The sequence below is a fragment of the Spirosoma knui genome (assembly GCF_054780635.1).
Map to the genome: position 1 here is coordinate 1 of NZ_BAAGVY010000006.1, position 57,671 is coordinate 57,671.

Here is a 57,671-nt window from a genome sequence, read left to right on the forward strand (position 1 = left end):
CACTGGCATTGCTGCCCGTTCGACTTGCATGTATTAGGCCTGCCGCTAGCGTTCATCCTGAGCCAGGATCAAACTCTCCATCGTAAATATTAGTGTGATAAGATAAATCTCATCACGTTGTCATTAGCCTTTTGTACTAGCTTATTGATGTCAATATGTCAAAGAACTGGATCTCTTTCGAGATTGAGACCAACCGTTGTTGGTCTTATATGTTTGGGAGTGCAAAGGTACTCCGTTTTTCACTTCCTGTCAAGAAAAAGTTGAAGAAAATTTCAAACTTTATTTTATCAACTTTTTATATAACCCGTTGAAAATTAGCACTATGTCTTTCTTTTCGACGTCCCTTATCGTGTTTGGGAGTGCAAAGGTATGAGTCTATTTTAATGTATGCAAGTGTTGTCCGATTATTTTTCAAAATTTATTCTGCTTGCATAAATGGATACTTAAAATCTTGCGGAGCTACAAACGTTTCTTTAATCGTTCTTGCTGATACCCAACGTAATAGATTTAGCAAGGAACCTGCTTTATCATTTGTCCCAGATGCTCTGGCACCTCCAAACGGTTGTTGACCAACCACTGCTCCAGTAGGTTTATCATTGATATAAAAGTTGCCGGCTGCGTTTTCCAGTGCTTTGGCAACTTCGTTTATGACGTACCGATCTGCGGCAAATATGGATCCCGTGAGTGCGTAAGGCGACGTACTGTTCACAGTTTGAATGATACTGTCGAATTCATTTGGGTTGTACACGTATATAGACAAAACGGGTCCAAATATTTCTTCGCACATCGTGCGGTATGCTGGATCATTAACTTGAAGGATTGTTGGTTCAATGAAAAAGCCTTTTTTGCCATCGGAACCTCCTCCTGTTACTATTTTGACCTGGTCGCTTTGCTTTGCCTCATCTATGTAAGCCGTAATTTTTTTGAATGAGCGTTCGTCGATTACAGCGTTTACGAAGTTTGAGAAATCCTCAACACCTCCTATTTTGATCTGGGCTGCATACTCTTTCAACTTAACTTCAATAGCCTCCCAAAGCGAAGAAGGAATATAAGCCCTGGAGGCAGCTGAGCATTTTTGGCCTTGGTATTCGAAGGCACCCCGTATCAAAGCTGTTGCGACTTCATTCACATTCGCTGATTCGTGTACTAACACAAAGTCTTTTCCACCTGTTTCGCCGACGATACGTGGGTACGACTTGTATTTGCCTATGTTTACGCCAATCTCTTTCCAGATTGTTTGAAACACACCCGTGCTTCCTGTAAAATGAATACCCGCAAAATCTGGGTGGTTGAAAATTACCTTCCCAGCTTCTGGTCCGTCAACATATATTAGGTTGATCACTCCATCAGGTAGGCCTGCCTCCCGTAATACCTCCATTATTACGTTTGCTGACAGCACCTGCGTATAAGCTGGTTTCCAAACTACCGTATTTCCCATTAAGGCCGCTGATGTCGGAAGATTACCGGCAATTGCTGTGAAATTGAACGGCGTCAGAGCAAATACAAACCCTTCGAGCGGCCGATATTCCAAACGATTCCAAACGCCCGGGGATGAATTGGGTTGTTGCCGATAAATTTCAGTTGCGTACTGTACATTGAATCGTAAAAAATCAATTAGTTCGCAGGCTGAATCAATTTCGGCTTGATACGCATTTTTTGATTGGCCAAGCATTGTAGCTGCATTGATGCGGGCGCGGTAAGGTCCAGCTATCAGTTCGGCCGCTTTCAGGAATATGCCAGCTCTGTGCTCCCACGATAGAGCAGCCCATTGTTCTTTCGCAGCTAAGGCTGCTTCAATGGCTTGTTCTACATGCTGTGCATCACCTTCGCTAAAATAACCCAAGGTATGCTGATGGTCATGAGGTGGCGCTACTCTTAATTTACGATCAGTATAAACTTTCTGATCGCCTATGTACATGGGAATGTCGATCTCCTGTGATCTGAAATCGTTGATTGCTTGTTTAAGTGCTTCGCGTTCCTGTGAGCCAGGACGGTACTCTTTTACGGGTTCATTAACCGGAGTCGGTACGTTGAATATTCCAAAAGACATAATGAAGTGCTTAGTTTTTGCAAATTTACGGTTTGCTTTACTTATCCACTATTACACATAAGTTTTCCACATTTCGTTTCACTTATCTACGTTCATTGGACTGATTTAGCGTACTTTGTGATTTTACACTGACTATCTCTATGCGTTTTTATAGCACGAACAGTCCGCAGACAACGGTTACGATTGAGGAAGCTCTTTTTCACAGTATGCCAGCTGACAAAGGCTTATATATGCCCACACCTTTGCCCCAGTTAGGCGCTACGTTCTTTGAAGATATTGCAGGTCTTTCTTTAGCTGACATCGGTTTTGCTATTAGTCAGTCTCTATTCAAAGCAGAAATCAATAAGGCTGATTTAGAAGAGTTGACTCATCGTGCTCTGCCGTTTGATACGCCTGTAGTTGAATTGAAGCCTGGTGTAACCAACGTATTGGAGCTATTTCATGGGCCCTCCCTTGCCTTTAAAGACGTTGGGGCTCGATATATGGCGGCTTTAATGTCCTACTTTTCCAAACGTAACGATAAAGAGATCAACATTTTAGTAGCTACATCCGGCGATACGGGTGGAGCCGTTGCGATGGGTTTTCACAATGTTCCTGGCGTACGGGTAAGTATCTTATACCCTAGCGGACGGGTTAGTGATTTGCAGGAAAAGCAGCTCACCACGTTGGGTGGCAATATTCAGGCGTTTGAAGTAGATGGTTCTTTTGATGACTGTCAGGCTATTGTAAAACAGGCGTTTGTTGATAGCGAGCTGAACGAGAGCTTATCGTTGTCCTCCGCTAATTCAATCAACATCTTTCGGCTAATTCCTCAGGGTTTTTATTACGTGCGGGGTTACGGCCAAGTACGTCATCATGGAAAACCCGTAGTGTTCTGTACCCCAAGTGGAAACTTTGGCAACTTAAGCGCTGGGGTAATGGTGCAAAAAATGGGCTTACCTGTTGAGCATTTTATAGCTGCTACCAACTTGAATGATGTTGTACCAACATTTCTTAAGAGCGGACTTTATACACCGAAGGATTCAGTAGCAACGATTTCGAATGCGATGGATGTGGGTAGTCCCAGCAATTTTGTTCGCCTAGCTCATTTGTATGGGGATAGCTATGAAAAAATTGTTGATAACGTTTCGGGCTACTTTTTCGACGATGATCAAACTCGGGCTGGCATGAAGCAGCTGTTTGAGCAATATGGGTACGTAGCATGCCCTCACACCGCTATTGGACTTATGGGACTCCAGGCGTATCAACAGCAACGTACTCAATCTTTCACAGGAGTTGCTCTTGCTACTGCCCACCCGTCAAAGTTTAAGCCGCTGGTGGAAGAAGTACTTGGTCAACCGGTTGAAGTACCCGATCGACTCGCTATCCTTGCGGATCGTCCTAAACAGAGCATTCGCATTCCCGCTGAGTATTACGCATTCAAGGAATCGTTATTACAGACGGTTTTATAAGAACTACCTGATCAAAAAAAACGGCTAAGAATAGATGTTCTTAGCCGTTTTTGTTAGTTCACTGTATCTCCTCGCAGCGCCCTGAATCGTTTTCTGGCCTCCGCTCCGTATATGCTTCCGGGATACTGGGTAAGCACTTTCTGGTAGGACTCCATGGCAGCTGATTTGTCCTTCAACCGTTCTTCGAACACTTTGCCTTGTGTAAACAAAGCGTCATCACCCAGAATATCGGTGGGATAAGTCGCCACAATTTTCTTCAAGTCCTCAAGCGCTTCGGCATTTTTCCCCTGCTTTAGGTACGTATTCGCTCGTAACCAGAGAACCTCATCCGCCAAACTGTGCTCAGCATACTTTGTCCACATCTGGTTCAACTTATCCACAGCTTCGTCGGTTTTGTTTTGAAATAGCAATAAGTCGATAGCAGCGTATTCCCGCATGGCTGCTTCGGTACTATCCATGCCAGTGTTGTCGATGATCAGCAGACTTAGCTGTTCTGCATCATTCGCAATTTCACGCGACGTAGCCAGTTTCAGGACATCCAGTATATCCTTTGACACCGCAAAATCTCCTTTGTAGTAATGAAGCTTCGCATTTTTCAACTTTGCTTCATACCCCAACAATTCTTCTTTCTGCGACTTTTCGACCTGCGAATACAATAGGGTCGATTCCCACGGTTCGCCTTTTAGCAGGAAAATATCGCCTTTGTCCAGCTTGCACCGGTCGACAAAGTTTTTATCAGTCTTTCCTAAGTCAATTGCTAAATCCAAGACAGTAAGCGCGGTGTCTTTGCTATCTAAATAGTTGCCATACAGGTTAGCGGTACTACGTAGTGCTTCGAGCGTTTTGCTGTTCGTACCTATCTCCTGAAGCATGCGCTGATAATCGCCGATAAGCTTTCGGATTTCGAGTTTATCAACGGGGTACGTATTCTTCACTTGCTCCTCACGGGCATTTATAACCAGTCGACGCGCAAACGGATACAGTTGTCCCTGTGGATACGTGGTGGTTATATATTCAAACGATTCGGCTGCGGTTTTGTACTCTTTGTTATTCAGAGCCAACATGCCCAGATCGTATACACGTCCGCCATTTAGCTTTAGGCGTTTGTCAGTAGCCTTTTCCTGAAGCAGCGCCCGGCTGAATTTTTGCTTTTGGACGAAATACCAAATCAGCAGTTCATTATAGGCTAGTTCGTTTGGCTCCTGCTGTATTTTGCTGTAGAGCGCTTTCTCTACCAGCGGTTCGTCTTTTGTGTTGATGTATCCCTGCAAGGCGGCAAGTACAGCTTCTTTCTTGTCGCCTTGCTTACCAGTTAGTATAATTTCATCAATTGCTTTTTCGGTTTGTCCGGTCGACCGGTAGAGCGTCATTAAATCCTCACTGTAAGCCGCAGGATCCTTTCCGGCCTCTCGGGCCATTTCAAGTGCGCGGATGGCCCAGCGGGCTTCTCCGGCTTCGTTGAAGGCTGATGCGAGCTTCTCGAGCTTAGCGGTTGATGATTTACTGGATTGTAGAGCTGCCGTGTACTGCGCCTTCGATTGAATGGTGTCACCTTGCTGAGCGGCAAGCTGTCCAGTTAACAGTTCGTAGTATGGCCGATTGAGGTCATCGCTTCGCTGCTGCTTTTTCAAAAACTTAATTGCATCATCCGACTTGTTCACCCGCTGTAAGCTATACACATATTTTGACAGCCGGCCCCAGGTCACTTCGGACTTGAGCAACTTGCTGTACTCATTAGCGGCCTTCTCAAATTCGCCCGCCTTATAATACTCATCAGCTAACGTAGCTGCGCCGACTTGCCCTCTAACCTGGCTACCCATGGCTAAGCACAATACCAAGACAATACACTTTAGCCTTATTAACATTTTATATAAATCTATTTTTAAAGAAACGTTATTATAACCATTAGCTGTGTGGAAATGTGTATAAATAAGTTGTCCACGCTTACCTTCTTACTATGTGGATATTAATGCGGCTTTATCCACCTACCGCTTATCACTTATCCACTTGTAACATATTCACTTTAAAGTAAATAACATTTTATCCACAATTTGTGTGTTGATTTATTGTGGATTAGTGAATAAGTTTTATGCACGAATTGAGTTGGGGAAATTGTGTGGAGTTGACCGTTGACATGTTGACGTTTTTCCACAATAATGGACCTCGTAATGCTTATTGTGGATTACTCCTCTTTTGATCCACAAGTTCTAAACAAGATGTATACATGATGTCCACAGTCAAGTTTAAGTTATTCACATACTTATCTACATAAAAATTTAACTTTTTTAATTTTGAATAGACCTTTAGACGGCGAGTGCAAATAAACTTGGGTACCTATATGTTGTACAACTATTATGCCTTTCTAAAGAGATACGTAATACTAGAGTACTGGCCGCTTCGCCCAGCTTTCAGGTTTGACTGTACTCCGACTTGTACACTCTTTACATAATCTGTTTTGCCAGTTTGATATTGGGTACTTAGCATGGCTATATAGAATGCATCGAACAGCATTGGCTTTTTATCCACCAGCTTAAATCCATATTTGTTAAATAAAGGCTGAATCGTCGATGGTGTAAAATGATACAGATGCCGGGGCACATCATAAGCGGCCCAGTATTGTTGAAAGTGCATGGCATCATACGATGCAGAGTTCGGAACCGCGATCAATAACGTACCGTTTTTAGAGAGCAGCGAATGCAGCTTTACTATAGCTTTCTCGAGGTCCGCTATATGTTCCAGTACGTGCCACAACGAAATAATATCATAGCTCTGCGTATCGCCAATATCTTCCAAGCTAGCCTGAACTGGAATCTGAAGTTTATCGATTGCTTTCTCTCTGGCATCGGAGTCTGGTTCCATACCCATTATTTGCCAACCTCCATTCTTACAGGTTTCAAGAAAAGCACCCGTTCCGCAACCCACGTCCAGGATGCTTCCTTTTCCTTTGTTAAGCGTAGTGATGAGGTTGAGCTTTGAACATAATGTGTAATTACGGACAGTGCGATAGGCTGTACTAATTAGCCCGTTGCCTGAATCGTTGTGAGAAATGTATTGGTCGGATTCATAATACGTACCGATCGACGCAGAATCTGGTCTTGGGTTGGTTAACCGGAAGCTACATTGCTGGCACTCTTGTATCACGAAATCCTGCTGACTAACCAGATAATCTTTACAGATGAGAAAGTTTTTAAACTGTGTGCTGCTACAAACGGGGCATTGCGTTACGGTTTCCAAAGTAGTTGATTCGCTATAGTTACAGAAAAAGCCCTTAAATCGTACGACTTAAGGGCTGATTGAGATGAGGTAATTAACGGCCCATGTAGACCAATAATATAGAAACGTCTGAAGGACTAACTCCACTGATACGTGATGCCTGTCCAATGGTGGCTGGGCGAAGACGTTTTAGTTTTTCTTTTCCTTCGTACGATAGAGCTTTTAACCGGTCATAATCGAATCCGGGATTAATGGACAAGTTCTCCCACTTATCCAGCTTTTCAGCGTTGATCTTTTCACGGTTCAAATAATCCTCGTATTTAATTTCGATCACAGCTTGTTCTACTATCTCGTCTTCGGTCTCCCCTATTTCGGGAACCATCGAGAGCAGTTCTTTTACGTCGTCCTGTTCAATTTCAGGTCGTTTTAACAAGGTGTAAAGGCTGCTTTTTTCCCGTAGTTGAGCGCTGTTTTTAGTTGCTAACCAGGTATTAATTTCATCCGGCTTAAGCTTCGCCGACTTAATATTGTTCGTTAACTGAGCTAAGCCTTCACGCTTATTAACCATTGCCGTGTATCGCTCCTGCGAAGCAAGCCCTATGGCGTATCCCTTTTCAGTTAACCTTAAATCGGCGTTATCCTGACGTAACAATGTCCGATACTCGGCTCTTGATGTGAACATTCGATACGGCTCTTCTGTCCCTTTCGTGATCAGATCATCTATTAAAACGCCTATGTATCCTTCGGAACGTTTGACCGTAAATTCAGCTTCTTCCTGAACATTTCGGTGGGCGTTTATTCCAGCCATCAGGCCTTGACAGGCTGCCTCTTCATAGCCGGTTGTGCCATTTATTTGACCCGCGAAAAACAGATTCGACACCAATTGCGTCTCCAGCGTTGGCTTTAATTGAGTCGGTGGAAAGAAATCGTATTCCACAGCATATCCTGGACGGAACATCCTTACGTTTTCGAATCCTGGAATTTTACGTAGTGCATCGTACTGCACTGCCTCGGGTAAAGACGTTGAAAATCCATTTACATAGACTTCCACGGTATCCCAACCTTCAGGCTCTACGAAGATTTGATGGCGATCCTTGTCGGCAAATCGATTAATCTTATCTTCTATTGATGGACAATATCTGGGGCCAAGACCTTTGATTCGGCCGGTGAACATAGGCGATTTTTCAAACCCTGTCTTTAATTCATCGTGTACAGATTGATTTGTATACGTGATCCAGCAGCTCCGTTGTTTGGTAAGCGCGGGTGTATCGGTGTACGAGAATCTACCCGGTTTTTCGTCGCCAAGTTGTTCTTCCATCAGGTCGTAATTTAAGCTACGACCATCCACTCTTGGTGGCGTACCTGTTTTCATTCGGCCTGACTCAAAGCCCAAGCCAACGAGTTGTTCTGTCAGACCGGTTGCCGCCCGTTCCGCCGTTCGTCCTCCGCCAAATACTTTTTCGCCGATAAACATTCGTCCATTCAGGAACGTACCATTTGTTAATACAACGGCTTTGGCAAAGAATGTGATTCCGAGACTTGTTTTGACACCTTGTACTCGATTATCCTTCACGGCTACTTCAGTTACGCTGTCCTGCCAAAAGTCAATGTTGCGGTTTTCTTCCAGAGTTTTTCTCCATTCCCACGCAAACAAATTACGGTCGCTTTGACAACGTGGGCTCCACATGGCAGGACCTTTAGAGCGATTTAGCATACGAAATTGAATCATACTCTTATCGCTAATTATACCTGACATGCCGCCTAATGCATCTACCTCGCGTACGATCTGCCCTTTTGCAACGCCACCCATAGCCGGGTTGCAAGACATCTGAGCGATAGTCTGCATATTCATTGTGATTAGCAAAACCTTCGAACCCATGGTTGCAGCTGCACTTGCAGCTTCGCATCCTGCGTGTCCTGCGCCCACAACTATGACGTCATAATTTGAATGCATTCCTTTTCTGTTTTAGAAAAATGTTTCACGTGGAAACTTTTCACAAAGTTGACAAAACTTGTTGAAAAGATATAGTTGACAAAAGGCAAACAAAAAACCGCAGTCCTTTGTGCCAAGGACTGCGGTTAAATATGTGACAAACCCTATTTACCTAAACGTTGCAAATACTGATTCGCTTCCTTTTTGTAAAACAGGTTATAATTCGGACTAACTGATCTAAGCACTTCAACTTGTTTTACTTTGTTCGAAAAATTAGTCGAATCGAAAAAGGATGGTGAACTGCGCTTAGTTGATTTAGCCGCTTCTGCTTCCCGCTTTGGATCTTCCTCTTGCTGCTTTAAAGCTTTTTCAGATTCCAACAACCTTGTCAAGATTTCGTTTTGACGATTGATCGTATTTGGATTAACCCGCTTATTCACCAAGTCTGTTTCGGTTTCATCCATTTTTTCCATCAGTTCTTTAACTTGCTTTTCCTGCTGTTTGCCAGCTTCAGTCCCCTTTGCATTCTCCTCGAGCTTCTTAAGCATATTCCTGATCATAGCTTGCTCAGCAGCCATTTGAGAAAGTTCTTCAGATAATCCCCTCCCCGACTTACCGCCCTTCTGTAACTCTTTCATACGGGCATTAAGCTGCTTTTGCATTTCACCCATCCCCTCACCCAGCTTTTGGCCTTTCTTGCCTTGTTGACCTTTACCAGGCATAGCCATTGCATTCATCTGTTGCTGCATGTTCTTCAGTACGTCGCTTAGCATAAGCGCTAAGTTATTGATTGACGTCATCGCGAATTGTTGTTTAGAAGCAGCCATGCTAAGACGACGATCACGCAATTGCTGAACGCTTTCGTCCATGTAAAACTTCATATTTGTTAGCTCTCTGGTCACAAACGATTGAATCTGCACAACCCGGCTTGCTAACGCATTCAAACTATCTTCAATGATTTTCGCGTCATCCTGTAATTTAAGCTGCTCTTGAGAAAGCTTGGTAACACGAGGGTCTTGCAAGCTCATACCGCGGAAATCTTTCATGACCCGCTCCTGGCCGAACGATAACGTAATCAGATTCTCAAGAATGTTACGGAGGTCATCCATGTTCTCCTGCATTTCCTGCATCTCGGCAGATTGCATAGATTCTTTCATGGATTTGCTCATAGCCCGCATTGACTTGGCTGCCTTGCTCTGCGATGAAGCCGCTTTTTTACCCTGGTTCTGCTTCATCTGTTTCATAGCCTCCTCCATCTGCTTCTCAATTTCCTTCTGCTCTTCTTCAGAAGATTCCGGCTTGTTGAGGTCATCTTTTTCAGCTTCCTTTTCAATCTCTTTCAGCTGCTCCTCAGTACTCTTAAAATCCTCCTGAGACTTCTCCTGCTGCTTTTGTTGCTCGTTAGTTGTCTCGTTTTTCTTAGCGCTTTCTTCCGCTTGCTTATCTAGTTGTTCTGCCTGCTTCTCTAGGTTTTCAGCAACGTTATTAACCTTCTGCTCCAACTGCATCTGCTTGAATAACTTCAGCGCACGGTCCAAATCACGTTCCATATTACGTTCTTTGCGGCTCAGGCGATCAAGCATTTCAGAAGCTTTCTCATCCTGCTTACGCTCCAAAAGTTGCTTCAACTGTTCATATAATTGTTTGGACTCTGGGTCCAACAATTCGTTGAAAAGCTTTTGAAGTTGCTCCATCTTATCCTGAAGCGATTTGTTCTTCTCTGCAAAACGTTGCTGCGTATCGTTCGTTTTCTGGAATTGCTCCTGAAGCTTTTGAATCTCTTTCATCAGATCCTCTCGCTTCTGCAAAATATCCTGAAGCTGCTTCTTGTCTTGGAAGTCGGATGTCTTCTTCGTACGCATCCGGTCTTCCATAGTGTTCAACTCTTTCTTAATCGCCTGAGTTTTGTTTAGCGCGTTGTCTATTTGTTGCTCCGTTTTTTCGGCAGACTGATCGACCTGTTTCTGGATTTCGGCGTTCGTGGGAATTACAAAATTCAATTGATTCGACCGACTCGATTTAGGACCGTTTACCCCGTCGTTATCCCACACCTGTACAAAGTATTCCAGTCGATCTTCCTGGCCAAGCTTCAAACTGTCCAGGCTCCAGTTATAGACAAAGTTCTGTGAGGTAGTCGACCGGCTTACTGGAATATCTTTCGAGTACAACGGAGAGGATTTACCATTGCGAGTAATCTTAAAATTCAACCGAAGTTTTGAGAATCCGTAATCGTCTGATAGTAAGCCAGATAAGGCAATGTAATTATAAGTAACCGTATCTTGAATTCGATCCACTGAAATCTGTGGATAACGGTCTGGAATTACCTGTACATTATATTGAATCGATGAGGGAGCTGCAACCTGGCTATTCTTTAATGACACCGTATACGTAGCGTTTTGCATCAATCGACGGTTCACCGAGAACGTATTGGCATCGATCAGTTGCGCTAACAGAGGCTTCGGATCTGTATTGAACCGTAACTTTAGTGAATCGGTATGATCAGCCGCAAATTCCCAATGCACAACAGTACCCTGTGGAATCAGAAGGTTACCGACGTTAGAAAGCTGCTCCGTGGGTTTGTTCAGATAAGCCGGATAATCGAGTCGGACATTGAATGACAAGACAGCGGGACGATCCAGCAAAGACACTTTGTACTCGGGAGAATTATAACCCGCAGCTTCGAGGTGAAAATCCAGACTACGTTGAAGATTATCGAACGTATAATTGAATTGGTCACCCGATTGATCAAGCTTGAACCGCGTGCCATTAGCGACCACGTATACCGTTTGTGGCAACGCATTCCCAACAAGTTTCACGGACAAAGGGAAATCTTCATTACGGAACGCTTTCAACGATTTGTTCTGAACAACAAACTGAAAGGGGGCTTCCTCCACAAATTCCTGGTTATAGTTGACCAGTCGCGTCGACGAGCTTGTGAAAAATGCTGGATTGATAATCAGGATTGCCAGAATCAACGCTAACGGAGGAATCGCATATTTCAAAAACTGACGGTTCCGACTAATCTGGATAGCATTGGCGAACCGATTAATCAATAACTGCTCGGAGCGTTGATTTAAGCTGGCCTGGAGTAGATCGCTTTGGTCAGATGATATTCGTTGCAGCTGAAGAGTGTTCAACAGCTTATCCCCTACCTCCGGGAAGTACGTACCAATCTGCCGAGCTGCTTCATCATTGGACAAAGGTTTGTTAAGCCCGTACAAACTCATCAGCGGTTTGACGATGAATAAGTATAAGCCAGCCAAGGCTGTAAGTAAGAAGCCAAAAAACAAAGCAGCCCGGCCTACCGAGCTGAATCGCCCAATAAACTCCGCTGTATTGACAAACAAATAACCAGTTCCGAGGAGACCTACAAAGAAGAGAGTACCTTTTACGAGCTGATTCTGAAAATAACGTTTTTTATACTCTTCAATACGTTGAAGTAATACTGTGTATGCGTCCGACGGCTTCATAGAAATTCAGGTTGAGCGATTAAATCAATACCGACTGGAAATACTGAATAACGTGTTCTTTAAGGAAATTCTCCTGGCCTAGTAAATCGGCATGAGGAATCGGTTTTTGAATTGACCACTGTGGCCATCCCTCCTGATCGTATCCCTCAAAAGCGTAGTAACCAGATTGACTTAATACGCGGCAAACGGCAATGTGCATAAGATCCTGTTTCGCTTCTTTAGAGTAGCGTCTAGGACCTTTCCCCAATTCTTGTACACCAATAAGAAACAGGACAGCGTTGAGGTCGGCGGGTCGCTTACCGACCAACGCTTCAAGCTGGTCGAGCAGGTCTTCCCATAACTCATCTATAGGCTTTTCGTTCACGATGTTAGATCGATTATTCTCTAAATTACAACGTTTTCTCTTATTAAACGAACGCTACCCATGTTTCGGTTTATCCACGCCATTGTAAACGATTTTGTCGATCTTCTCTACCCTACTTTATGTCTTGGATGCCGTCAATCGCTTCGGTCAAACGAAAAAATCTTATGCACAACTTGTCGAATTAACCTTCCTGAAACAGGGCAGCATCGGGAGCCTTATGACCAAAATCTACTCAATAAGCTTGCCGGAAAAGTGCCGGTGCGTTTTATAGCTTCCTATCTTCATTTTTCGAAGGGAGGTGTAGTGCAAAAAATCGTTCATCAGGTTAAATACAGAGGCCAGAAGGAAGCCGTTAAAGAGATAGCTTCGTGGTACGGTCACCAGCTGAAAACAGAAAGCCAGCTTACTAAAGACATAGACGTAATAATTGGCGTACCGTTGCACAAAACCCGCTTACAGCAACGAGGCTATAACCAGGCCGATTGGATCGCTCAGGGGCTTTCTGAAGCGTTAGAAATTCCAATGCGTACAGACGTACTGCTACGTTTAAAATTCAACGCATCCCAAACCCGAAAGAATCGAATAGAACGCTGGGAAAACGTAAAAACTGTATTTGCTGTAGCCGATCAAAATGAAGTGAAAGGCAAGAACGTAGTGTTGGTCGACGATGTGCTCACAACCGGGGCGACCATTGAAGCTTGTGCGATTGAGCTACTAAGAGCCGGTTGCCGATCCGTAGGCGTATTGACGATTGCTGCCACAAAGCACTGACAACAAAAAAGCCACCCATTGCTGAGTGGCTTTTCAAACGTATTTCGGAAGCTCTATTACTTATTCCGGCCAACACCGATCATAGCGCAACGGAAACCGATCATAGCCGTAGCTGAATCCTGATCAAGGAATCGGCGTGTACCCGGCGATAACCAGTACGCTACGTCGTTCCAGGAACCGCCTTTGTAGACCCGAAGTCTGTCGTCAATTAACGACTGCCTGTTCTTCGTGTCATAGTTCTTGGCATCATCCAGATACCCGTTCCGGCGAATAGGGTTTAGGTCGTTTACATCTTGATAAGACAGTGGACGATATACGTCATACACCCATTCGTTTACGTTACCAGCCATATTATATAGACCAAAGTCGTTGGCGGGATATGCATAGATCTCTGCGGTAATAATGGCGCCATCATTCGAGCGGCCAGCGATACCGGCATAGTCACCACGACCGCGTTTGAAGTTCGCAAGCATTTGGCCTTGCTTACGGCCTTTCTTCGGGTTACGTACCGATGAGCCATCCCACGGATAAATCCGCTGGTTGATCTGGTTTTCATCCATGTACTGCGTACCGATAAGCGCTTTAGCCGCATATTCCCACTCGGCTTCGGTTGGAAGCCGGTAGTCTGGCAGAATCATACCGCTCTCAAGACTGGGCTTAGCCGGAGCCGTAGACGCTGTTGCCTCAGCTAAAGCAGGATCTTCAGCTTTCTTGGATTTCCGTTTCAGCGAAAAACCACCGCCTTTTTTCTTTTCACCGCCACCCTTGGCCAGTTCGTTGTTGACGGCATTTGACCGCCAAACGGCATAGTCACTCGCCTGTACCCACGATACGCCAACCACCGGATAATACCGGAAAGCAGGATAGCGAAGATATTGTGTTACGTACGAGTCGTTAAACGAAAGCGGATTTGCCCAAACAGTAGTATCTGGGAGAGCTGCCTTGACCACTTCTTCCGAGGAGTCGCGCGTAATGGCGCTTAAGTATTCGAGATAGTGAACATTGGCAATCTCCGTTTCATCCATGTAGAAAGACTGGATCGAAACGGTACGTTCGCGGTTATCACGCGTGTTCATTACGTCCTCTTCAAGAGCACCCATTGTAAACCGGCCCCCTTCAATGAAAACGAGGTTCGGTCCTGCCTTCTGGCCGGCAAACTTCTTGACCTGGAAACCGTCTTTCTGGTTATAAGCAATCCCCGTCGCCGTACTCTTCTTTCCTGGCTGCACGCTGGTCGGGTGCTTGGACTTACAGGATGCCAGGGCTGCCGTTGCCAGCAGCACATAAGCCGCTCGCTTGAGGTGATACTTGTGAATCATTGCTCTATTTTGTGTAAAACGTAAGTGCAAACTTAATATAATAGATTCAAGACATCAGCCGTAAGAGTTTTATGGAAAAAGAACGGGTATTCATTTCTCCGAAACCATTACGTTCCTCGTCTCTTAACTTGTCATCGCGCCAAGTATTTCATCCAGCTGTTCAACTGATTCTACGTTAGCATGGGTGAAAATAGGCCGACCTTTCGATTCCTTCAACGAGCACTTGGTTGGGTTTCGCTTGATATAGTCAATTACCTTGCCAAATTGGTCAGACTTGAAGAAGTCATCATTCCCGTTAGAAACGAAGTATCCTTTCAGGATATTATTCTTAAGCGTCAGTTTTTCAAGGTATAATCGTTCGGCTTTCCAACGAACGGTTACCATTTTGATCAGGTTTTCTACCTCTTCAGGCATAGGACCAAAGCGATCGAGCACCTCCTGACGAAACGCCTGAAGTTCTTCGTTGTTTTGAATACTGTCCAAGCGGGTATACAACGCTAATCGCTCCGAGATATTTGATACGTAACGCTCCGGGATGACAACCTGCAAATCGGTTTCAATAACTGTGTCAGGAAGGGCCACTTTTAAACTGCCGGGTGTGCTCTCAAACAAGTCTTTGAACTCAGTTTCGCGTAACTCCTGAACGGCTTCATCTAACACTTTATGGTACATTTCGAAGCCCAGATCATTTACAAAACCGCTTTGCTCTGCTCCCAGCAAGTTACCAGCTCCCCGAATATCGAGGTCACGCATTGCGATTTTAAAGCCTTCGCCTAAGTCAGAGAAGTCTTCCAGCGTTTGAAGCCGTTTCCGGGCATCAGCCGTTAAGACAGAGGGCGGGGGTGTTAGGAGGTAACAGAATGCTTTCCGATTCGATCTTCCGACGCGACCACGCATCTGGTGTAAATCTGACAAGCCGAAATAATGCGCATTGTTAATAATAATAGTGTTCGCATTTGGAATATCGAGTCCTGATTCGATGATGTTCGTTGAAACCAGTACGTCGTATTCCCCTTCAATAAACCGGGTCATAACGCGTTCGAGCTTGTCGCCTTCCATTTGCCCGTGTGCTACGCCAATACGTGCCTCAGGTACCAGGCGCATAATAAGGTTACCAATGGACTCAATGTCATTCACCCGGTTGTGGACAAAGAACACCTGCCCTCCACGCCGAATCTCGTAGCTTACTGCATCACGTACGGTTGCTTCGTTGAACGGATGTACCTCCGTTGTAACGGGCTGACGGTTGGGCGGAGGTGTAGCAATGACAGAGAGGTCACGAGCACCCATTAGTGAGAAATGCAGCGTCCGCGGAATTGGTGTGGCGGTGAGCGTCAATACGTCCACTTCAACGCGCATTTCTTTTAAGCGGTCCTTCGTCTTTACACCAAACTTCTGCTCTTCATCGATGATCAACAGACCCAAATCTTTGAATTTAATGTCTTTGTTGACAATCCGGTGCGTACCAATCAGAATACCAATTTCGCCGGAAGTGACACCCTTCAGAATCTCTTTTATCTGAGCTGTACTCCGAAACCGATTGATGTATTCAATCTTGACCGGAAAGTCTGCCATGCGGTCCATAAATGTCTTATAATGCTGCATGGCTAGAATGGTTGTCGGTACAAGTACAGCCACCTGCTTATTATCTGTCACTGCTTTAAACGCAGCCCGGATGGCAATCTCCGTCTTACCAAAGCCAACGTCGCCACAAACCAGCCGGTCCATGGGGTGTGGGCGTTCCATATCGTCTTTAACGTCGTTGGTGGCCTTAGCCTGATCTGGCGTGTCCTCGTATAAGAATGAAGATTCAAGTTCCGCCTGTAAGAAGCTATCGCGGCTGTAGGCATAGCCGGGTGCTGACCGGCGCTTTGCGTATAGCGCGATCAACTCACGGGCGATGTCTTTAACCTGCTTGCGGATTTTAGACTTCTTCTGCTCCCATTCCTGCGAGCCGAGCTTACTCATGGTCGGCGGACCGCCCTCCCTGCCGCTGTACTTCGCGATTTTATGCAGGCTGTGAATACTAACCAGCAGAATGTCATTATCGCGATAGATCAGGCGAATAGCTTCCTGTTCGTTACCAGCGTGATCAACCTTTTCCAAGCCGGCAAATCGTCCAATGCCGTGGTCGACGTGTGTTACGTAGTCGCCTGGCTGAAGCGTCTTGAGCTCACGTAGCGTAAGCGCTTTCGACTTCGAAAACTTGTCCTGAACCCGGTATTTATAATACCTGTCGAAAATTTGGTGATCGGTAAAGCAGGCAATTTTTAGGGCATCGTCGATGTAACCTTCCCGCAACCCGATGTTCATGGGCTGGAATTTCACAAATGGATCGAGCTCCTCGAAGATCGTGCGTAAGCGATCGAGCTGCTTGAAGGATTCAGCCGCGATAATGTTGGTATAACCCTTTGACTGGTTCTCAGCCAATGTATCGACTAAGCGCTTAAAATCTTTATTGAACGAAGGCTGAGGCTTAGAACTGTATTGTTGGCGGCCTTCCGTTTTGAAATAAAACTTACGGCCAAACTCTACCGTGCGAAAGCCTTTTAGCTCGTTCAGAAATGTCCGGCGTGTTTCAAAAAGTTCACCCGGGTCAGATACGACCTGAATACCTCCACTGCTTGCCAACACGGAAGTAAAACTCTGCTCGGCTTTCTCATAGCACTTTTCAATGATCTCTAGCGTAAACTCTACATCCTTAGCCCAGACGGTTGTATCGGCGGGTAGAAAGTCAAAAAAAGGCTCCCGAGTTTCTTCAATAAGCTTGGTTTGAATATTTGGGATAATATTAATGAAATCAACGGGATCGGTTGATAACTGCGATTCGGGATTGAATTTTCGAATGCTCTCCACTTCATCGCCAAACAGATCAATCCGATAAGGGAACTCGCTGGCAAACGAAAACACGTCAATAATCCCCCCACGTACCGAGAACTGACCAGCTTCGTAAACGAAATCCGTTTTTTCGAACTCGTAATTCTGAAGAAGTTCAGATACGAAATTTGTATCCACCTTCTCCCCTACCCGAATCGTCAGCGTGTTCTCCTGCAACGAGCGTTTGTTAATAACTTTCTCCGACAACGCTTCAGGATACGTTACCATCAGCAACCCACCTTTCGGGGCCGGATTGAGCTTATTCAGCACTTCAGCGCGCATCAATACGTTCGCATTTTCTACTTCTTCGTACTGATACGGCTTTTTGTACGACATCGGAAAAAGCAGCACTTCACGACCCAGCAAGTTCTGTAGGTCGTTGAAAAAATAAGCGGCTTCGTCACGATCGGTTAAAATGTACAGGTGATTGCCGCTAACTGACTTATAAATGGCCGATGCAAATACGGCGTCAAGGCTTCCGGCTAACCCCTTTATCTGAAGGCGCTGTGGTTCACCAGACGGTTTACGGCTAAACGGCTCGGCCAGCAGTTTTGTATAACTATCGTCGGCGTATAAGCCGAGCAATTCTTCCGGTTTCAAGCGATGTTCAGTTTGTAATGATCAAACACGAAAAGCCGCTGGAAGTACATTCCAACGGCATAATAAGTAACAGCAAGGCGAGGAAATTTGTTGCGCTACAGCTCAGACATCAGCGCATAATCGATATTTTCCTGATCGAGCAGCTTTTTGATGCGGGGACTGTCCTCAAAAACGATCACAATTTCTTTTTTATCGGCCAGATCATCTTCATCGTCAACCCACTTCCAGTCTTCAGCGGTAGCGTCCAGAATGTTCAGGACGCTACCCATCTTGGCCGGATCGCGCTCTTTGCTAATCAAGTTATTGGTGTTCGTGAAATAAATAACAATCTGTTCGTCTTCAAGCCATTGCAGGTCGTTCAAAGCATCATTCAGCGCATCCAGATTAAAGCCGAAGTCTGGAATTTCGAGCAGATCAGCGATTTCTTCGTAAAACTGTCGAAGGGTAAGGGTTTTCTTGCCGTCGATGTGAGCAATGAAGGAATCGGAGAAGTGTTTCTCTAACTCACTTTCTGACTGACTGATGAGTATGTTGGGTGTCATTTGATTTCTACGAATGAATTGTAATGGTCGCGGGTGTAATAAGCCCGGTTATCGGAACCCGTAATTAAGCGTTCGGCCCCTCGGTTTTGACCTCTGATTTTTGGGTTAACATCCCATTCCTGATACCGTATCCGCTGGCCAGAGGCATCAAGTTTGGGTAAGTGGTTTTCAAAGTTACCAAATGTTCGTCCGCCAACGTAACCATCAGGTGCCCGCCTGTTCTTCCGAATGTAATCAAGGACCTGCTTTACTTTAGCTGGTACGTTATCGACCGACGTATCATCTGCTTTATAAGTCGACCGTGTTGACGTCTGATCAACCTTGTTACGCTTATGTTTATGATGCTTACGTGACTGACGCTCGGACTGGTCCTGCTGATAAGTCGTTTGAGTTGATTGATCGTGTTGATCGGTGCGGCAGCTAACGCCAGATAGGAAATACAGCGATAACAGCGCGATCCGCCAGAAACAGCGAAAAAAATACATGGTAGGGCTTCGTTTGATAACAAGCCAAAATTGAACAAAAACTGCCCGCCTACAAAAAAGCCCTCGCTAATGGAGGGCTTCAATGCTATTAATTCAACGAAAAGAGCGGGATTCGAGCTGCAACCATGTTGTGGAACATCAGCTCGGTAATCATGGGCGTCATGTATTTAATGAGCGGAAATTCGGAGATAGATTCCATTACTTCCAGCTCTGAATCAGCCTTGAAAATACACCACAATTTCTGACGATCGATTGACAACGAATACGATAGCAGAGACCCTTTTTCCATTAATTCTTCCACCTTAAGCCGTTGAGCAGGGATGCGGTTCGCAAAACCTTCGTCCATTACGACCGGAAGATCAAATTCTACCATGTATTGGCTCATAAGCAGTATTGTTCAGCGTGAGCCGGTTGCAGTCCAGGTTATTTGCCCGCACTACGCTGCACCGGCTATTAGCAAGTTAACAATCTTTAGCTCATCTTCGTTGATGGTATGCTGAAAATTTGGGTACAGTTTAGTCGTTACATCCGCGCCCATACGTTGAAAAACAGCTTCCGTTTCCAGAACGCGTTCTTTGGGAACGTGCGAATCAACATCGCTGCAACCCAGGAATATGGGCGTTTTATCGAATGAGCCCTCATAGCGACGGGGCGTACCTTCAGGGCCTATGAGACCACCACTTAGCCCAAAGACACCGCCGTATTCCATGGCATTACGTGCAATAAACTCCAGCAGCAGGCAAGCGCCCTGCGAAAAACCCAACCAGTAAATTTGCGACGGCTTAACGTTGAAATCGGATTGTAATCGCGCCCGGAGCCCAACCAGCACCTGCAACGCAGAGGATAAATACGGTTCGTTTTCCTCCGTGGGTCGCAAAAACGAGTGCGGATACCACGTATTGTTCGTCGCTTGTGGAGCAACGAAGGCAAAATCATCAGAGTCAATGTACTCGGATAGCGATAAGATGTCCCGCGCCGAGCTACCACGACCGTGTACCATCACCATCACCTTATGGGCTTCTTCAAATGGTTTTCCGGCGGTGACTATATTGTTAGGGTTATGAATCATGAGCTGTACCAGTGATTAGTTATCGCTACGTATCCGGTAGCATTTAGGAGAAACGCTACCGGATACGTAATGCTTACCGAACAATAATTTCAGGTAGTTCTTTCTCTAACGTAGCACGACGAGACTCATACTGCGGTGGCAATTTCAAGCCGGTACCCAACTCGGCAACCGGTTCATCGACAGCAAAGCCCGGCGGGTTCGTAGCTACTTCAAACAGAATGCCGCCTGGCTCGCGAAAGTAGATGCTATGAAAGTAATTCCGGTCCTGCACGGGCGTAACATGATACCCAGCCTCAATCAGTTGATGCTGAATGAGGAGCTGAGTTTCGTCCGTATCCGTTGAGAAAGCTACGTGGTGAACAGACCCGGCTCCCTGCAGTGAACGTACATCGTTCGGCGAATGAAGCACGTCTACGTAATTGCCGGGGCCACCATTTCCAGCTTTAAACCGAAAACGGCCTTCCTCCTCCCCTACCAAGGTGTGCTGCATAAGTTCGGTCAGCAGCTTAACCGTTCGATCAGGATTCGATTCGTTTAACGTCACCGTGTGAAAACCACGTACCGCGTATTCTAACGGAATTTGACCATTACTCCAGCCAGCACGTTGATCTTCATCGTTGAAAACAAGCTCAATCCCCATACCATCGAAGTCTTCAAAACGAAGGTACGTTTCCGAAAACCGTTTGTATGGGCCTGCGTATGGAATGTTACGTGCGTGCAGCCGATCCATCCAGAAGCTCAGGGAAGCCGTTGGGACAGAAAAGGCTGTGTAGGTTAACTGACCTATCCCTTTCCGACCACGTGGAATGTCGCCATAGGGGAAGAACGTCAGGATCGATCCCGGAGAACCCGTCTCATCGCCGTAGTATAGATGATACACATCCGGCGCATCGAAATTGACGGTTTTCTTAACCAGTCGAAGTCCTAAAATGTCGGTGTAATAATCAATATTACGTTGGGTGTCGCCAGCGATTGTGGTGACGTGGTGCAGACCATTGATGAGCGTTTCCATAGGGTTGAAATTATGAACTGGTTGAAAATGTTTAGTTTCTTTTAATAATGTTATTACATTTAATGTATATACATCAAAACTATAAATATTGTTCCATAAAAAAAGTCCGAAGTATGAACTCCGGACTTTTGCACACAGTTATTGGCAAAAATTATTCTTTTAGGAAAGGATAATCAGCCTGCATATAAACATCTTTGTACGCTTCGTCGGCAGATGGATATGGCGACTCTTCAGCAAACTTAACCGATTCATCGACAATGCCCTTGATCTTTTGATCAATAGCCGTCAACTCCTCTTCCGTAGCGATTCCCTGCTCAAGGATCCGAGCTTTAACCAATTCGATAGGGTCACGCTGCTTATACTGCTCAACTTCGTCTTTACTACGGTACTTCTGCGGGTCCGACATCGAGTGGCCCCGGTAACGATACGTCCGGAATTCCAGATACGTTGGGCCTTCGCCAGCGCGGGCACGTTCGGCTGCGCGGCTTACGGCTTCGTGAACGGCTTCTACGTCCATGGCATCAACCGGCTCCGAAGGCATATCGTACGACTCACCGATGGTGTATAATTCTGTTACGTTCGACGTACGCGCCACCGACGTTCCCATAGCATATCCGTTGTTCTCGACTACGAAAATAACGGGCAGTTTCCAGAGCATGGCCATGTTGAACGCTTCGTGCAGCGCACCTTGCCGAACGGCTCCGTCGCCGAAGAAACAGATGCAGAGGTTACCGGTCTTGTTGTACTTTTCGGCAAAGGCAATACCGGCACCCATTGGAATCTGAGCACCAACGATACCGTGGCCACCCATAAAGTTGACCGACTTATCAAAGATGTGCATCGATCCGCCTTTACCTTTCGAAGAACCCGTTTGCTTTGCAAACAACTCAGCCATAACCGCTTTTGGGTCAGAGCCAAGGGCAAGTGGGATACCGTGGTCACGATAAGCGGTTATCCACTTATCATCCTTTGTTAAAGCCGAATAAGATCCAGACGAGCCAGCTTCCTGACCAATATACAGATGGCAAAAGCCCCGAATTTTTTGTTGCCCGTAAAGCTGCCCGGCTTTTTCTTCAAACTTCCGTTGCAACTGCATGGACTCATACCAATACATATACCGCTCCTTCGGATGCTGTGTTTTTGTAGGTTGCGGAGTCATGCCGTTTTGCTTAGTTTTCTCTTTGACGCTTGCCATGAGGAGTGAGTTCGATAAATCAGCAATCGCTGTGTTGACCGTCTGCGAGGTTCATTAACCTAACAAACCGGCTTTATCTTTGTTGCCAATGTTAGTTTGTCATCAAGCTGATTAGTGGCTGACAGTTAGTTCACCAGGCTGCTCAATGACTAACTGGCTGCAAAGACAGCTGCGAAATTACGCAATCTCGCGTTATGGGCCATACGTATGCACCTTGAAAAGCTGAGCCTGACCAATTTTAAGAACTATGAAGACGGCCGTTACCTGTTTGGGCGGCAGGTGAACATAATTGTTGGGCCTAACGGGAGCGGGAAAACGAATCTGTTAGATGCCGTCTATTTTCTGGCGCTCAGCAAAAGTGCGTTCCAAAGTCAGGATGCGCTCAGCATTTTGCACGATGCCGATTATTTTATTCTCGACGGCATATTTGAGGAAACGATAGCTACGGGTTCCGAGGGACAATTGCACGAACGGCCTGTGCAAATTACCATCAGTTTGCAGCGAGGACAGCGTAAGGTGTTAATGGCCGATAAGAAACCGTACGAACGTGTCAGTGAGCATATTGGCCGCTTTCCGGTCGTGTTGGTTGCGCCCAACGATACGGATCTTGTACGAGAACACAGCGAAGATCGTCGTCACTTTTTCGATGGCGTATTGTCGCAGCTCGATCCGGATTATCTGCGCGATTATTTGATGTATCAGCAGGTGTTGAAGCAGCGGAATAGCCTGCTTAAGCTGTTTGCGGAGCGCAATCAGGTTGATAACGACATGCTCGATACCTATGATGTTCCGCTGTTGGAAATCGGTCAACGAATTCACGACCGTCGTGATCAGTTCGTTAAGGAGTTTTTACCCAGTTTTCGGGCGCATTATGCCTATCTGAGCGACGAACGGGAAGAGGTTAATATCGTTTATGAATCGGAAGTAAGCGATCCTGATTTCGTGGAGGAGTTCCGACACTTTCGCCGACGTGATACCGTATTACAGCGCACAACAATGGGGGTGCACAAAGACGATTACGGATTCATGATTGGCGATGTGGCCTTAAAAAAGTTCGGTTCGCAGGGGCAGCAGAAAACCTTTGTGATTGCCTTAAAACTAGCCCAGTTTAACCACCTCGAAGCCAAAAAAGGGATCAAGCCGATTCTGCTGCTGGATGATATTTTCGACAAGCTGGACGACCAGCGCATCGGTAAACTGATCCGGCTGATGGACGAAGGAGCTTTCGGGCAGCTTTTTGTTACCGACGCCCGCCCCGAACGTACCCGGGAATTGCTCAGGCAGGTCAAAGCGGACGTTCGGTTTTTTGAGATAAACGCTCAGCGGTAGATTAGTCTTACTGAACAGGTTTTGCTCTCAACTTGAGCTGATCACGACTTAACGTTATCATCCGGCCAATGGGTTTTCCATTTCGGTACGTTATGACACGTAAGGTAATCGGCCCTTCGGGAATCTTGATAGGCTGGGTGTATTTAGTCGAGTACCGACCTGGTACCGTATCATCGATCGAGTAAAAGATATCCAAATCAGGAATTTCGGTTTCCAGGATCGCCGTAAGATCGCCCTCTTTTGTGGTCAACGTTCTGACGATTGGATCATACGCACTACGGGCGTAATTCACCCCCGCCAGGTCGGCCCGAACAAACTGCGTTTCCATGCGGGGAATAAACCCTTCCCAGTTTCGTCTGCTTTTGGGCGACCAGTACACGTCCGCAAGCGCCCAGCTACGCGGGTAAGTCATGTATTCCGCATAGGGCAGCGTTGTTACGGCTTCCGTCCATAAATTGGCCTGACCACCGAGTATGTATTTCGCATCGACGCTGTCGGGTACGGGCTCGAAGTTGTAACAGGTTTTCAGACGTAGTGTACTGTAAATGGGCGGTTCGAGCGTAGGGTCACTCTGCATGTAGTCGATGTATACGTAGTTTGTTGGCGTCATCACTACGTCGTGACCCATTTTAGCCGCTTCAATACCGCCCTTCATGCCGCGCCAGCTCATCACCGTTGCTTCTGGAGCAATGCCGCCCTCCAGAATTTCATCCCAGCCGAGCAGCTTTTTTCCTTTAGTTTTCAGGATCTGCTCAACCCGCTTCATGAAATAACCTTGCAGTTCTTCTACATGCTTCATGTTCATCTTCTGCATCAGGGCCTGGCAGCCAGGGTCTTTCTCCCAGAAACCTTTGTAACACTCATCACCGCCAACGTGGATGTACTGATTGGGAAACAAGGCCGCTACTTCCGTGAAAACCTTATCCAGAAACGCATACACCTTCTCATCCGACGGATTCAACGTATTGTCGATAAACATTTTGAACGTACCATTCGGGTACCATTCCGAGAAGTTTGAGCCTGGATTGACCTTCGTGCTGGTGTCTTTCGAGCAGGATAATTCGGGGTAAGCGGCAATGGCGGCCATACTGTGCCCCGGCACATCAATCTCTGGTACAATCGTTACGTTACGTTCCTGAGCGTAGCGAATCACTTCTTTAATATCTTCCTGCGTATAAAAACCGCCATCGGTGGCAGGTTCGCCGGGTTTAGGCGCATCCAATCGGCCAAACTTACCAGTACGTGGTACGCGCCAGGCGCCTACGGAAGTAAGTCTGGGCAACGATTTAATTTCAATCCGCCAGCCATTGTCGTCAGTCAGGTGCCAGTGGAAAGTGTTGTACTTCATCCGCGCCAGCTCGTCGATGTAGCGTTTGACATCTTCTTTGGGAAAGAAATGCCGACTGACGTCGAGCATGATTCCTCGCCAGCCGAAACGAGGGTAATCGGTAATCTGCACAACGGGAGCCGACCAGCTTCTCTGCACCACCGTTTTGCTTTCTATCTCGGTTGGTAACAGTTGCAGCAGTGTCTGTACACCGTAGTACAGCCCTCCGGGTTGATTCGCCGAGATCATGACCGCTTTCGGAGATACTACGAGCGTGTACCCTTCTTTACCTAGCTGCGTATTTGGCAGCTTATTTAAGCTCAATTGAATGCCACTTGCAGCGGTTAACTTGCCTTGCCTAGTTTTAAACGCAAACCCTGTCGAGGTATTTAACTTTTCGGCAAGTCCTTCCGCAACGGATCGTATGGCTGGATCATCATAAACGATAGCCGATGCTTTTGTCAAGGCAAACGTACCCGTTCCAGGACGTACGTCAACGGGTTGGGGAATTAAATGAATCGGCTGATTTTGAGCGCTAGCTACAGAGATAGTCAGGCTCAAAACGAAAAAAAACAGTTTCTGCATGGGTATAAACCAGAAAAGAATTGGATTATTTGTCAGCTAACAACAGAAGATGTTTGACCAATGCGTCTACTACTGTTCGGTCAGGGCTGGCCGGGACGATACGTCTTTTCTATATGCTGCTGAACGTCTTCGGGGTAGAACCAGACCTCTTTAAACTTACCGGCAGCGTAAAGAGGAGCCTGATCCGTGAAATGAGGTGAGTTTGGCTGACTCTTCGCCCCTCCTGTCATGACAGAGCGCGCTTTTACCTTCTTGCCAAACTCCACAACCGCCACAAAGCTGTTTCCGACGCTGCCATAGCGTTTTTTGGTGCCGGGATACGAACGTGCGCCATAAGCCGCCAGCGACCCCCAGGCTGAAGAGGTAAACGGAACTGGAATGCTGGGCTTATTATCGTCGAAGGTTTCCTGAATATTACCCGTCAGTCGCTGGAATCGGTTTACGTCCCCCCAGGCTACCTGCCAGCTACCAAAGTCTTTCTCGAGTTGAGCCAGAACATCAGCTAAAGTTTTCACTTTCTCCTGTGCAGACGTACGACTGATGGTAAAGGCCGTGAAACTAAGATTGTCCAGCCGTTGGTCGGGTTGTACTCGCGAACGGGCCAGCCGCTGAATGGCTTCGCCCCAATAAATGGCGAGGGTCATACCGACGGAAGTTGCGCTATAGCATCTGTTCCAGCTACGTAACGTTTCAATCGCTTTGGGTAACTCTTTCGACTGCCCTTCGGCCTGGCCCGAACCGGTTTCGTAAGCATTCACCAATGCCGGAATCAACTCTTCAAAACCGGTCAGATAAGGATCATTAGCGGCCGCAATCAACGTATCGAGGGTAAAAGAAGACCGGCGGCTGAGTACCCGAACGGCGTTGATACCGCGGTAGTTTTCGGCGTCGGGTGCCATATAAGCTGGGTATTTTGCTTTATCTGGACTGCTGGGTCCTGAAACCGTGAACGGTGTTGAGTTGCAGTTCTGGATCCAGCCGCTGGCGGGGTTATGTACCTGAACGATCTCATCAATAGCGTGTAAGCCTTTCCAGTCGGTTTCCGGATTGCTGCCATCTACGGCTTGGCTCCAGTCGAATTTTGGGTTGCGTTTAGGCATGAAGTTGCCGTGCCAGTACGCAATGTTGCCTTTGCTATCCGCGAATACCGTATTGTTGGAGGCATTGCCATTGAGTTTCATCACCTGCTTGTAGCTGTCATAATCCGTAGCTTTCGTCCGCAGGAACGATTGCGATAAGGCGTTTAACGGATCGTTCATCATGCGCACCGTAATCCATCTGCCGTCTTTTTCGCCCACAACCGGTCCGTGGTGTGTCCGGTAGATGGTGAAATCTTTATGCAGGATGGTGCCCGCTTTACCGTAGGGCACGGTGCTCGCTTTAGCGTAGGGTAAGGATACGGTTTGAACCTGTACCGGCTTTAATGCGCTACCATGTTTGTAATAAAATGCATTGCCTTTCTTGATAATCGTTTCCAGGTACTCGTCCATGACATCGGCACTACTGGAGGTATGCATCCAGCCACAACGCTCGTTGAAGCCCTGATAAATAAAAAACTGCCCCCAGGTTACAGCGCCGTAGGCGTTCAAACCGGTTTTGCTCACCATCTGCACTTCCGACCGGAAATAGAACGACGTGTGTGGGTTAATCAGCAGCAGTGCATTTTTGGTGGCGCTTTTATTGGGTGCAATCGCGAAGCCATTCGAGCCGACCGGTTCGCGCTCCCGTTTATCAAAATCCTCGACCCAGGACGTCGACTGATCATGCGTATAAAACCCTTTGATGCGCTCTACTGGCACGGCGCTTATATTACCGCCAATGCTGCCTTCACTGAACATTAGCGGCATCCAGGGTTGAAAGCGCTTGAGTACCTTAGGCGTTACGTCTGGATGCGTGTAGAGAAAGTAGTTCGTGCCATCGGCGAAAGCGTCCAGTAGTTTCTTCATCCAAACCGGACTCTTCTTGTAGATAGCAATGGCCTGCGTGCTATCCATGAACAACCGGGCCCGCAGATCATGGTATAAAGCACTCTCCCCTTCTACCTCAGCCAGGCGACCAATAGCGTCGAGGTAATTCATTTCCACCCGATTGAAGTCGTCTTCGCATTGAGTGTACAGCACGCCAAATACAACGTCAGCATCGGTATTGCCGTAGATGTGAGGAATGCCCCAGGTATCGCGCGTAATGGTTATTTGGTTAGCCTGCTTTTTCCAGCGGGCAATTTCGGCGGGTGTAAAGGGTTGGGCATACGTACCGATTAGGTATAAACTGAAGATCAAAGTAAAGAAGTGTCTCATTGGTCAGGATGTATCAAGTCAGCGAAAGGAAGAAAGATAGCTAAAATGTCGAATTTCGACGTAGTTCATCGCTAAGCTCCAATGCGAACACCTCTGTAAATCCAACAAAAAAAGCCCTCATATTACAAATGAGGGCTTTTCTAAACGCTTCGGAAGTCGTTACGCTTCTGCGGTAGCTCGAATCAGCGAGCCGTTGCTGGACACCCGTTCGGGGACTGGCTCAACGGTAATAATGACAAACTTTGACGTTGGCGTATTGCTGATGTAAGCCACGCTCGCCATGGGTACCAAGGCGTTTGCTTCTGGATAGTAAGCCGCTGTGTTTCCTTTCGGTATGTTGTACGGAATAGCAATAAATCTTTCAATTGTTCGCTGCTGGCCCTCGAAATGGCTGGTAATATTCACCAACTGACGCTCGGCAATACCACGGTCGTTCATGTCCTGCGCATTCATGAAAATCACCCGCCGTTCGTTGTAAACACCTCGGTACCGGTCGTTGTAATCATAAACTGTCGTATTGAACTGGTCATGGCTCCGAATGGTCATCAGCACGAGCTGATCCGGGGCAATATCGTGCATCACCATATCGGTTACGGTGAAATTAGCCTTACCGTTTTCGGTCGTAAAGTTGCGTTCGCGGGGCCCATTCGGCAGGTAAAAACCGCCCGGCTTACGGATCTTTTCGTTGAACTTATCGAAGCCCGGTATAATCCGCGCTATAGAATCGCGAATGCGGTCGTAGTTTTCGGTGAAGCCGATCCAGTCCGTTTTGCTGCGTTCGCCTAAAGTGGCAATGGCAATGCCCGAAATGATGGCGACTTCGCTAAGCATTTCGCCGTCGAGCGGCTTCAGCACGCCTTTACTCTGGCTCACTACGCCCATCGTGTTTTCGCAGGATGTAAACTGCTGACCGGAGCGCTGCATGTCAATGTCGAGGTGAGTCAGGCAAGGTAGAATCAAGGATGTTTCGCCCGTAACCAGGTGGCCCCGGTTTAGCTTTGTGCTGATAAACACGGTGAGTTGCTGCTTACGTAATGCCTCGGCCACAAACTCCGTATCGGGCGATGCCGACAGGAAATTACCTCCCAAACTGATAAATACCCTGGTCTTCCCTTCATGCATCGCTTTGATCGACTCGACCGTGTCAAGCCCATGTTCGCGAGGTGGATCAAAGCCAAACTCCGTTTGCAGTGCATCCAGAAACTCTTTGTGCGGACGCTCCCAAATCCCCATCGTTCGGTCACCCTGTACGTTCGAGTGACCTCGTACGGGACAGAGCCCGGCACCGGGTATGCCAACAGCACCTTTCAGGAAATGCAGATTGATAATCTCCTGAATGCTCATGACGCCGTTTTTCTGTTGCGTAAGGCCCATGGCCCAGCACGTAACGATTTTCTGCTTAGGAGCAATCAGGTCAGCTGCTTCGCGGAGTTGATCTCGCGTAAGGCCGCTCATCTGCTCAATGTCTTCCCAACGCGTATTCCGGATATTCTCTAAAAATTCATCGTAGCCAGCCGTGTATTCCTTGATAAAGGTGTGATCAATGACTGTTCCCGGATTTTGTTCTTCGGCAGCGAGCAGGTGCTTCATTATTCCTCGCAAAACCGCCATGTCGCCGTTAATCTTCACCTGAAGGAACAGATCGGCGATGGGTGTGCCGTGACCAAGTAAGGTACTAACGGCCTTGATCGGATTCATGAAATCCTGCGGATTTTTGAAGTGACTCAAACCCGCTTCGTGCAAGGGATTTACGGCGATAATCTTAGCCCCATTTCGCTTCGCTATCTGCAAAGCGGTAAGCATACGAGGGTGATTTGTACCGGGATTTTGCCCCATAATGATGATTACCTCGGCCTCGTGGATGTCGTTGAGCGTTACCGAAGCTTTCCCTAATCCTATCGTCGGACTTAAAGCCGAACCGCTGCTCTCGTGGCACATATTCGAGCAGTCGGGTAAATTATTCGTTCCAAACTCGCGTACGAAAAGCTGATACAGAAACGCGGGTTCGTTGGGTACTTTTCCCGATGTATAAAAAACGGCTTCATCGGGCGATTGCAGGGCGTTGAGCTTACTGGCTACTAACTGAAACGCTTCGGGCCAGGCGATTTGCCGATAATGCGTATCGCCGGGACGTAACGCCATTGGATGCGTCAGACGACCTGAGTTATTCAAATCCCGGTCCGTCATGTGCGACAGATCGACCAGACTATGTTTCGCGAAAAAATTAGGGTCCGCCCGTCGGGAGTCCGCATCAGAGGCCGTGGCTTTAGCTCCGTTCTCACAAAATTCCGCGAAGGAGCGATGCCCGTCCGGATCAGGCCAGGCGCAGGACGAACAGTCGAAGCCGTCTTTTTGATTCAATTTGAGTAAGGCATGCGTTCCCCGACCAACTCCGGCTTCACCCCAGGAGAATTCAGCCGACTTCAGTACGGCAGTCAGACCTGCCGCTACCGTTGCGGGTTTACCTAATGTAAGCCCTAATAACTCTTCCGGTGGCTGAGCCAGCACTGGGTGTCTGTCTTTAGCGCCCAACGTATCAGGCGCAGGCAGTACCTGTTTGTCGGCGTCGGGTTTTCCCAGTGGATCGTAGTGATCGTTGGTTATCTCGGTGCCCTGGTTGGGACGGTCGCCACTTTGCGGCTGGTTCGTAGCAGACTGTTTAGCCGGATCACTTGGCTTATGCTCATTATTAGGCGACTTTTCCATAAAAAACGAGAACTGGTAAGCATGGACGGCAACCGTTCCGTTAAAGCATACGCCGTACCGACACGCCTAACAACTGGGAGTTGCCTGAAAACTAGAAAACAGTACGTAAACGCTTCGTTTCTCCAAAAGGATTTAGAGAAACGAGATTTTAAGCCCATTTAAATGGAATTAGCTTTCGTCGGCCGGCTCCGCAAATACCGGCAGAACCGGATAGGGATCCTGATCGATTAATCCGCGGGGGCCATGTGTCTCGAAATACGTAACAGAGGCCGCCCCTGCCCTACTTAAAGTTTCCAAACTTTGCCGGGTCCACGTAGCACCAAAATCGGTGGCCTGACGAGGGTCAGCCGGTGGCTTCCGCGGGAGTGTTTGTACCTTTGCGTCGGGGTTGAAGCGGGGACGTAAGGTGATGGGCGATATATGAACTGGCTTTCCGCCCGACAACTCACGCGCCGACCGGACGGTATCGGCCTGAGCCGCTACGTTCTCCAGCAGCGTCTGATCGTCAAATGCGTGCACCTGTGGGTTGATGGAATACGTAATAAAGTCGACCCGACTAAAATCAAACCGACGGCGGTTTAAATCGACAAAATTGGCATCCGTTCCCCCGCCGAGCTTCACATCGGGCAACTGCTCCCGAAATAGCGAGATAATCTGACTCAATAGCGCATCGTCCGTAGTCCAGGTAGTCGCGTTAAACAGCGAAATTGTGTAAAGAGAGAGATTCTGTCCCTGAACAATGTCAATCAGCTGTTGAGCCTCACTTCGTGCGTCCTGGCCAAAAAACAGAGCTAACTCAAGGGGTATGTTTAACAATGCTGAGTCGTGTTGCGCGCTTAATAGCGTTGTTTTCCAGTTTGCATCCGAAAAAAATACATCTGCCCGTAAGTGCGAAAAATTAGCCCTTCGTAAAAGTTCAGCTTCGGCTGGGCTTAAAGGCGGCCCATCTGCCCGGTACCCTACCCCTACCCGCGGCATTACACTCGGCTTTGTGGCAACGACTGAGCTGCGTTGATTGATCTGGGTAGCAACCAGTGCCAGTGCATGTAGCGACAACTGAATCGGTCGGAAGATGATCTGCTGGCGAACTTCGGTACCGGGCTGTATCTCAACCGGGATAGGACGTTCAAGCGGAGTCGAATACGTTTTGTAGGAGGCATCGGTCCAGTTCCGTTGGTCTTCAGTCTCGAAAACATCGCCTTCAAAGGCAACGCGAAACTCTTGACCTGATGCCATTACCCAATTCATGGCACTGATGTTGAAAAAAGGCTGGTGGGGACTGATGAGGTCGGGGAAGGTCGATTGAGTTTTCTGTCCATCCGGACTTTCGATCAGGCAGGGTTGACCCGCTACGCCCTCGATCGGGTGCAATACACAAAACCCGATCCGGTTCCGCCAGAACGTATTGTGGGCTATTCCAGAGAAATTGAACATAATACTACCATCCAGGTGACCATCAACCTGAACGTGTCCCTTCATGTTAGGTCCTGAATCACCCGTTTGCCAGTTGTATCGAATTTGGAACGTATCGCCACCATCCGTTATAGATTCGTCAGAAATGGCTACAGGAATGGTATTCCAGTCCTGATCGCGCAGGGCAAAGTAGACCATACGTAGCACCTCTTCGCCATTGGCTTTAAATGTACGTACAGTGCCGTTATCGTAAGAAACCTGAATAGGTCCAGCGTTCAATTGCATTCGTGAATCCGTTTAGGGCTGAGTTTAGGATGAAATATGAGTTCTTGTCAGGCCATTCATCCCATCGGAATTACTCCTTAGGTAAGAGCGCGAAGGATATGTTCTACTAACGACCCGCCAAAAATGAGTAAACATGCTACACCTGTTCTTTTTCGGATAGCTGGCAAGACGAGATTACCTAAAAACTAAAAGCAGGCCAAACCATACCGATTGAATTAACCACCCTATATTATGAAAAAGTATATTGTTTTAGCTGGTCTTTTGGCGCTTCAGGGGCTGGCATTCGGTCAAAAGCCGTTTGCGCATGGCCCGTTGAAAGTGTCTGATAACAAGCGCTTTCTGGTTCATCAGGACGAAACGCCGTTTTTCTATATGGGCGATACGGCCTGGGAGCTTTTCCACCGCCTGAACCGCGAGGAGGCCGATCGATACCTGAAACGCCGGGCCGAGCAGGGATTTACAGCCATTCAGGCCGTGGCGCTGGCTGAACTCGACGGCCTGAACGACCCCAATGCCAACGGCGACAAGCCGCTCCTGAACAACGACCCGACTACGCCCAATGAAGCTTATTTCACGCATGTTGATTATATCGTCGACAAAGCAGCCGAATACGGCCTTGTTATTAGTCTACTGCCAACTTGGGGCGATAAGGTGAATAAGAGTACCTGGGGCAAAGGACCGGAAATCTTCAACGTACAGAATGCCCGCGCTTATGGCCGTTACGTCGGTAACCGCTATAAGAATCGCCAGAACATAATCTGGGTTGTTGGTGGCGACCGCCAGCCTCGGGATGGTTCGCAGGACGTTGCCATTTGGCGGGCTCTGGCCGAGGGCGTTCAGGAAGGCGTTGGCGGGGCCGAAAAAGCCCTGATGAGTTATCATCCCCAGCCCAATAAACTCGAAGACGGTGGCTCGTCGAAGTGGTTTCATCAGGATAGCTGGCTAGACTTCAACATGCTTCAGAATGGTCACTGCCGCGATACACCGACCTACGACAAGATCGCGTTTGTGTATACCAATCGGACACCGGTAAAGCCCGTTATGGACGCAGAACCTATTTATGAAGACCACCCCGTCTGCTTCAACGTAAAGGATTTGGGTATATCAAATGCGTATGATGTCAGGAAGTATGCCTACCTCGATTTGTTCGCGGGAGCGCACGGTCATACGTATGGTTGCCATGACATCTGGCAAATGTACGCGCCTGGTCGGGAGTCGGTTAATGGAGCGAATATCGCCTGGTCCGAAGCGATGGAGCTACCTGGTGCAAACCAGATGAAATTTGTTCGCAAACTGATCGAATCCCGTCCCGTACTCGATCGCATTCCCGATCAGTCGCTGATTGTAGAGAATGAATACGGTCCCGCTGAGCGTATCCAGGCAACGCGTGGAAAAGACTATGCCTTTATCTATACATCGGCCGGAAAACCGTTTACGGTTAACATGAGCAAGGTGTCTGGTAGCCAGATAATAGCCTACTGGTTCGATCCGCGCAAAGGTGAGGCTGAGCAGGCTGGATCATTTAGCAACAAAGGACAGCAAAAGTTTTCTCCACCTTCAACCGGCTACGGCCAGGATTGGGTGCTTATCCTTGACGATGCTGCCAGGCAGTACCCCATGCTAACCATAAAACCCTGATCGGCGTACCTGGCTAAGTGGCGCGTTTACGGCATAGGGTTCAAAACTTTACTGTTGTGTCGCTTCGTTCATTGGCATACGCACAGTCCGATGAACGAAGCGTACGTCGATCTGACGACTTGTCCTTCAAGCATAGGTAAAGAATCAGTTTGCGAAATGCAGGCCCCTAAAATGTATGAATTTATAAAGAGATGACACACAGTTATTTCGTGCGTATATCTCAGAGAAGATACAGTTCTAAATAACGTAATAATTGCTTTAAAGGCCCGGCGACTGAGTAAGTTCGTCGGGCTTTTTAGCAGGTTCACTACTGTTTTTAGGCCGTTCGTCACTTAACACCAAAATAACCTGGAAACTGCGAACTATCTTTGAGTTTCCAGAGTTCACCTCGTAAAAGTTCTATTTCCGAATGAAGGAACGAATCTTAGTAGAGGCCGAACGGCTATTTTGGAAGTACGGTGTCCGGTCGGTAACGATGGAAGATATTGCTAAGCGGCTAGGAATTTCAAAGAAAACAATATATCAGCACTTCACCGACAAAGAAGATATTCTCTATCAGGTAATTCAGGCGAAAACCAATCAGGATAAGGCCGAAGTGATGTGTATGGTCACAGAAGCCGCTAACCCCGTCGAGGAAATTCTGGTTGTTCTCGATGTTATGCGCAAGCATACTGATCAGGTAAACCCGAACCTGTTAATCGACATACAGCGGCATTACCCGAAAGCATACTCCGCTTTCCGGGAGCATAAAGAAACTCATATAATGCGGTCTATTCTTGAAAATATCCAAAAAGGCGTCAATCAAGGATTGTACCGATCTGATTTAAATGCGGAGATTTTGGCCCGTATGCGAATTGAGCAAATTGAACTGTCATTCAACAATGACATATATCCACCCGATAAGTACGCCATGCTGGATGTACAGCGAGAATTGATGCATCATTTCGTGCGTGGAATGCTTACCGAAAAAGGCTTCACTATCTACAATGAGTTCGTGCGTAAAGAAGAACGAGTACAACCTGATTTAATATGAAAGCAAGCACTACTATTCACATCCTCGCCATTTGGCTGTCGGCGGGTTCGCTGAGCCTGATGGCGCAGGTACCTACGCAACCGTCGGTTGGTCAGCAGCCAACCGGTGCTGCCGCTAGTGGCCAGCAACCCGGTGCGCAGCAGGCCGCGGGTACTGGGGCCGTTGTGGCACAACCCGGCATCACACCAGGTACAGGGGTTGCTGTACCGTCTCAGCCTGGGGTTAATACAACGGGTGGTACGCCAACGCTAAATGCATCTGAAGGGCCTGTAAACTTACAGCCAAACGTTATTTCAACGTTCAACTCGGGTTTAGGTCTCGCCCCGTCCGGATTAAGACCATCGAGCCAATCGGGAACAGGACGCTCATTTACGCTTCAGGAAGCCATCGACTTTGCAGTTCGGCAGAACATTAATATACGTAATGGCCAGCTTGACGCCGTGAGTGCCGAAGCGCGTATTCGGGAGATTAAGGCCAGTGCCTTGCCCCAGATAGCTGCCAGCGGATCGTTGACTGATAACCTGATCATCCAGAAAGCGTTCTTACCGGCCAACTTTCTTGATCCAACCGCCCCGGCTGATGCGCCTTCGGTAGCGCTGCCGTTTGGCGTAAAGTATTCAGGAAATGCATCCGTCAGCCTAAATCAGGTTATTTACAGCGCCAGCCTGAACGTTGGCCTGCGTGCCGCAGCAACGTACCGTGAACTGGCTCAACGTAACTTGCAGGGAACGAAAGTGACGGTCGCTGAACAGGTAGCAAAGGCCTATTACGGCGTGTTGGTTGCCGTGGAGCGGGCCAAATTGCTCGATTACAACATCGGCCGTCTGGATACGCTGTTGAACGAAACGCAGGCGATGAACAAGCAGGGATTTGTGGAACGGCTGGACGTACAACGTCTGGAAGTGCAGGCCAACAACCTACGCGCTGAACGCCAGAACGTACAGAACCTGATTGACCTAAGCTATACTCTATTGAAGTTTCAGATGGGATTGGGCGTCAACGATGAGATAACCCTGGCCGAGCAGTTGCAGGATCGCACTGTCGAAGAACTCCGGCCCCTGATTTCGCCTGATCCGACATTCCAGTACAGTAGCCGTATTGAGTATTCGACGCTGGAATCGCAGATCAAACTGGCGCAGCAGGATATTGAGGTGACCCAAAAAGGATACTATCCGTCGCTGGCCGCATTTATTAACTATGGGTACAACAGTGGACGTAACGTATTCAGCCAGCTCATCAGTGCGCCCTGGCTTAACTTTTCAACGGTTGGCCTGAGTTTGCAAGTGCCTATTTTTGATGGTTTCCTGAAGAAGTATCAGATTGAGCAAAAGCGCGTTACGTTGCAAAAAGCCCAGAATAGTGGTGAACTGTTACGTAACTCCATTGACTTACAGATCCGGCAGTCGAGTATTACGCTGAACAACGGGTTGCAAAGCCTCCAGACACAGCAACGTAACCGCGACCTAGCTCAGGAGATCGTTCGCGTCACTCGTATCAAATACCGAGAGGGCGTTGGCTCAAGTATCGAAGTGCTGAACGCAGAAGCCTCCTTACGCGAAGCCCAGACGAATTACTATGCCTCTCTGTACGATTTTTTTATTGCTAAAGTTGATCAGGATCGTGCGCTCGGTCGGCTTTACACTGGAAACTAAACTACATCATTAGAAAACTTTACCCATGAAAGCATATTACGCTATTGCCCTTACCACTTCCCTATTAGTAGCTTGCGGGGGCGAGAAGAATTCGAACGACTTGCAAAGCAAACGCGACGAGCTAGCCGAGCTGAAGTCGCAGCAAACGGAACTAGCGACGAAAATAAAAGCGCTGGAAACCGAAGTAGCCAAGGCTGATCCGAAGAAAACCGAAGAAGTACGGTTGAAAGACGTAACAGTAGCGCCAATCGCGGCAACCACGTTCAAGCATTTTGTTGAACTACAGGGTACGATTGATGCAAAAAATAATGTACAGGTTTCGCCTAAATCGGGTGGTGTTGTTACGGCGGTTTACGTGAAAGAAGGCGACAACGTCCGGGCTGGCCAAACGATTGCCAAGATTGACGATCAAATTCTGCGCGAGTCCATAGCTGAAATTAAAACGCAACTGTCGCTGGCTAACACTGTCTTCGAAAAGCAGGCAAATCTCTGGAAGCAGCAGATCGGTACAGAAATTCAATACCTGCAAGCTAAAAATAATAAAGAGTCGCTGGAGCGCCGGTTAGCTACGCTGAATGCGCAGTTGAGCCAGTCGAACGTAACGGCTCCCATATCTGGTGTGGTTGATCAGGTGAACGTGAAGATTGGCCAGTCGGCGGCACCGGGCGTTGGACTAGTACGTATCGTCAATCTGTCGCAGCTGAAAGTGATTGCGAAAGTAGCGGATACGTATTCCGGTAGCGTTCGGAAGGGCGATGCGGTTATGATTCGGTTGCCAGATCTGAATAAGGAGCTGAATTCGCGTATCTCGTTTGTGTCAACAACGGTAGACCCGCTGAGCCGTACGTTTACAATTGAGGCTCCCCTACCATCTGACAATTCGCTGAAGCCAAACATGCTGGCGCAGGTAAAAATCAATGACCAAACGCAGGGTAATGCCATTGTGATTAACCAAAACCTGATTCAAAGTACCGAGAATGGTCAGCTCGTTTATGTGGCCGTCAATGAAGGAAACAAAAAAATAGCGAAAGCTCGGACCGTTAAAACGGGCCAGGCATACGGTGGCAAAATTGCAATTACGCAGGGTTTGCAAGCAGGCGATAAAGTGGTTACGGCGGGCTACCAGGATCTGGTCGACGGGCAACCGATTAATTTCTAGTGATCAGTTATTAGCACATAGTCATTCATTGTACTGTCAACGAATGGCTATGTACCGACTCAATGACTAACTAATGACCTTACATTATGAAATTTGAACAGTATAAAACCCTCGGCTTTACCAATTGGTGTGTCGAAAACCGGACGGCGATTTACATCTTCACCTTCCTGATTACGCTTGGCGGACTGTTCGTCTATAACAATCTGCCTAAAGAGCAGTTTCCGGACATCAAGGTACCGCAGGTATACATTAACACCGTGTACGTTGGAACCGCCCCCGCTGATATTGAAAATACAATCAATAAGCAGATTGAGAAACAGCTGAAATCAGTTTCGGGCGTTAAGCGCATTAAGTCGAATGCGTTACAGGACGTATCAGTTATTCTGGTTGAGTTTAATCCCGATGTTCAGTCGGCAGAGGCCCTGCAACGGGTTCGCGATGCCATCGATAAAGCGAAACCCGATCTGCCGCAAAAGCTAGATTCCGGCCCCACGGCGCAGGATGTCGACTTCTCAGAAATGCCAATCATGAATATCAACATGGCGGGTAATTTCTCTCTGAAACAGCTGAAAGAATACGCAGAGGATTTGCAGGACGTAATAGAAGGTATGCCCGAGATTCGGCGCGTAGACATTATCGGTGCGTTGGAACGCGAAATCCAGATTAATGTCGATTTGCCACGCATGCAATCCGCAGGCTTAGCTTTCAGTGACATCCAACAAGCCGTTCAGGGTGAAAACGTAAACGTATCGGGAGGTGAACTGAACGTCGACGGTGTTCGTCGGACGGTGCGCGTAAAAGGTGAATTTACTGATGTGGCCCAACTGCAAAACCTGCAGATACGTACGGCAACCGGTGCTACCGTGCGATTAGGCGATATTGCTCAGGTCCAGGATAACTTCGAAGAACAACAGGACTTTGCTCGGTTGAACAACAAATCTGTTGTTACGCTGAACGTCATTAAGCGGGCAGGTGCCAACCTAATTTCAGCGGCTGACCGAATCGAAGAAACCATTGACGAGTATAAGGAAAGTCGGTTCCCCGAAGGTTTAGACGTCAAAATTACAGCCGATCAGTCGGAGCGGACACGCGAAAACGTCAACGACCTTATCAATACGGTTGTGCTGGGCTTCATCTTCGTGGTGTTGGTTCTTATGTTCTTCATGGGGGTTCGCGATGCCATTTTCGTGGGGCTGTCCGTACCGCTTTCAGCGTTAGTTGCGTTCGTTCTGATGCCTGTTCTGGGGCCGATGGTGGGAGCATCGTTCACGCTGAATACGATGGTTCTGTTTGCATTCCTGCTGGGCTTGGGACTTGTGGTAGACGACGCCATTGTGGTTATCGAAAACTCACACCGGCTTTTTAACGAGAACAAAGACTGGAATATCCGTCAGGCAGTGAAAGCGGCCGCTGGCGAAGTGTTCGTTCCTGTATTGTCTGGTACGTTAACAACGATTGCGCCATTTTTCCCGTTGCTGTTCTGGCCCGGTATTGTCGGCGAATTCATGAAGTTTTTGCCGCTGACGCTTATTCTTACCCTGTTTGCTTCGTTGTTTGTTGCCTATGTGATCAACCCGGTTTTCGCCGTTACGTTTATGAAACGGCATGAAGACGACAATCATGAAAACAGCCAAAGCTTCCAGGAAATTAAGCGACCATTGATCATCATGACCGTTTTGGCGGGTGTTGGCTACGTAATAGATCGAGGTATTGGTAACCTGTTTGTGTTGTTCATTATTCTGTATGTGTTCAACCACTACGTTCTGACGCCAAAACTGATTGTACCTTTTCAGGAAAACTTACTGCCCCGACTTAAAAGTGGATACCGCAAGCTCATTTCGTGGATATTAACTGGCTGGCGGCCTGTATTTGCCATCCTTGGTGCGTTTGGATTGTTGATTCTAACGTTCATCATCACCGGTATTGCCAAGCCAAAAGTGTTGTTCTTCCCCAGTGGTGAGCCGGACTATATCTACGTCTACAACGTAATGCCGGTAGGTACAGATGCGCGCGTGACTGATTCTGTCACACGGGTGATTGAAAAGCGGGTGTTCAACGTTTTGGAAAAGAACCAGGCTATGGACATCGTGAACTCCGTTATTTCCAACGTCGGTAAGAACGCCGGTGATCCTATGAACCCCGATCGGTCGGCAACCCCGCAAAAGTCGAAGGTTACAGTAGCGTTTAAACCGAATGAAGAGCGGCATGGTATCTCCACTGATTCGTTACTGAGCAAGGTACGGGTGGCTATGAATGGTTTGCCCGGTACGGAAATCTCCGTAGAGCGTGAGTCCAACGGTCCACCGACGGGTAAGCCGATTGCTATCGAAATCGCTGGTGAGGAGTTCGACGAACTCGCGAAGCTGGAAAAACAAATCCGGCAGAAAATCAACCAGGCCGGTATCAAGGGTATAGATCAGTTAAAATCTGACCTGATTACGAACAAACCCGAAATTGTGGTCGATATCGACCGAGACAAAGCCGAACGTGAAGGTATTTCATCCGGCCAAGTGGCTATGGCGATCCGAACGGCTTTGTTCGGTCTGGAAGTATCTAAATTCCGGGATGCCAAAGACGAATATCCAATCATGGTTCGTCTGAAGCCTGATGATCGCAGTCAGATCGACCGCTTACTGAGCCTGAATGTTGTTTACCGGGATATGGCCATGGGAGGCCAGTTGCGGCAGGTACCCATTACGTCGGTCACGAACATTAGTTACTCGACAACGTTTAGCCAGATCAACCGGAAAAACCAGGAGCGTTTAGTTACGCTCAGCTCCGACGTAGTACCTGGCTACAACGCTAACCAGATTGTGGCCCAGATTCAGCAGGTCATTAACGAAATGGAGGTGCCGAATGGCTACGCCGTCCGAATTGGTGGTGAGCAGGAAGACCAGCAGGAGTCAATGAGCTTTTTGGGTTCGGCTTTCATGATCGCCTTGCTGTTGATCTACCTGATCATGGCTACGCAGTTTAACTCTGTTGTGAAGCCTCTGATTATCTTCGTAACCATTCTGTTCTCTCTGATTGGCGTACTGCTTGGCTTCGTAATTTTCAATAAAGACTTCTCGATTATCATGTCGGGTGTCGGAATTATTGCGCTGGCTGGTATCGTGGTTAAGAATGGTATTCTGCTCATTGAGTTCATTGAAGAGCTACGGGGTCGTGGTGTTCCACTCCGTGAGGCCATCATCGAAGCGGGGGGGATTCGCTTGACCCCTGTATTGCTGACAGCCTCAGCGGCCGTGCTGGGCCTGATTCCGCTGGCGCTGGGTATTACGGTAGACTTCGTAGGCTTGTTCCGAAATTTCGACCCGCACCTGATTGTTGGTGGCGATAGTTCGGTATTCTGGAATATTCTGGCGTGGACCATTATTTTCGGTCTTACCTTCTCAACCTTACTAACGTTGGTCATTGTACCGTGTATGTATTGGATTAATGAGCGTATCCGGATGAAATGGTTTGGAAAGAAAGATCCCGCGCTGGAAATGAGAAAGCAGGAACAACCGGAGGAAGAGTTGGTCTAAAAAGCTAAGAATTAAACACAAAAGGCGTAGAGCGAAAACTCTGCGCCTTTTGTGTTTGCCTTTTACACGGTACCCCGAACAAACTATAGTCTACCAAGTTTACTACACACTCGCAACTGGCATTATGAATCGTACCGCGTTTTTATTTATTGTTCCTATTTTTCTGCTGCTGATCGATGTTTATGTGTATCAGGCTATAAAAACGCTTAGCCGGTCAGCGAGTGAAAGCACACAGCGAACAATTACCCTTATTTACTGGGGATTTACGGCCTTGAGCTTGCTGCTCTACGTAGTCATGCAGCTACTACCGCCTGACTCGATAAGCCGCAACACACGGACGTTTCTGTGGGCAAGCATTGCTATTCCTTATTTCTCAAAAATCTTCGCCGTACTCATCATCCTCATCGACGACATCGGCCGGTTTTTCCGATGGGTTGTTTCGCTGTTTTACAAACCCGAGGTACGTGAAGCGGTTGAAGATACAACCCGGAAGACACTGCCCGCCACCGATACCATTTCGCGTTCTGATTTTTTGATGAAAACGGCCTTAGTTGTCGGAGCTGTACCACTGGTTGGCTTTTCCTGGGGAATCTTATCGGGTGCCCATGACTACCGCATCCGACGTATCAAATTGCCGATGAAGAACCTGCCTTCCGGCTTCAATGGGATGACCATCGCCCAAATTTCGGATATTCATTCGGGTAGCTTTTTTAATAAAACCGCCGTGCGCGGTGGCGTCGATTTACTCTTAAAGCAAAAACCGGATCTGGTATTCTTCACGGGTGATCTGGTGAACAGCCACGCTGAGGAAGTAAATAGCTATATCGACGTATTTGATAAGGTGAAAGCCCCGCTGGGCGTGTATTCGACCCTGGGTAACCATGATTACGGGAAGTACGTACAGTGGCCAAATGCCCAGGCTGAGCGGCAGAACGTATTAAACGTCATTGCGGCTCACAAGCAAATGGGCTGGAATATTCTGCTCGACGAACACAAAATTCTGGAGCAGGGGGGCGACAAAATTGCCTTGATCGGCGTGCAAAATTTGGGCTTCGGACCAGCCGCGCTCCGGGCCGGAAACCTGGCCAAAGCGTATCAGGGCACCCAAGACTATTCGGTTAAGCTGTTGTTATCTCACGACCCTACCCACTGGGATGCTGAAGTCAGGCCTAAATACCCGGATATTGACGTTCAATTTAGCGGACACACGCACGGCGCGCAGTTTGGTGTCGAAATCGGTGACGCTCGCTGGAGCCCCGCGCAGTACTTCTACAGACAATGGGCGGGCTTGTATCAGGAAGGCGATCAGCGCCTGTACGTTAATCGGGGATATGGCTACATTGGTTACCCCGGCCGGGTTGGCATCCTGCCCGAAATCACCATTTTCGAACTCGTGAAAGCCTGATCACGACAGACAACTCCGAACAGTAAGTCTGAACTATAAACAGATACGGTTATTCTTGTTAGATTGGGCTAACTATTTAGTTCATCGAGCAGTTACGCAATTCGGTTAATTTAACTACCAAACAATCTATGAAAATCGTTTTCATTACCGGTCTTTCTTTATTCATGTCCTTGTTTTCGTTTCTAACTCCTGAGAAAGAAGAAACGAAAATTCCAATCTGCCACACGGCTGGCAACGACATGTCGGCTATGGCCGCAGACCCCGCTTTTCAGCAGTTGCACGTAGCACCCCTACCCTTCACCTACAAAGGCGCGGGCGACATGATTAAGTTTTCGACGCCCGACGGTCAGCAGGCAAACGGGTTTCTGTTAAAAGCGAAGAAACCGTCCAACAAATGGCTGCTCGTTTACCAAGAGTGGTGGGGCCTGAACGACAACATTAAGCAGCAGGCAGAAACGTTCTACAACGACCTGAAGGACGTTAACGTACTGGCCGTGGATATGTATGATGGTAAAGTAGCCACTGAGCCATCTGAAGCGGGTAAATTAATGCAGGCTGCCAACAAGGACCGGCTCCAAAGCATCATGAAAGGGGCCATTGCCTACGCTGGTCCGAAGGCTGAGTTTGCCAGCGTTGGCTGGTGCTTTGGCGGTATGCTGTCCTTGCAGTCGGCGATGCTGGAAGGTAAACAGGCTAAAGGATGCGTGATGTACTATGGCCGACCTGAGCAGGATGTTGAGAAGCTAAAAACACTCGATACCGACGTACTGGGTATTTTCGGCAGTCAGGACAAAGGCATTACGCCGGAGTCGGTAAAGCAGTTCGAAGAAAATATGCAGAAGGCCGGTGAAAAAGTGACCGTCAAAATGTATGATGCGGGCCACGGCTTCGCCAACCCAAGCAATCCTGTTTATAACAAGGAAGCTGCGGCTGATGCCTATAAACTGGCGCTCAATTACTTAAAAGGTAAATTGAACGCCTAGGCGAAGCCTAACCTACCTATCGGCGTCCCCGCTGGCACTAAACCGCCGGAGGGGACGTTTTTTATATAGTCGGTTAAACCTTTCGTCAGCTGGTTTGTCTATAGTAAACAGTTGACGACAAAACGGTATCAATTATGAAAACGATAAAACTAATGCCGCTTCTGACCGCAGTTCTGCTGGTTATGGTGATGGCAAGTTGTGGACCGTCTTACGTAGGAGTTGGTACTACCCCTCCACCGCCACCGGGTTATTACGGTCCCCGACCGTATTACGGCTATAGTTACGGTCCTAGACCCTATTATCGTCGTCCACCGGTAATTGTGCAACGCAGAACCTACGTTGTTCCTCGCTATAGTCCCCGTTATAACAATCGGCCCTCTTACAACCCAAACGCACGGGCTGGTGGCTACGGTAATTACCGGGGCAATAACGGCCGCTCGCGTGGGCCAAGATAAACTGATCATATACATTCTGAAAATACCGACTCAATAGGGTCGGTATTTTTTGTTTATACTTATATGGCCCCACGAACGAACCGAGTATCCAGCGTTCTACAGGATTTCAGACCCGGCGACTGGTTCGAAAACCGAATTGAACTGTCGTGTAGTGGCCTACATCGCGCTCGACGCGCCGGAATCAGCGGAACAATTGCCGACGGTGCCGAATCCATCGTGCTGTCTGGCGTGTACGAAGATGACCAGGATCTGGGCGACGTAATCTGGTACGTTGGTCATGGCGGGCGCGATACTAAAACGGGCCATCAGGTGGCTGATCAAACGCTGGATCGTTATAATCTAGCCCTGATGCGTAGCTATGAAACGAAGCGACCGTTACGTCTGATCCGGGGCGCTGGCTTACGTAACGAATTCGCACCAGAAACCGGCTACCGGTATGAAGGGTTATATTGGATTGAACGTGCCGATCGGGTTAAGGGTAAGTCGGGGTACTGGATCTGGCTGTTTAAACTCGTTCAGCTAAAAGCAGGAGCGGTGTAACCAGAGATGGCACATTGTTTGTTCACGCATTAGCGGTTGTAGTTTGCGTGTACAGCACGTAATCCCCGGACGTAATGCGTGGGCAGTGATCTGCTGGCAAATTGTACAGGTAAACCCAACAGTTAAGAACCTGGTCTCTGTCTCTGGATTGAACGGGAATGACAGTACGGATATATTCGTTAGGTTGCTCAAAAGCGTTACCCACGCCCTCGTACTCGTCCAAACGGGCCAGAATGGATTGGTAGTGCTGCCGGATGTCGTATATGGACCCGTAAACGACTGTGGGGCTGTCAGGCTGATATACTGCGCCGGGATAGTCTCCTAGGTTGTACAAGGAGCCCCGAAATATACCCTCGCCAACGTATTGACTGTTCTGACGGAGATAGTCCGCAAACGGGTTTACAAAAGCTGGCCGTAACGTACCATACACCAGTAAGTATTCGGGAGTTATAGACATACAGGACCTTACACGAAAATTTTTACCAGTTTAGTGACTAACCTAACGGATTTATCGTTTACCATGAAACGGCTGCACGCTATGAAAAACACAAAGGTACTTCTAATGATTGCTGCATCCCTGGTGCTGGTTGAGGTGCCCATGGAAACAATGGCCTCTAGCACCAAATCGTCAACGGAATCAACCTCGATCGGACGTAAGCGGAAAGGATACAAACCCAAGCGGGGAGGCTTGTTTAACACCGGTCTTTTCCGCAAGAAAAACCCCTGTGGTTGCCCAAATCATTAAGCAATTGTTAAGAAATTGTATTTAAAATATAGCTAGGCCCTTATAAGGGCCTTTTTCGTTTTATTAGTTGTAAATTTCTGTGTTTCAGCGTAAAATTTTGTACCTTTGCGGCTTAATTGCCTGAACCAGAATTCATCAGATTTTGTCATAGAAGTGATTCTGTTTCATAGCCTTACTTTACCAACACAATCCGGCAACTCTGTTCGAGCAGGTGCATGCCGGCGGCCCGGCGTTCCGGTTTAAAGATTGTATGCAATCAATTCGCAACATAGCAATTATCGCCCACGTTGACCACGGCAAAACGACACTGGTTGACAAAATTATTCACGCGTCAAAGCTCTTTCGGGACAATCAGGAATTCGGCGACCTGATCCTCGATAACAATGATCTGGAACGGGAACGTGGCATCACGATCGTTTCGAAAAACGTATCGGTACGTTACAAAGACGTTAAAATCAATATCATCGATACCCCAGGCCACAGTGACTTTGGTGGTGAAGTGGAGCGTGTATTGAAAATGGCCGATGGCGTTTGCCTGCTGGTCGATGCTTTTGAGGGCGCTATGCCACAAACGCGCTTCGTGCTGGGTAAAGCCCTGCAACTGGGTCTGAAGCCGATTGTAATCGTTAATAAGGTTGATAAAGAGAACTGCCGCCCTGAGGAAGTACACGAACAGGTATTTGACCTGATGTTCAACCTGGGTGCAACGGAAGATCAGCTGGATTTTCCAACGGTTTATGGTTCGTCGAAACAGGGCTGGATGGGTCCGGACTGGAAAACACCAACTACCGACATTACGTATCTGCTGGATACGATCGTTGAGCACATTCCGGCGGCTCCCCTGAACGAAGGGCTGCCCCAGATGCAGATCACATCGCTCGACTACTCGGCGTTCGTGGGCCGGATCGCGATTGGTCGCGTACACCGCGGTACCTTGAAAGAAGGTGCGAACATGGCATTGGTGAAGTCGGACGGTTCGATCAAGAAAGTTAAGATCAAAGAACTGCAAACGTTCGAAGGTCTTGGCAAAATGAAGGCCACCGAAGTTCCTTGCGGTGATATATGTGCAGTGACGGGCCTGGAGGAGTTTGAGATTGGTGACACACTCACGGATATCGAACAACCCGAAGCCTTAGCGCGTATCTCGGTGGATGAGCCGACGATGAACATGTTGTTCACGATCAACAACTCGCCTTTCTTCGGTAAAGAAGGTAAGTTTGTTACGTCGCGCCACCTGCGTGATCGTCTCTACAAAGAAATTGAGAAAAACCTGGCGCTACGCGTTGAGCCAACCGATAGCGAAGACCGCTTCCTGGTTTATGGCCGGGGTATTCTGCACTTGTCCGTACTGATCGAGACCATGCGTCGCGAAGGCTACGAGTTGCAGGTAGGTCAGCCGCAGGTATTGTACAAAGAAGATGAGGACGGCCGTAAGCTGGAGCCTGTCGAAACACTGGTTGTTGACGTACCGGAAGAAACGGCGGGTAAAGTAATCGAGCTGGCAACGCAGCGCAAAGGCGAGTTGCTGATTATGGAACCGAAAGGCGATTTGCAGCACCTGGAGTTCGAGATTCCATCGCGGGGTCTGATCGGGCTGCGCTCGAACGTGCTGACCGCTACGTTCGGTGAAGCGGTAATGAGCCACCGGTTTAAAGAATATCAGGAGTACAAAGGCCCAATCCCCGAGCGGATCAATGGTTCGCTGATCTCCATGACGAGCGGAGCCGCTACGGCGTATTCGATCGATAAACTTCAGGATCGTGGTTCGTTCTTCATCGAGCCTGGTGATGAGATCTACGCGGGTCAGGTTATCGGCGAGCACAACCGCCAGAACGATATTGTGGTGAACGTAATAACGGCTAAGCAGCTGACCAATATGCGGGCCTCGGGTTCGGATAACAACGTCAAGATTGCGCCGAAAATCGCCTTTTCGCTCGAAGAATCGATGGAATACATTCAGAAAGATGAGTATCTGGAAGTAACGCCAAAGTCGATGCGGATTCGCAAAATTTACCTGGACGAAAACGAGCGGAAACGCAACCAGAGTAAGTTTGCAATGGCCTAAACAGTTTGAAGCCCCGACCTGCGTCGGGGCTTCTTCGTTAAAAACTAACGCCCATTCGCAATGCCAGCCGGTTATAAATCCGGGTTTCATCGCGGCTGATGAAATTGCCCGTGATGGGTTTCTCTACCGACGCTTCCTGCCGCTTATAACTTACGGACAGTACGAAGGCTGAACCCGTTGGTCGCCCCACTCGAAGACCCAGGCCCGGATTTATCATCCAGCCGCCCTGCGTCTCGTAACCCGTGGAGCTTTTATTGAGCCAGGCAAACGAATAGCCAGCGTCAGCGATCCCAAATAAGCGTACATTTTTGCGGGGATGCCGGACAAAATCATACCGGATACCGGCCCCAACGGGTAGCAGTAACGCAGCTTTATACCAGTCGATGCCGAATATGCCCCCAACGGCTAACTGCCGCGTTAACTGAACGCCGTTGAACGTCTGAGCCGTCACGCTAACCTTGTTCTCCACCGTTTCATTGATGCTGTTTTGGTTCATTGAATAGGCTACTCGGCCAAACAAGCCTCCGAACTCGGTGTAGTTGACAAACGGGTGGCGAGGAATTGTAATCTGACCCCAGGCTACGTTATGGCCGCTCAGCATCCATCCCAGTACGATAAGGAGCCGTAGATTGATTCGGTTCATAAGGATCGACAGCTTAGTAGTATGAAGGGCGACTGACCGGGATTTTGCTCAACAGACGTAGCTGACGCGGATTCTGATAATCGTACTGATAAAAACCGTCGGAGCCGATCATAAGCAGTGTTTTACTGGCTGACGTAGTACTGCCTAACGGTATTACGTCGTACGCATTCATGCCTTCAATATGTTGCAACTGGTTTTTGTCGATGTTCAAAACGTCGCTGGCGTTAAATGACTTCAGTCCGTAAGCACCCTCGCAGATGAATAGGTTCGGATAATCGACACCCAGTCCGTGTGGATTGCGCATGGGGTAGCTTTTGAGCAGGCGAGGACTTGCTACGTTTGTAATGTCAACGACGTCTAATTGATTGGTGAAGCCCTGGCAGACGGTTCCGGAGCGTAGTGTTACGTAGGCTGTGTTGCCGTGTACCACTACGGGATCGCAAACGCGGGCATGTTCAAAGACGGACAACCGTACAGGCTTTTCGGGGTTCGTATTGTCATAAATGTGCATACCCGTTTGCGAACCAATGAACAGCTTGTCTTTGTACGGGAAAATTGTTTCAATGCCCCAACCCATCTGAATTTTATTGCCGATCTGCGGGTCTGCCGGATTCTGCACATTAAATAGCCGCATTTCGGCACTATTGATGGTGTAGAGGTATTTATCGTACAAGGCAAAACGGGCCATTGACCCAGCCACTCCACTCGTGGGGTTGACGGTGTTCGCATCGGCGCTGGCCATCATCCCAAAGCTCAGCCACCCATTCCAGATTTGTCCGGGCGAAGGACCTTCATCGCAGTTTGTCGTAATTGTTTCGGTGACGTAATCGACTTTCTGGTCGTAAATTGTTTCTTCCTGTGCATTATAGGACCAGTATCCTCCTTCAAACATGCCGCTCGGAAAAACACCATCGACGCGCTTCACCAGCTTGATGTCGTTGGTGTTGCTAATGTCGAATGCGAGCAAATCCATGTAGCTGTCGGCGTATAAAATACTGTTCCGAACGGCAATGTCGCCATTACCGGGTATGCGCAGGAAAGCTACTTGTTTCGGGTTGGTAGGTTCGCGATTGTCGATGACATGAATGCCTTCTTTTTGCTCATTAATGAACAGGAAACCGTCTTTCGTGTAAATTTTACCGGGTTTAACCAACGAACGGGGACCCTCTGTTCCTATACCTTCACGTATTTGAAAAGTGGTATAGTTTACGGGTGAATACCGGCGATACGTTCGGGTTTCTTTACAATGATCAGTGCAGCCCTGTAAACAGAGCAAGGGCAAAAGCAGGAGAGTATACAGTCGTTTCATACAGATCAGAGAAGTTAGACACCTCCCTGACCCTCACTATGGTACAATGGTTGGAAAGGACATAAAAAAAGCCCGATGGTATGCTTAACCACCAGGCGGCACGAGCCAATTTTGTTCGCTTCTTATAAGGCTTTGGCGACCCGAAACGACAGAAGCGATTGTTTAACAGGCACCGAAGGCAGCGTAGGCTGGGGTGAATACATCACCGAAGATTCGGTTTGCCGAACGGTTGTAAATTCAGCAGCACGCCGAGTGTGATGATAACCCGCAATAAACAACGCGATACCAATAACTGCTGTCAGGATTCTTTTCATAACGACTATCTGTGGCAACTTATACTAAGCCTTCGTGTAAACCATAACCGGTTGTGGCGAGTAACGCCTTCCTGCAACGCTTTTCACAAACTGGCTTTACTTGATTTTTGTTTATAGTACTCGCAAATGTAAGCTTCGGTTTAGCCTAATTGTCACTTCCTTATTTTACGGGCAACCACACTGGTCTAAATCAGTAGTGACAGATAACCAGTAATCGCCAGATAATAGGACAATAGTTATAGACATTTATAAAAAATAAACTCCTATTGAGGCCAACCAAACCTGCGTAAAAGTAGAACAAATAGACAGGTTTAACTTGGTTTCAGGTCACTGTTTTAGCTAAAGGCAGTTACTACGTCTTCATTCACGAATAAGCTGCTGATTGAAAGAGTCGAATTCAGGGATAAGCGTTGGAATGACCTTGAAAATAAATTGCCCGGCTGTCCTGATTACGGCCGGGCAATATTTGTCTTACACAAAAAGTCAGCAATCACTCTCTTTGATACTCATACGTCGAACCATCGGCTAGCGTGGCATTCTGCGGACTACGTTCCGATAAATACAGCCGTTTGTCAGCCACTCGAAACGACTGCTGGCTTGTATCGGCCTGGAATAAAAGCATCCCGTCCGTGCCGCCGTTCGGGTACCGAAGCGAAAACGCACTAGTCTCTACAGGAATACCACTACGTATCCGCCGGTACTGTCCGCTTTCGTACGTACCGTCAAACGTTAACGTTTCCGAGTAACCCGCTTCCGCAGCCGTAACCGTCTTCTGCGTCAATCCATACGTAATGCGGGTTAGCTGCCAGGTACCGGCAATGGGCGATGGCGGAAATACACAGCCGCAGATTCGTTTCTCGCAGCTAAACACGAGTAGAACCAGTGCCGTAACGATCAGCTTCGCTTTACGTGTTTTCATGATTATTTGCTTCGCTCGTAGACTAACATCCCTGTCTGTTCTCCGCCATAATGCAAGCGTAGGCGGTTCTGACCAGCCAGTTCGTACCGGCTAACCTTTTTCAACGTAGTAAAATACGTTTGCTCGAACTGCATCGCTTCGGAGGAACCCCCGCGCATGGTAGCACCCAGTTCCCGAACAGCAATCTGGCTGCTTGGATCGGATAAGCCACCGGCGTTGTAGTTCATAACCCCGAAGTATAGGTTTACCGATGATTCCCCGGATATCCGTAAGCTAAAAGGCATAGTACTGGCGCTGTCTTCTTCTATCGTCAAACGGATTCGGTAGGGAGACTGAGGTTCGCTCAGGTACCAGGTGCCTAATAACTGATCAGGGCTGGCCGATTTGGGACTAACGTCATCGGTTCGTTCGCACCCCGAAAACGACATCAATAAGGCTGCTATACAGAACAAAAACAGCGTTTTCATAAGGCTCTACTCCGTTCGTTTATATACTAATACGCCTGACGACTCACTGGAATACAATCTAAGCCGGTCGGGGCTAATCAGTTCATACTGGTCAACGCTTTGTAACGTAGTAAAGTACGTTTGTTCGAACTGCATAGCTTCTGCTGGTCCAGCCATTTTAGTGCTGCTGATCGGCCCAGATTCAAAACGTCCCTTGTCAGAAGCACCAGCTCTGGCGAAATACGTATTCACAGGTGCTTTACCACTGATCACCAACGCGATTGAACCCGCAATCGTACTTGCTGTCGGATCTCCAAACAGCTCTAGTGTCGTTGTGTATTGAGTAACAGGGTCAACAAGCGTCCAGATACCAGTAATGTCTTTGGGATCAGTCAAGGGCGTAACATCGTCGTTACGTTCGCACCCCGAAAACGACATTAACAGGGCCGATATACAGAACAAAGACAGCGCTTTCATAAGGTTTTACTCTTTTTATAAACCAATACACCGGGTTTAGTGCCACCGTGGTATAGTCGAAGTTGCTGTTGAGCCGTTACTTCATAGCGAACTACAGCGCCTAAATTGGCCAGGTACGTTTGCTCAAATTGCATCGCCTGCGTTGTGCCGCCTACTTCGGTATAACTGATTCGGTCAACGCTTGATTTGCCGTCGGCAGATGCGAATAAACGGGCTTTGTACGTATTAACCGCCAGTTTTCCGGTAGCATTGAACGGCGTTATATCTACCGGAGGATTGTTGGGGTCTACAACCAGCTCCAGGGTTGCCTCGAACGTAGAATCGGGCTCAACGAGCTGCCATTTGCCAATCAACGGCTGCACCTGCTGGGCCACGACAGGCTCGTTGGTACTACAGCCCTGGAGTACTGTAACCAGAACCGCCAGGGCTGCTACAAGTCTATATCTCATGAATTCGTTTTGGTCGGGTCGGCAACTTTACCGACAAACAATACCGTTCCCGACGTCTTTTCGTGGATTACGAATACGAACGGCCGGTCGCAGAGGTACGCTTGTGGAGCCGACGTAACGGAGATGCCACCCGTTGTAACGGCTGCCGCTTCGGTGCCTTTTTCATCAACCGCCACAAATGTGTTCTGTTTTACAAAGCTAAGCGTTAATCCGCCCTTAGCATTTATTTTGGTGAAATCCGCTGCATCCGTAAACGCCGTTGGCATGCCCATCGCTTCCAGCACATTGTTCAGCTTTATCTCGTAGTTCATCGTGAACTTGGGGAGGCCAATGTCGAACTTGCTGAGGCTCATGTCTTTCTGCAACTGCGTCCATTCATCGCTCGAAAAGGTAGACAGAAGCGATTCGGCGGTTGTGGTGCCGGAAGGCAACAGCACCGTCATCGCATACTTATCCGAGCCGTATGGCAGTTCGAAAGCCGCGTAGGCTGGCTTCACCAGGTGACGCAGATCGGTGTTGAGCCGCATCATCGGAACGGATTTCTCGGTACCTGAGGCTACTTTAAAAGGTGAATCGACCGTCTGCTCGGCATTGAAGCGTGTTTTCCAGTCGCCCTTAAAGTACAGCGCATTCAGCAGGAACATAACGTTATCCGGTTGAATCTGATCGATTACTTTCGGAATGCGTCCGTTCGTTTTCTGGCTTGCCCAGTTGTTGATCTTACCAACCGTGGCCGGGTCCGCGAAGTCCTGAGCCGATACGTCAGCCTTGAACGTTTCTTTCAATACGTTCTGGAAGCTGGTTTCTACCGGAAATGTATTGCGATTCCAGACGGAGTTCGCCAGGGTTACCGTTACGTTCGGGTCGATCTTTGGCAGATTATCAATTAAATTTTGATACGTCTGATTGGCTTCGGCCAGCGTTTGGGCGTCCAGCTTCAGCGTCTGCTGAATCTCCTGAGCGGTCTGGCCATTCGCGCCGTTCATAATCATGCCCAGCGCCATGTGCAGGCTTAAGGGCGAGACAAAAAAATTGTTGTCCTGACCTTCAGCCGTATTGACACGTTTCGCCAGATCGAAGGCGAACTGAGTGGTCTGACTGGCAAACGGGGCTGATACGCGCAGTTCACCGGTCGATGTGCCTGGGCCAGGCGTTACGTCATTTGTATTGCAACTAACGGCTGTGAACAGGCTGCCTGCCACCACCGCACTAAGCAAAGAAAATGCATTCGTTTTCATAACCTAACTCAATTAAGGTATTAACCTATAGCCTGAGTTGGCGCCTTACTCAGGGCTATGTCAGTTGAATACAGATTTACTTATGGACACGTTTTAAAAGATTCACGTTGTTGGCGCAGGGCGTTGACCAGCGACTCGAAACCAGGGATTGTCTGGTTAAACTCGAACGTAACCCGGTGTTTCTGATCGCCACGTTGCAATTCAATATACTCGGCTCCGCCATCAGCGCAGTCTGGGCACCCTAACGTCTCGGGCTGTTTGCTAAACGTTTCGAAATCAGCCAGCGATTGCAGCGTATTCCAGTTCTCCGCCGTTAGTGTCGACTGACACGTCTTGGTTGGATATTCGGCTGGGGTGCGGGGAGCGGTTTGCGTCAGGGTAAGGGTTGTACCGCTCAGCTCATAGTCGGTAAAGCAGTAACCTACGCACATGCCAAACGAGGTGCCGGTACGAATAATCAGGTTTGACGATAGCGGTTCTTTGGACGTTATGTCGGTGCTGGTACAACTGCTGATAGCCAGCGTAAGCAACAAAGCAGCGATTCTTAGATTCATGGTTGTATGCGTTAAAAATGGTAATCTACTCCAAAACTCATCCCGGTTGAGGTCGGGCGGCTGTCGATCTGCGAGTTCGATTGAGTACCCGAGCTTAACGAAGGCTGATAAACGCCCGACAAGGACGCCGACCACCGCCGTGACGGGCGATACCGGAATCGGGCACCCATCGTTGCCGCCAGCGAAACTGGCCGGTAGATGCCATCCTTCGCCGTGATGACCAATTCATCGGCTACGGTGTTGCGAACAAATATGTTGGTCAATAAACCGCCCATAAGCGCTATACCTAATCGTTTCTTCGGCAGAAGCTGATAACCTACCTGAACCGGTACCTGCACAAACTGGTAATTATTTGTGACGACTTGCTGCGATTGATTGGAATAGCTGTTCTGCGCTACGTAGTTGCTACTCGAAAAGAAATCCTGACTCGACGCGGGTGAATTGGCTACCATCGTGTTCCGGGCGCTATTACGTAGGGCGTCCACGTACAGATTGCTGGTTGGGCTGTTCCGTTCCGCACCTGCCGACTGAATCAGCGCTACCGCTGTCTGCCCCGGACTTTCCACTGCCGAATGACCCGTCAGATAGCCTACGCCGGACTCAATTGACCAGTGTTCGCTTAACTGAATACCCGCTCCAGCCTGATACGCTACCGAGAAATTAGCCCGGCTGCTTACCGACGACTGATCGACCCGGCTGTTGCTCGGTACAATTGAGTTCATAAAGCTCATCGGCGCTTGTCGCACCGAAACCGCTGGATTGAACGAGCCCGGCATCATGCTTACCGACGCCCATAGTTCACGCGGTTCGCGCTTTGCCTGGTCAGTAGTCGCTTCCGTGGGCAATTCTGCCGGACGGAACCACACGATGCGCTGAATTTGCCCTAGAGAACGCAGCCGCAACGGCTTTCCGGTAAGCTGCTCAACGGTCAAGCCCGCCTGTGATGCAACCGCGTCCGTGCTGACTTCATGCACTGAAGGATTCTGAGCCAGGATACTCATCCGACTCTCGTCAGGCGCAGGGGGTAACATTGTGGCTGTTGGCTGCGTCCTGCCTGCGGCCAGGAACGCTGAGGATGCAGTGCCACTCGTCCGATTTTCACGCGTTAAGCTGGGCTGCCGCTTCGACGTACTGTATTGCGCTACGGCTTCGCTAGGCGACGTTTGTTGCTCGGGTAAACGAGGAGAATGCTGCCGTGCCGAACTCACTGCGGCCGCAACCGGATTCTTTTCCGAGGGAGCTACCGCTGATGCGATGGCACTACCGGCGGATTCTGGTACCTGACCAGCTGACGGAGATTTAGTTGCCGGAGCAACCGCTACGGGGGCTGTGGTTTCCGCCGGTATAATCTGTTTTACCTGAGCAATTTGTTGATCGGCCGTTTGGGGAGCGAGTGCCCACCAGCCCATCAGCAATACGGCTACCGCAGCCGCTACGCCAACACCCCACACAAAGGGTCGCGACGACGCCAGGCCCGTACCCCAAAGTGGCAGGATGCGCGGCCCTCGGGACTCATCCAGCTGGCGTTCGATGGCATCCCACACACGCGGTGGGGGCGTTTCATCGGCTTCATCAAAAGCTTTACGCCAGAAGTCGTCCTCCGGTAAGTTTTGCTTTAATTCACTCATTTCGTATAGGTTGTTCGCTGGGTCGGGGCTCCGACGAGCGGCCGTCCCACTGTATTTTTTGTTGCAACAGACTCCGGGCCCGCGCATACTGCGATTTCGAAGTTCCCTCGGCAATGTCGAGCAGGTCGGCAATTTCCGGGTGGCTGTAGCCTTCGATGGCATACAGGTTAAACACCGTTCGGCAACCGGGCGGCAGTTCCTGAATCAATTGCAGCAGGTACTGGTAGTTCAGGGTTGGCAGGCTTTCATCGGCCTGCGGCAACACCGGAGCCAATTCCTGCACATCGGCGGTATGTTCCCAGGGCTTTTGTTTCCGCAGGTGTTTCAGCGCGGTGTTGATCACAATACGCTTCAGCCAGGCTTCCAGCGGGCACTCGAACCGGAACGAGTCGATGTGGCGGTATATTTTTACAAACGAATCCTGCAAAACGTCTTCCGCTTCGTCGGGGTCTTTGACGTACCGTTTGCAGACGACAAAGAGCTTCCCGGCAAACCGCTCATAGAGCTGTCGCTGCACAATTCGGTCCTGCCGTCGGCACCCTTCTACTAATGCGTATTCATCCTGCATATCAACGCTGACAAACTAATGACCCGCCTGGAAAAGAAACGGTTGTAATTCCGATTAAATTTTTTTGCCGCATGCATAGCCTAAGATTATCTCATTTTAAAAGTAGGAGGATACGAAGTCCAGACTTTTTGGCACTGTATCTTTGATAAACCCTTCATCTGTGAAACGAATATGAACCGACGTGACGTATTGCGCTGCACACTGGGGATCGGCTTGAGCACAATCGTCGGCCCTGCCTGTTCTGCCAGACCAGCTTTAGCAACCCGTTTCAGCATCGGTGCCTGCGACTGGTCAATCGGCCCGGCTGGCGACATCAACAGTTTTGCGGTGGCCCGGCAAATCGGCCTGGATGGTGTCCAGCTCAGCTTGAACACGCAGGCTGATCACGAGCATCTGCGTCGTCCTGATACGCAACAGGCCTTCAAAGATGCGGCCAAACAGGCAGGTGTAGCAATAGGAGGTTTAGCGATCGGTCTGTTAAATGAAATTCCGTACAAGTCCGACCCGCGCACTGAACAATGGGTGCAGGACAGCGTCGATGTCGCTAGGGCACTGAGCGTTAAAAACGTACTGCTGGCCTTTTTTAGCAACAATGACCTACGTAACGATTCCAAAGGAACACAGGTAGTTATTGAACGGCTCAAAGCGGTTGCCCCGAAAGCCGAACGAGCGGGCGTCGTGCTGGGCATCGAATCCTGGTTGTCGGCTCCTGAGCACCTGGCCATTCTGGATGCCGTGGGTTCACCCGCCGTACAGGTGTACTACGACGTGTGCAATTCGACGGTCATGGGCTACGATATTTTTAAGGAAATCCGTACGCTTGGCAAAGACCGAATCTGCGAAATCCACCTGAAAGAGAACGGCAGTTTGCTTGGCAAAGGTCAGGTTGATCTGAAAAAAGTTCGCCAGACAATCGATGAGATCGGGTATCGCGGCTGGCTTCAGATCGAGGGAGCCGTACCTAAGGGACAACCCTTACTAGACAGTTATAGAGTGAATAATGAGACGGTTCGTGCGCTGTTTACGTAACAATAACCCAATGCACGACGTAACGCAGCCGCGAACAGAAAAGGAAGTAGCATGAGAGCAGTAGTATCCCTAAACGCATTACCGCTGGCCATTCCCACAATTGGGTTGTTATACCTGGCAAGTCAACTGATTCAGCCACAGTCCGCTGGTCTGCCTATATCCATGCCGGAGCCTAGCCAGCAGCGGTCAATGATTGTCAGTGCAGATTCCGATAGGCTCTACCTACCCGACGATCTGGAAGCCACGCTTTGGGCCGAAGCCCCAATGTTCCACAACCCCACGAATATGGATATCGATGCTAAAGGGCGGGTGTGGGTTACAGAAGCGGTGAATTACCGGAAGTTTAACAACAAGCCAGAAACCAGACTCGATCATCCGGAAGGCGAACGAATCATGATTCTGGAAGACACCAACGGCGATGGGAAGGCTGACAACAGCAAGGTATTCGTGACGGACCCGGAACTGGTATCGCCCCTGGGTATTGCGGTCATTGGCAATAAAGTGATTGTGTCGTGTTCGCCAAATCTGGTCGTCTATACCGATGAGAATGGCGACGATAAACCCGACCGCAAAGAGGTGTTGCTGACGGGCTTCGGTGGACT

46 protein-coding genes and 1 rRNA gene (1 of these 47 running past the window's edge) are annotated in these 57,671 nt (G+C 48.4%); 16 read left to right on the forward strand and 31 right to left on the reverse strand.

Annotated features, from left to right (window positions below):
* Together ACYVIY_RS14055 and pruA are read right to left on the reverse strand one after the other, a co-directional pair.
* Nucleotides 1-84, reverse strand: a 16S ribosomal RNA gene (locus tag ACYVIY_RS14055); the annotation flags it as partial.
* A 334-nt stretch (nt 85-418) separates the two neighbouring features.
* Nucleotides 419-2,050 (reverse strand): L-glutamate gamma-semialdehyde dehydrogenase, encoded by a 1,632-nt coding sequence (gene pruA, locus ACYVIY_RS14060; RefSeq protein ID WP_460976994.1) that lies wholly within the window; start codon nt 2,048-2,050, stop codon nt 419-421.
* Nucleotides 2,051-2,190: 140 nt separating this feature from the next.
* On the opposite strand from pruA, the gene thrC reads away from it, so the two are divergent.
* Complete coding sequence (gene thrC, locus ACYVIY_RS14065; RefSeq protein WP_460976995.1) at nt 2,191-3,501, forward strand: threonine synthase; 1,311 nt, start codon at nt 2,191-2,193, stop codon at nt 3,499-3,501.
* A 53-nt stretch (nt 3,502-3,554) separates the two neighbouring features.
* Here the strand turns inward: thrC and ACYVIY_RS14070 are convergent, their stop codons facing one another.
* The 5 genes from ACYVIY_RS14070 to ACYVIY_RS14090 all read right to left on the reverse strand — a co-directional run bounded on the left by ACYVIY_RS14070 (nt 3,555) and on the right by ACYVIY_RS14090 (nt 12,481).
* The gene (locus ACYVIY_RS14070) at nt 3,555-5,321 is read right to left on the reverse strand and encodes a tetratricopeptide repeat protein (RefSeq protein ID WP_460976996.1); all 1,767 of its coding nucleotides are present in this window, start codon (nt 5,319-5,321) and stop codon (nt 3,555-3,557) included.
* A gap of 532 nt (nt 5,322-5,853) precedes the next feature.
* Complete coding sequence (locus ACYVIY_RS14075) at nt 5,854-6,735, reverse strand: class I SAM-dependent methyltransferase (protein ID WP_460976997.1); 882 nt, start codon at nt 6,733-6,735, stop codon at nt 5,854-5,856.
* A gap of 73 nt (nt 6,736-6,808) precedes the next feature.
* Nucleotides 6,809-8,668: a tRNA uridine-5-carboxymethylaminomethyl(34) synthesis enzyme MnmG gene (mnmG, locus tag ACYVIY_RS14080; RefSeq protein WP_460976998.1), complete on the reverse strand. Its 1,860-nt coding sequence runs from the start codon at nt 8,666-8,668 to the stop codon at nt 6,809-6,811.
* 143 nt (nt 8,669-8,811) lie between these two features.
* On the reverse strand, nt 8,812-12,117 hold the full coding sequence (locus ACYVIY_RS14085; RefSeq protein ID WP_460976999.1) for a DUF4175 family protein: 3,306 nt from the start codon (nt 12,115-12,117) through the stop codon (nt 8,812-8,814).
* A 19-nt stretch (nt 12,118-12,136) separates the two neighbouring features.
* A complete protein-coding gene (locus ACYVIY_RS14090; RefSeq protein WP_460977000.1) occupies nt 12,137-12,481 on the reverse strand; it encodes a hypothetical protein in 345 nt (114 codons plus the stop codon).
* Between the two features lie 60 nt (nt 12,482-12,541).
* On the opposite strand from ACYVIY_RS14090, the gene ACYVIY_RS14095 reads away from it, so the two are divergent.
* Nucleotides 12,542-13,252: a ComF family protein gene (locus ACYVIY_RS14095; protein ID WP_460977001.1), complete on the forward strand. Its 711-nt coding sequence runs from the start codon at nt 12,542-12,544 to the stop codon at nt 13,250-13,252.
* Nucleotides 13,253-13,308: 56 nt separating this feature from the next.
* Here ACYVIY_RS14095 and ACYVIY_RS14100 read toward each other — a convergent pair whose 3' ends face one another.
* From ACYVIY_RS14100 to pdhA, 8 genes are all read right to left on the reverse strand, one after another.
* On the reverse strand, nt 13,309-14,571 hold the full coding sequence (locus tag ACYVIY_RS14100) for an SUMF1/EgtB/PvdO family nonheme iron enzyme (RefSeq protein WP_460977002.1): 1,263 nt from the start codon (nt 14,569-14,571) through the stop codon (nt 13,309-13,311).
* A 123-nt stretch (nt 14,572-14,694) separates the two neighbouring features.
* Nucleotides 14,695-18,048, reverse strand: a complete 3,354-nt coding sequence (gene mfd / locus ACYVIY_RS14105; RefSeq protein WP_460977003.1) for a transcription-repair coupling factor — start codon at nt 18,046-18,048, stop codon at nt 14,695-14,697.
* A 95-nt stretch (nt 18,049-18,143) separates the two neighbouring features.
* A complete protein-coding gene (locus tag ACYVIY_RS14110) occupies nt 18,144-18,590 on the reverse strand; it encodes a barstar family protein (RefSeq protein ID WP_460977004.1) in 447 nt (148 codons plus the stop codon).
* Nucleotides 18,587-19,075: a guanyl-specific ribonuclease gene (locus ACYVIY_RS14115; RefSeq protein ID WP_460977005.1), complete on the reverse strand. Its 489-nt coding sequence runs from the start codon at nt 19,073-19,075 to the stop codon at nt 18,587-18,589. Before ACYVIY_RS14115 ends, ACYVIY_RS14110 begins: the two co-directional genes overlap by 4 nt.
* A gap of 88 nt (nt 19,076-19,163) precedes the next feature.
* Nucleotides 19,164-19,460, reverse strand: a complete 297-nt coding sequence (locus tag ACYVIY_RS14120; RefSeq protein WP_460977006.1) for a muconolactone Delta-isomerase family protein — start codon at nt 19,458-19,460, stop codon at nt 19,164-19,166.
* Nucleotides 19,461-19,511: 51 nt separating this feature from the next.
* Nucleotides 19,512-20,144: an alpha/beta hydrolase gene (locus ACYVIY_RS14125; RefSeq protein WP_460977007.1), complete on the reverse strand. Its 633-nt coding sequence runs from the start codon at nt 20,142-20,144 to the stop codon at nt 19,512-19,514.
* Between the two features lie 73 nt (nt 20,145-20,217).
* Nucleotides 20,218-21,156, reverse strand: a complete 939-nt coding sequence (locus ACYVIY_RS14130; RefSeq protein ID WP_460977008.1) for a ring-cleaving dioxygenase — start codon at nt 21,154-21,156, stop codon at nt 20,218-20,220.
* A 151-nt stretch (nt 21,157-21,307) separates the two neighbouring features.
* Complete coding sequence (gene pdhA, locus ACYVIY_RS14135; protein WP_460977009.1) at nt 21,308-22,351, reverse strand: pyruvate dehydrogenase (acetyl-transferring) E1 component subunit alpha; 1,044 nt, start codon at nt 22,349-22,351, stop codon at nt 21,308-21,310.
* Between the two features lie 207 nt (nt 22,352-22,558).
* Here pdhA and recF point away from each other — a divergent pair, with 207 nt between their 5' ends.
* Nucleotides 22,559-23,680 (forward strand): DNA replication/repair protein RecF, encoded by a 1,122-nt coding sequence (gene recF, locus ACYVIY_RS14140; protein ID WP_460977010.1) that lies wholly within the window; start codon nt 22,559-22,561, stop codon nt 23,678-23,680.
* 7 nt (nt 23,681-23,687) lie between these two features.
* Here recF and ACYVIY_RS14145 read toward each other — a convergent pair whose 3' ends face one another.
* The 4 genes from ACYVIY_RS14145 to ACYVIY_RS14160 form a co-directional block, all read right to left on the reverse strand.
* Complete coding sequence (locus ACYVIY_RS14145) at nt 23,688-25,592, reverse strand: beta-N-acetylhexosaminidase (RefSeq protein ID WP_460977011.1); 1,905 nt, start codon at nt 25,590-25,592, stop codon at nt 23,688-23,690.
* A gap of 80 nt (nt 25,593-25,672) precedes the next feature.
* Nucleotides 25,673-27,889, reverse strand: coding sequence for a penicillin acylase family protein (locus tag ACYVIY_RS14150; RefSeq protein ID WP_460977012.1), 2,217 nt, complete (start codon nt 27,887-27,889; stop codon nt 25,673-25,675).
* A 159-nt stretch (nt 27,890-28,048) separates the two neighbouring features.
* A complete protein-coding gene (locus tag ACYVIY_RS14155) occupies nt 28,049-30,595 on the reverse strand; it encodes an FdhF/YdeP family oxidoreductase (protein ID WP_460977013.1) in 2,547 nt (848 codons plus the stop codon).
* A gap of 168 nt (nt 30,596-30,763) precedes the next feature.
* A complete protein-coding gene (locus ACYVIY_RS14160) occupies nt 30,764-32,293 on the reverse strand; it encodes a hypothetical protein (protein WP_460977014.1) in 1,530 nt (509 codons plus the stop codon).
* A 231-nt stretch (nt 32,294-32,524) separates the two neighbouring features.
* On the opposite strand from ACYVIY_RS14160, the gene ACYVIY_RS14165 reads away from it, so the two are divergent.
* The 9 genes from ACYVIY_RS14165 (at nt 32,525) to ACYVIY_RS14205 (ending at nt 44,685) form a co-directional block, all read left to right on the forward strand.
* On the forward strand, nt 32,525-33,931 hold the full coding sequence (locus ACYVIY_RS14165; protein WP_460977015.1) for a glycoside hydrolase family 140 protein: 1,407 nt from the start codon (nt 32,525-32,527) through the stop codon (nt 33,929-33,931).
* 409 nt (nt 33,932-34,340) lie between these two features.
* Nucleotides 34,341-34,964, forward strand: a complete 624-nt coding sequence (locus tag ACYVIY_RS14170) for a TetR/AcrR family transcriptional regulator (protein ID WP_460977016.1) — start codon at nt 34,341-34,343, stop codon at nt 34,962-34,964.
* Nucleotides 34,961-36,616 carry a TolC family protein gene (locus tag ACYVIY_RS14175; protein WP_460977017.1) on the forward strand — a complete coding sequence of 552 codons (1,656 nt, stop codon included), beginning with the start codon at nt 34,961-34,963 and terminating at the stop codon, nt 36,614-36,616. The genes ACYVIY_RS14170 and ACYVIY_RS14175 overlap by 4 nt, the downstream gene beginning before the upstream one ends.
* Nucleotides 36,617-36,641: 25 nt before the next feature.
* The gene (locus ACYVIY_RS14180) at nt 36,642-37,775 is read left to right on the forward strand and encodes an efflux RND transporter periplasmic adaptor subunit (protein ID WP_460977018.1); all 1,134 of its coding nucleotides are present in this window, start codon (nt 36,642-36,644) and stop codon (nt 37,773-37,775) included.
* A gap of 86 nt (nt 37,776-37,861) precedes the next feature.
* The gene (locus tag ACYVIY_RS14185; protein ID WP_460977019.1) at nt 37,862-41,302 is read left to right on the forward strand and encodes an efflux RND transporter permease subunit; all 3,441 of its coding nucleotides are present in this window, start codon (nt 37,862-37,864) and stop codon (nt 41,300-41,302) included.
* 124 nt (nt 41,303-41,426) lie between these two features.
* Nucleotides 41,427-42,707, forward strand: a complete 1,281-nt coding sequence (locus ACYVIY_RS14190) for a metallophosphoesterase (RefSeq protein ID WP_460977020.1) — start codon at nt 41,427-41,429, stop codon at nt 42,705-42,707.
* Between the two features lie 128 nt (nt 42,708-42,835).
* Nucleotides 42,836-43,690: a dienelactone hydrolase family protein gene (locus tag ACYVIY_RS14195; protein ID WP_460977021.1), complete on the forward strand. Its 855-nt coding sequence runs from the start codon at nt 42,836-42,838 to the stop codon at nt 43,688-43,690.
* A gap of 134 nt (nt 43,691-43,824) precedes the next feature.
* Complete coding sequence (locus ACYVIY_RS14200; RefSeq protein ID WP_460977022.1) at nt 43,825-44,145, forward strand: hypothetical protein; 321 nt, start codon at nt 43,825-43,827, stop codon at nt 44,143-44,145.
* Nucleotides 44,146-44,208: 63 nt separating this feature from the next.
* Nucleotides 44,209-44,685, forward strand: coding sequence for a YDG/SRA domain-containing protein (locus tag ACYVIY_RS14205; RefSeq protein WP_460977023.1), 477 nt, complete (start codon nt 44,209-44,211; stop codon nt 44,683-44,685).
* Between the two features lie 22 nt (nt 44,686-44,707).
* Here ACYVIY_RS14205 and ACYVIY_RS14210 read toward each other — a convergent pair whose 3' ends face one another.
* Nucleotides 44,708-45,142, reverse strand: coding sequence for a gamma-glutamylcyclotransferase family protein (locus ACYVIY_RS14210; RefSeq protein ID WP_460977024.1), 435 nt, complete (start codon nt 45,140-45,142; stop codon nt 44,708-44,710).
* Between the two features lie 81 nt (nt 45,143-45,223).
* Here ACYVIY_RS14210 and ACYVIY_RS14215 point away from each other — a divergent pair, with 81 nt between their 5' ends.
* The gene (locus tag ACYVIY_RS14215; RefSeq protein ID WP_460977025.1) at nt 45,224-45,430 is read left to right on the forward strand and encodes a hypothetical protein; all 207 of its coding nucleotides are present in this window, start codon (nt 45,224-45,226) and stop codon (nt 45,428-45,430) included.
* Between the two features lie 250 nt (nt 45,431-45,680).
* Nucleotides 45,681-47,495 carry a translational GTPase TypA gene (gene typA, locus ACYVIY_RS14220; RefSeq protein ID WP_460977026.1) on the forward strand — a complete coding sequence of 605 codons (1,815 nt, stop codon included), beginning with the start codon at nt 45,681-45,683 and terminating at the stop codon, nt 47,493-47,495.
* A 37-nt stretch (nt 47,496-47,532) separates the two neighbouring features.
* Here the strand turns inward: typA and ACYVIY_RS14225 are convergent, their stop codons facing one another.
* From ACYVIY_RS14225 to ACYVIY_RS14275, 11 genes are all read right to left on the reverse strand, one after another.
* Nucleotides 47,533-48,138 carry a hypothetical protein gene (locus ACYVIY_RS14225; RefSeq protein WP_460977027.1) on the reverse strand — a complete coding sequence of 202 codons (606 nt, stop codon included), beginning with the start codon at nt 48,136-48,138 and terminating at the stop codon, nt 47,533-47,535.
* 13 nt (nt 48,139-48,151) lie between these two features.
* Nucleotides 48,152-49,447 (reverse strand): LVIVD repeat-containing protein, encoded by a 1,296-nt coding sequence (locus tag ACYVIY_RS14230; RefSeq protein ID WP_460977028.1) that lies wholly within the window; start codon nt 49,445-49,447, stop codon nt 48,152-48,154.
* A gap of 122 nt (nt 49,448-49,569) precedes the next feature.
* Nucleotides 49,570-49,761: a hypothetical protein gene (locus ACYVIY_RS14235; RefSeq protein WP_460977029.1), complete on the reverse strand. Its 192-nt coding sequence runs from the start codon at nt 49,759-49,761 to the stop codon at nt 49,570-49,572.
* A gap of 490 nt (nt 49,762-50,251) precedes the next feature.
* Nucleotides 50,252-50,680, reverse strand: a complete 429-nt coding sequence (locus ACYVIY_RS14240; RefSeq protein ID WP_460977030.1) for a hypothetical protein — start codon at nt 50,678-50,680, stop codon at nt 50,252-50,254.
* A 2-nt stretch (nt 50,681-50,682) separates the two neighbouring features.
* Nucleotides 50,683-51,147, reverse strand: a complete 465-nt coding sequence (locus tag ACYVIY_RS14245; protein ID WP_460977031.1) for an META domain-containing protein — start codon at nt 51,145-51,147, stop codon at nt 50,683-50,685.
* A gap of 6 nt (nt 51,148-51,153) precedes the next feature.
* Nucleotides 51,154-51,603, reverse strand: coding sequence for an META domain-containing protein (locus ACYVIY_RS14250; RefSeq protein ID WP_460977032.1), 450 nt, complete (start codon nt 51,601-51,603; stop codon nt 51,154-51,156).
* Nucleotides 51,600-52,052, reverse strand: coding sequence for an META domain-containing protein (locus ACYVIY_RS14255; protein ID WP_460977033.1), 453 nt, complete (start codon nt 52,050-52,052; stop codon nt 51,600-51,602). Before ACYVIY_RS14255 ends, ACYVIY_RS14250 begins: the two co-directional genes overlap by 4 nt.
* Complete coding sequence (locus tag ACYVIY_RS14260; RefSeq protein ID WP_460977034.1) at nt 52,049-53,290, reverse strand: serpin family protein; 1,242 nt, start codon at nt 53,288-53,290, stop codon at nt 52,049-52,051. Before ACYVIY_RS14260 ends, ACYVIY_RS14255 begins: the two co-directional genes overlap by 4 nt.
* An 80-nt stretch (nt 53,291-53,370) precedes the next feature.
* Nucleotides 53,371-53,844, reverse strand: a complete 474-nt coding sequence (locus ACYVIY_RS14265) for a hypothetical protein (protein WP_460977035.1) — start codon at nt 53,842-53,844, stop codon at nt 53,371-53,373.
* Between the two features lie 11 nt (nt 53,845-53,855).
* On the reverse strand, nt 53,856-55,472 hold the full coding sequence (locus ACYVIY_RS14270; RefSeq protein ID WP_460977036.1) for a hypothetical protein: 1,617 nt from the start codon (nt 55,470-55,472) through the stop codon (nt 53,856-53,858).
* Nucleotides 55,465-56,040 (reverse strand): RNA polymerase sigma factor, encoded by a 576-nt coding sequence (locus ACYVIY_RS14275; protein WP_460977037.1) that lies wholly within the window; start codon nt 56,038-56,040, stop codon nt 55,465-55,467. The genes ACYVIY_RS14270 and ACYVIY_RS14275 overlap by 8 nt, the downstream gene beginning before the upstream one ends.
* A 171-nt stretch (nt 56,041-56,211) precedes the next feature.
* Here ACYVIY_RS14275 and ACYVIY_RS14280 point away from each other — a divergent pair, with 171 nt between their 5' ends.
* Both ACYVIY_RS14280 and ACYVIY_RS14285 read left to right on the forward strand, forming a co-directional pair.
* Entirely contained in the window at nt 56,212-57,069 is an 858-nt protein-coding gene (locus tag ACYVIY_RS14280) for a sugar phosphate isomerase/epimerase family protein (protein WP_460977038.1), read from the forward strand.
* Nucleotides 57,070-57,120: 51 nt separating this feature from the next.
* Nucleotides 57,121-57,671: the 5' end (the start) of a PVC-type heme-binding CxxCH protein gene (locus tag ACYVIY_RS14285; RefSeq protein ID WP_460977039.1), read on the forward strand. The gene runs 2,503 nt beyond the window's last position; 551 of the gene's 3,054 nt are visible here — the first part of the coding sequence; its start codon is at nt 57,121-57,123; its stop codon lies beyond the right edge, outside the window.

Coding starts and splice junctions, on each gene's coding strand:
- pruA (WP_460976994.1), bottom strand. CDS start 2,050: ATGTCTTTTGGAATATTCAACGTACCGACTCCGGTTAATGAACCCGTA.
- thrC (WP_460976995.1), top strand. CDS start 2,191: ATGCGTTTTTATAGCACGAACAGTCCGCAGACAACGGTTACGATTGAG.
- ACYVIY_RS14070 (WP_460976996.1), bottom strand. CDS start 5,321: ATGGGTAGCCAGGTTAGAGGGCAAGTCGGCGCAGCTACGTTAGCTGAT.
- mnmG (WP_460976998.1), bottom strand. CDS start 8,668: ATGCATTCAAATTATGACGTCATAGTTGTGGGCGCAGGACACGCAGGA.
- ACYVIY_RS14085 (WP_460976999.1), bottom strand. CDS start 12,117: ATGAAGCCGTCGGACGCATACACAGTATTACTTCAACGTATTGAAGAG.
- ACYVIY_RS14095 (WP_460977001.1), top strand. CDS start 12,542: ATGTTTCGGTTTATCCACGCCATTGTAAACGATTTTGTCGATCTTCTC.
- ACYVIY_RS14100 (WP_460977002.1), bottom strand. CDS start 14,571: ATGATTCACAAGTATCACCTCAAGCGAGCGGCTTATGTGCTGCTGGCA.
- ACYVIY_RS14110 (WP_460977004.1), bottom strand. CDS start 18,590: ATGACACCCAACATACTCATCAGTCAGTCAGAAAGTGAGTTAGAGAAA.
- ACYVIY_RS14115 (WP_460977005.1), bottom strand. CDS start 19,075: ATGTATTTTTTTCGCTGTTTCTGGCGGATCGCGCTGTTATCGCTGTAT.
- ACYVIY_RS14120 (WP_460977006.1), bottom strand. CDS start 19,460: ATGAGCCAATACATGGTAGAATTTGATCTTCCGGTCGTAATGGACGAA.
- ACYVIY_RS14125 (WP_460977007.1), bottom strand. CDS start 20,144: ATGATTCATAACCCTAACAATATAGTCACCGCCGGAAAACCATTTGAA.
- ACYVIY_RS14130 (WP_460977008.1), bottom strand. CDS start 21,156: ATGGAAACGCTCATCAATGGTCTGCACCACGTCACCACAATCGCTGGC.
- pdhA (WP_460977009.1), bottom strand. CDS start 22,351: ATGGCAAGCGTCAAAGAGAAAACTAAGCAAAACGGCATGACTCCGCAA.
- recF (WP_460977010.1), top strand. CDS start 22,559: ATGCACCTTGAAAAGCTGAGCCTGACCAATTTTAAGAACTATGAAGAC.
- ACYVIY_RS14145 (WP_460977011.1), bottom strand. CDS start 25,592: ATGCAGAAACTGTTTTTTTTCGTTTTGAGCCTGACTATCTCTGTAGCT.
- ACYVIY_RS14150 (WP_460977012.1), bottom strand. CDS start 27,889: ATGAGACACTTCTTTACTTTGATCTTCAGTTTATACCTAATCGGTACG.
- ACYVIY_RS14155 (WP_460977013.1), bottom strand. CDS start 30,595: ATGGAAAAGTCGCCTAATAATGAGCATAAGCCAAGTGATCCGGCTAAA.
- ACYVIY_RS14160 (WP_460977014.1), bottom strand. CDS start 32,293: ATGCAATTGAACGCTGGACCTATTCAGGTTTCTTACGATAACGGCACT.
- ACYVIY_RS14165 (WP_460977015.1), top strand. CDS start 32,525: ATGAAAAAGTATATTGTTTTAGCTGGTCTTTTGGCGCTTCAGGGGCTG.
- ACYVIY_RS14170 (WP_460977016.1), top strand. CDS start 34,341: ATGAAGGAACGAATCTTAGTAGAGGCCGAACGGCTATTTTGGAAGTAC.
- ACYVIY_RS14175 (WP_460977017.1), top strand. CDS start 34,961: ATGAAAGCAAGCACTACTATTCACATCCTCGCCATTTGGCTGTCGGCG.
- ACYVIY_RS14180 (WP_460977018.1), top strand. CDS start 36,642: ATGAAAGCATATTACGCTATTGCCCTTACCACTTCCCTATTAGTAGCT.
- ACYVIY_RS14185 (WP_460977019.1), top strand. CDS start 37,862: ATGAAATTTGAACAGTATAAAACCCTCGGCTTTACCAATTGGTGTGTC.
- ACYVIY_RS14190 (WP_460977020.1), top strand. CDS start 41,427: ATGAATCGTACCGCGTTTTTATTTATTGTTCCTATTTTTCTGCTGCTG.
- ACYVIY_RS14195 (WP_460977021.1), top strand. CDS start 42,836: ATGAAAATCGTTTTCATTACCGGTCTTTCTTTATTCATGTCCTTGTTT.
- ACYVIY_RS14200 (WP_460977022.1), top strand. CDS start 43,825: ATGAAAACGATAAAACTAATGCCGCTTCTGACCGCAGTTCTGCTGGTT.
- ACYVIY_RS14205 (WP_460977023.1), top strand. CDS start 44,209: ATGGCCCCACGAACGAACCGAGTATCCAGCGTTCTACAGGATTTCAGA.
- ACYVIY_RS14210 (WP_460977024.1), bottom strand. CDS start 45,142: ATGTCTATAACTCCCGAATACTTACTGGTGTATGGTACGTTACGGCCA.
- ACYVIY_RS14215 (WP_460977025.1), top strand. CDS start 45,224: ATGAAAAACACAAAGGTACTTCTAATGATTGCTGCATCCCTGGTGCTG.
- typA (WP_460977026.1), top strand. CDS start 45,681: ATGCAATCAATTCGCAACATAGCAATTATCGCCCACGTTGACCACGGC.
- ACYVIY_RS14225 (WP_460977027.1), bottom strand. CDS start 48,138: ATGAACCGAATCAATCTACGGCTCCTTATCGTACTGGGATGGATGCTG.
- ACYVIY_RS14230 (WP_460977028.1), bottom strand. CDS start 49,447: ATGAAACGACTGTATACTCTCCTGCTTTTGCCCTTGCTCTGTTTACAG.
- ACYVIY_RS14235 (WP_460977029.1), bottom strand. CDS start 49,761: ATGAAAAGAATCCTGACAGCAGTTATTGGTATCGCGTTGTTTATTGCG.
- ACYVIY_RS14240 (WP_460977030.1), bottom strand. CDS start 50,680: ATGAAAACACGTAAAGCGAAGCTGATCGTTACGGCACTGGTTCTACTC.
- ACYVIY_RS14245 (WP_460977031.1), bottom strand. CDS start 51,147: ATGAAAACGCTGTTTTTGTTCTGTATAGCAGCCTTATTGATGTCGTTT.
- ACYVIY_RS14250 (WP_460977032.1), bottom strand. CDS start 51,603: ATGAAAGCGCTGTCTTTGTTCTGTATATCGGCCCTGTTAATGTCGTTT.
- ACYVIY_RS14255 (WP_460977033.1), bottom strand. CDS start 52,052: ATGAGATATAGACTTGTAGCAGCCCTGGCGGTTCTGGTTACAGTACTC.
- ACYVIY_RS14260 (WP_460977034.1), bottom strand. CDS start 53,290: ATGAAAACGAATGCATTTTCTTTGCTTAGTGCGGTGGTGGCAGGCAGC.
- ACYVIY_RS14265 (WP_460977035.1), bottom strand. CDS start 53,844: ATGAATCTAAGAATCGCTGCTTTGTTGCTTACGCTGGCTATCAGCAGT.
- ACYVIY_RS14270 (WP_460977036.1), bottom strand. CDS start 55,472: ATGAGTGAATTAAAGCAAAACTTACCGGAGGACGACTTCTGGCGTAAA.
- ACYVIY_RS14275 (WP_460977037.1), bottom strand. CDS start 56,040: ATGCAGGATGAATACGCATTAGTAGAAGGGTGCCGACGGCAGGACCGA.
- ACYVIY_RS14280 (WP_460977038.1), top strand. CDS start 56,212: ATGAACCGACGTGACGTATTGCGCTGCACACTGGGGATCGGCTTGAGC.